Origin of the sequence: Halobaculum gomorrense, assembly GCF_900129775.1 — an archaeon.
GTDB lineage: Archaea > Halobacteriota > Halobacteria > Halobacteriales > Haloferacaceae > Halobaculum > Halobaculum gomorrense.
This window is the reverse complement of record NZ_FQWV01000013.1, coordinates 1-51542: the sequence shown is the minus strand read 5'-3', so window position 1 is coordinate 51542 and position 51542 is coordinate 1. Positions and strand designations below refer to the sequence as shown.

The window sequence follows — 51542 nt, the reverse complement described above, 5'->3', positions numbered from 1 at the left end:
AAACTCTAAGTTGATCTGGTCGATACTCCCGCTGAGGCGTGTGTTTTCGGGCATGAACCACTCAGAAAACACACCGCCTCACTCTTCATCCTTATCTGAACACGATGCAATCAGCGGAGCACAATCTTATTTAGGCCCGTGCAAGGTATCTCACCGTATCAATGAAAGGTGTCCTATTGTCTGGCGGTACTGGCTCTCGTCTTCGACCAATCACCCACACCGGCCCCAAACAACTCGTCCCGGTCGCGAACAAACCGGTCCTCGAATACGCGATTGAGGATCTCAAAGAAGCAGGCATCACCGAGATCGGCGTCATTCTCGGCAACAAAGGCAGAGACGAAATTCAGGAACTCCTCGGCGACGGCTCGAAGTACGGCGTCGACATCACGTATATCGTCCAAGGAAACCCCCTCGGGCTTGCACACGCAGCGGGCTGTGCGCGTGACTTCGTCGGCGACGACGACTTCGTGATGTATCTCGGCGACAACATCCTCAAATCCGGCGTCACCGATCTGGTCGAGAGCTTCGAGGCGGGCGACTACGGGGCTGGGATCGCCCTCCAAGAGGTGGAAGACCCGCAGGCGTTCGGCATCGCGGACGTCGACGACGAGGGCAACGTCACACAGCTTATTGAGAAGCCCGATGACCCGCCGACGAACCTCGCACTCATCGGGATGTACGTGTTCTCCCCGGCGGTGTTCGACGCCATTGAGGGCCTCAAACCCTCGTGGCGCGGCGAACTGGAGATCACGGACGCTATCCAAGATCTTCTCGAAGACGGCTACGAGATCGACTCACACGTCGTCACCGGCTGGTGGAAGGACACCGGAAAACCCGAGGACATCCTCGAAGCGAACCGGCTCGTCCTCGAGGACAGGGAGCTGAAGACTTCGGGCGTCGTCGAGGACGGCGCAGAGACCGATGGCCGCATCGAACTCGCCGAAACAGCGGTCATCGAGGACGGAGCGGTCGTCCGCGGCCCGGTCTCGATCGCGGAGAACACGACCATCAAGCGTGGGACCTACGTCGGCCCGTACACGTCAGTCGGCGCGAACTCGACGCTCGAAGACATCCACATCGAGAACAGCGTCGTCATCGGCGACTCCGAGATCACCGCGAACGGCCGCATCGTTGACAGCCTCCTCGGCCGCGGCGCGAACGTCGGAAGCGCCAAGGAACTCCTACCCGAGGGGCGCCGCCTCGTCGTCGGTGAGAACTCCCAGCTCAAACTCTAACGATGCGCATCATCACTCACACCTGTCCAGCCTGTGGCACCGTCGTCGCGGCGAACGAACTCGAGAGAAACCGCGTGATGAAGTGTCCGGGACTCGGCTGTCAGGAAGTGCTACGCTTCGAGGACCTCTCTGAGGACGCACGCGAGCACTTCCGCGAACACTGGGACCGCTACCAGATCTAGCGGAACGCCTCTCGGACGGCTTCGACATCCTCGCATATCGTTGGCTGTGAACGACCAAGCGCGGATTCCAAATGTTTGACATCAAGACAGCTGTACGTCGGCCGTGTCGCGTTTCGTTCGACATCCTCCATCGATCCTTTAATGAGCAGATCCTCGTCGGCCCCGACAGACTCGGCAATCGCTTTCCCGAACTCGTAGGGGGAGACACACGACGAACATGCAACGTGGAAACGGCCGGTTGTGTCTTGTTCGATCAAGTCCAGCAATGTTTCGGCTGCTTGCCCGGCACGCGTCGGCGTAACCCATTGGTCTGTGAATAACGGAACAGTGTCTCCCGACCCAAGTCGCCCGCGAACCCATGCGGGAAAACCAGTGAGATCGCCAGTACCGCGGTGGATACCCCATACAAACGAAAGGCGAGCCACGAGCGCGTCCGTCGCCTCTTCGGCGACGGCCTGCTCGCCCACTAGCTTTGACTCGCCGTACACCTGTCTAGGATTCGTTTCCGCGGACTCGCTGTACGGCTCGCGTTCTCTCCCATCGAAGACATAGTCCGTCGATACGTGAACGAATTCGACATCATTTTCCGAACATACAGCCGCGAGCCCGCCGGGTGCGTCGCCATTGAGGACGCGCGCTCGTTCCGGATTCGTTTCACAGCCGTCGACATCCGTCATCGCAGCACAGTTGACAACAACATCGGGACCGTGTTCGGTGAGAACGTCCTCAAACGAGGTGTACGCTCGGAGATCGAACTGCGTGAGCGGAATGTCGAACGCCGGTTGTGTTGAGTGGTACGTTCCACAGACGGTCCAGTCGCGTTGCTGACCAGCGCATAAGACGTTACTGCCCAAGAGGCCATTCGCGCCAAGCACAAGAAGTCGCATGCGATAGAGTTCCGGCAGTACTGTAAATAGGTACTGTGAACACAGTCATACATGCGAATACTCGTTACGGGCGGTGCCGGGTTCATCGGCTCGAACTTCGTCCAATACGTCCTCGATGAACACGTGAACGACGAGGTGGTCACGCTGGATGCGTTGACGTATGCGGGCTCGAAGGACAACCTCGATGGTGTGCTCGACGATCCTCGCCACGAGTTTGTCGAAGGCGACATCCGCGATCGCGACCTCGTCACTGACCTCGTGAGCGATGTTGACGCGATCGTCAACTTTGCCGCAGAGTCACACGTCGACCGGTCTATCGACGGTGCGGAACCGTTCGTCTCGACGAACGTCCAAGGGACACAGACGCTCCTCGATGCCGCCAAAGAGGCAGATATCGATCGCTTTCTCCAGATCTCGACTGACGAGGTGTACGGGCAGATCCTCGAAGGGAAGTTCTCCGAGAACGATCCGCTCAATCCCCGAAATCCCTACTCGGCGACGAAGGCTGGTGCAGACCTCCTCGCACGGAGCTTCCAGAAGACCCACAACCTCCCGGTTCTCATCACCCGTACCTGCAACAACTTCGGCCCTCGACAGCACCCTGAGAAGCTCATCCCCAAGTTCATCCAGAACGCCGCCGATAGCGAGGCACTTCCCGTCTACGGCGACGGGTCGAACGTACGCGAGTGGATCTACGTTGAGGACAACTGTCGGGCGCTCGATGTCGTTCTTCGAGACGGGACAATCGGTGAGATCTACAACATCGGAAGCGACGCGGAGAAGACTAACCTCGAGGTAACCGAGGCGATTTTGAACGCCGTCGGCGCGGACGATGACCTGATCGAGTTCGTTGATGATCGTGCCGGCCACGACCAGCGCTACGCGCTCGAAACTGAGAAGATCAAAGCGCTCGGCTGGGAACCTGAATACACGTTTGAAGAAGGGCTCGAACGAACCGTCGAGTACTATTTGAACTGACGAGATCAACCAAGAAGAAGCCTATTCTGCCCTCCAAGCGGCAGGCAATCGTGGAAAGCGTTCCGCACGTCCGTTAGTCTCATCGTCAAGCTATTTGCCTCGAGTATACCACCCGAATATCACTCAAATGATGTCGACCATACTCAGTCATAGAACTCGCCGATTTTGGCGAATTTGTTATCGAACGAGTGAGTTGTAAAACGAATAGTGCTGAGACGCGACCGATTCTCTTGTGAATCGTTTCGAAGCCTCTCTCGCCCGCTGACCGAGAGATGCTGCAAACTCCGTCTCCTTACACAGTGATTCCAAGTGATCAGCCAGTACAGCATCATCACCAGGGGGAAACAGCAGGCCGGTTTTGTTGTCATCGATCACTTCGCTGATACCACCGACAGCACTCCCGACGACCGGAGTGCCGAGCGACATTGATTCGACAGTCACCCGACCGAACGGCTCCTCCCATGTCGATGGAAAAATCGTTGCAGTGGCCCCAGCCATCGCCTGGTAGACTTCTTGTAGATCTACGCGTCCCCGGAAGTCTACTTGGCCGGGAGCGACAGACGCAGCCAGCGATTCAAGAGAACTGCGCTGTGGTCCGTCACCGAAGATAACGAGCTCTGCGTTCTGGAACTCATCGAGATGCCCAACTGCTCGGATTGCGACATCGATTCCCTTCTGGTCGACCAAGCTACTTGCCGTAACAAATCGTGGATGATCTGTTGTAATCGGATTTCCCTCGAATGTGACCTCGACTGGATTATGGATAACATTCGTTTCGTCCGCGACAGCTGAAGATTGACTGACTGTTTTCCGGATATGGTCCGCAATGAAGATGTTAGCGTCGAATTCTGTAAGCACCCCTCGATTGTGTCTGCGCTTCAGCCTAAGATAGGCTTTCACTGCAGGTGATTCAGGTCCATCCCACCCTTGGTTCTGAAGACAGGCATTTAGGTCTGCATCACACCCTCGACACTGCCTCCCGTTCACACTGTAGATGCTAATCGGGCAGATCGGCCAGAAGTCTCGGACTGTCGCAACTGTTGGGGTGCTCGTGTTCAAGTGAGTTAATGCGAATGCAGATCGTTGATGATGAGCGTGTATCACGTCTGCGTCGTCAACATACTGCCGTGCAGTACGTGCTAACCGTCGTCCAAGTACTGAATCAGAAACCAGATCCGGGATATTTTCCTGATATCGAGATATCTCGACCGGTGCGAGGTCGACGCCCGGAAAATCCAGTCGGTCAACGCCGGGGAGGTCACCCCCTACAGCAGTGACCGAAGTAATTTCCTCATGTGCGGCAAGACCTACGAGGATTTCACGAGCACTCAATTCAGCACCTCCGACGTTTCCGAGATAGTCAGTGAGTGCGAGAACGTTCATTCGTTACCTCTGTAGTCTATTGGTTCATAGGAGTTGCGCGTCTTGAGGAAGAGTGCTCTCTGTATTCGACAGGATTATCACCCACACAAGATTCCAAAATTGTACTATGAGATTTCGTTTTAGTGCTGATGAAATCCCCGAGACTGCTGCCTCAGTATCAGCATTAGGGATCACGTGGGTATTCGTGTATATTCTTGGATTAGGTTCGTTCCCACTATTATCGTGGGATGAAGGAATCTATGCGTATATCGCTGAACACGGTGTCAGGCACGGGCAATGGATTGTTCCAACTGGATTATGGCATGGAAGAGTCGGGCCATTTCTCCAGAAACCCCCACTTGGATTCTGGATCCAAGAAGCAACAATAATAGGATTTGATCATTCGATTGTAGCAGTTCGGCTTCCGTCTGCGATAGGTGTCCTCGGGATTGCCATAGCGACATATGGGTTTGTTCGTACAGAATGGGACGAAGTAACAGGAATATTGGCAGGCTTTTGTTTCCTTATTACCCCACACGTATTTGCAGGACAAAATGCGGGCCGAAGTGCAGCAATTGATATCCCGTTCGTGTTCTTCGGGACACTGTTTGTGTACCTCTCGTGGCGGGCACTCCACGGCCAGGAGAGACTCCTCCTGCCCGCAAGTGTCGCGATATCCCTCGCTATTCTCACAAAAGGATTTGCAGCAGGGATCTACGCCGTCATTCTACTTCCAGTTGTACTGCTCCACTGGCGACAGCTGAGTAATCGAACTACCGTATATGGGCTCCTCATCTCGTTCATCTGTATTGTACCGTGGCCGGTCTACATGTATGTGAAGTTTGGACAAGAATTTCTCCAACAGATCTTCTTCAGTCAGGTACTTGGGCGGGTTAGCGATGCTGGATATACCGCGCAAAACGGTATTTTCGAGTTTATGAATTATCCATATTTCAAACTGCTTCCGATTGCATTAGATCCGTTTATTTATATATTACCTCAGGCAGTTCTGCTTGGACTCTATCGTCGATACCAACAAGGTCAGCATTCATTGAAATTCTATTTCTTAGTGTGGTGGGCAACCAGTGTCCCACTCTTTTTCGCGCTCACCGGCAACCACGACCACTATCTACTACCGATGTATCCTGCGACAGCCGTTCTGTCAGCCTGCCTGCTCAAGCGCGCGCTTGGTGGAGACTATCTTGCGTACGGCTCGCTGATCCTCGGAGTGATAGGAATCAGCTTATTCTCGTATCGCGTACCTGGGTTCATTATTTCCATGGTCGATATTGGATTCGAAGTTCGTGAGTTAGAAACAATTGTGCTTGGTGGGACAGTCCCCTCTGGTATTGGGTATCTCGCTGCGATCGCTGGAAGCATTGTAGGGGTACTGCTCATCGCACACATAGACGTAACACGGTCGATGATCTCCAAATATGGGATTCAAAAACAACGCCTACTCGGGGTTGTGTTTTTACTTCTCATTCTCCCTGGACTCGCTGCACCGACCCCTGTTGTATCACCCGGTGCGGGACCTGATGCACAGTGGGACTCACAACAGAAGCTCCACGCGTTAGCGCTTAACGACCGTGCAGATAGAGATCACGAAGTCACACTTCAGCAGAATCTTACGCAAACGGAACCGCTCTACCCATTTGCATTCTACGCTGAGCCAGACATTACTGTTGCAACCCCAGCAGAGATACAGAGCCAATACGCACTCATCATAACATCTGATCGGTCTGAGCTCACACGACCATATCAAATCCAACTACAAACCACAAATAGAAACCACGCAAATCTGACTCTCGTTAGATTCACAGACCAACCCTGATCAGTGAAAATCACTTCTGTGTCGTCCAAGGAAGTGAGTACAGACGCATCCTGACGACCCGAGTCGAGACAGCGTCGTCACACTATCGGCATCGTCGTCCACCACAGTACGACGCGTGGACTCACCGAAGCGCACTGGGGGCGAACAGAGGCGCGCTCAGGCGTTCCTTGTACTCAATTTCCGGGCATGGTGAAGAAGCACGCGTCGTCGTACATCTCGACGCGGATCTCGAGGCGCTGTGAATGTGGGTCATCGACGTAACGCCGCTCAGCTACCTTAGGACAGTCGATCGACTCACGCTCGTCCAGCACCTTGAGGTGTCGTATGTGATTTCTGTACGGAACTACTCAAACAGTCGTTGGGCATGACGATAGATGGGTGCTTCCAACCAATCTCGACCGTTTGCGGCCGTCTCGAATGTCTCTCTCGCTTCCGCCTCAGTGAGGACATCACGAGAAACCAATGCTCGAAGAACGATCGGTGAGACAGCAACCTCACACTCAGTGATCGCCTGCAACTCAGGAAGTGCTCGATAATCGTTCGTGAGTAGAAAGTCTGCATCGAGAGACCGCGTGAGAGCAACACAGCTCGCTTCACCCACATCTACACGACTTGTTGTGACCGGGCTCCCCGATACTGAAAAGATATCAAACGTGTCTCTAGCTTCAAGCGCAGTGTCTGCAGCGTCACCGTGGCGATCAGCATACGTCGCAGTCTCGGCAAGTTCGTCGAGAACGACTTCTGTCATACAGATATCGAACTCGTCGACAAGCGTGTCGAGGACGTTTCCGACTCCAAGCGAGATGAATGCGCTCGCGTCAATAACGAGCATTTACAGGTCCGTCAGCTTCTCTGCAAGCTCATCACCATGGTTGAGGACCTCCTTTGACGCCTGGATGGATTCAGCATCTTGGCGTCCGATGATGGAGACGAGGGCATCGAACTCGATATGATCTTCAAGATAGAACTCGACGACAGTCTCTTTAAACTCCTCTTCAGCCTCGAGTTCAGCGAGATACTCTCGAAGTGCTTCGATAAGAATCTCTGTTCGATTTTTGTGTGTCACTTCTGCTGCGATATCAGCTTGGGTGACTAATTCCTCAGGAAGCCGAAAATTGACGCGTTTCGTGCTCATGTACACACGTTGTCTGTACAAATACAAACTGCTATCGCCAAACCGATTCGACAGTGAACGCTCCAAATAGGATGCCTCTCCTCGCACACGGCACTGTCTGCGACGTAAAGAGACCAGTTCACCACCAGAATTTTCAGACTATTTCCTAATAGGAATCGTATGCCTAATAGGAAAGAGTGGCTCTGTTGAAATCCTTCAGAGTTGACATGGGGGAGACCGGCTCTTCCGACCGGATCAGACGGATCCGCTACGAAACTGGCTTTTCAGCAAACCGCAAGAGGGCGAGAGGGTTTCAACAGAGCCGAAAGAGTCTATCTCGATAGCGTTACAGTATCCGTTTCCGGAGGATCGGGTGTTCCGATACCAAGCAATGCAGGACGTTCTCACCGTTCTCATCGACCAACCGTATGCGACATACTCGATGAGTGAACTCGCAACCCTTACCGGGGCAAATACAGGGACGATCTCGAAGGCGGTCAGGCTGCTGTCCGAGCTTGATGTCGTCGAGACTGCACAGGACGGGCGGACCCAGCAGGTCCATATCAACCGTGAACGGCTCACAAAACCGAATCCGATCCCCTCGATCCCGCAGGGTGAGTTTCACCAACCAGTTCAGGCATTTCTGCAACAGATCCAAGAGGAGTTAGACGACGTAGTCGGGGTCGTCCTGTTCGGAAGCGTCGCTCGTGGGGAGGCAGACAGAGCCAGCGACATCGACGTATTGGTGATTGTCGCCGAAGACAAAACGGCAGCTCGTCGGGCTGTCCAGTCAGGCGTCAGTGAGCTCGAAGACCAACGGTTCGAGGGGAACCGATACACGTTCCAGCCGCTCGTCGAGTCGACGGACAGTGTCCAACGAATTGGTGACCAACTCCGCCCGCAGTTCGATGACGGGATCACATTAGTCGGCTCCGACCAACTCTCCGAACTCCGGACCGAGGTATACGCCGATGAATGACGAGATCCGGAACCACCGACACCTCGTTGGTGTGACTCGGGCATCACACGAGTGTCTCTGTCAAAGCTGACCGGCAGATATACTGCAAGTAAAAACCGGCAACTAACTGGCACTCACCGTGTTTGGCCGTCTGTCGCCTCGACTCACCCTACAGAAACGCCGCGACGCGCTGGGGGAGTGCACTCCGGAGGTCCTCGATATCGAACGCCGTCCCACTGTGAGTGAGCCGCCCGAACTCCGCACGCAACGCCTGATCGACCACTGCATCAGTCACCGTCGACACGCTCGGCGACGAGTCACACTCCTGGACGAACGACGCGAGCACGTCATCTGATGCAACAGTCGCTGCGTACTCCGCAACAGCCGATCGGATCGGCTCAACTGCTGGTGGCTCTCCTGCATACTCGCCCGCGATCGCCCGCGCGACGCCACCGCCCTTCTTGCGATACAGAACTCCGTAGGCAGTCCCCTCGCCCCATTGCGTCTCGGGTGGGGCCTCACCCGGCAACTCGATATCGCGCACGTGGACTTCCGTGTCGAGTATCGGCATCGTCGCAACGCCGAATTCCTCGAACGCCCGTTCGAGTTCGTGGGGGAGCAACTCCGACCCCGGATATGCGACGTCGACTCCCACGACCGGAGGTGCCCGCGACCAGTCGTATCCTCGGTGACGGCGATGGACTGCGATACAGCGGAGCCTGACGGCTGTCGGGTCGTCGACCGCACGCCGGAGTGCACGCCGGTCGAGTTGGGTGGTGAGCGTCCGCACTGCGAAGCCAAACTCCGAGGGAGCCTCTTCGGCATCGACCCACCGGCGGGGCTGGTCCGACGACTGTGCGCCGGCAGCGAACGCGACCTGCAGTCGGCTGTCGGCGTCGAGGCGCGCCTCGAATGGCGTCCCGTCAGGGTACTCGTACAGCCAGACGTGACCCGTTTCGAGGAACTCCTCACCCACGGTGCGCAGTCGTGGTGGCGCGATCTCGTCGGCGGGCGGGTCTGACACGGGTGAACGATCTGCCGGTCCCGAGTTGAAGCTTCGGTCCGCCTCGGCGCGAGTCGAGATTCGTGTCACGATCTACAGGCCGGTCAACGCGAGTGCCCCGAGAGATGCCCTTGCGGCAGTTCACGACGGGCGATTAGATGCCAGAACGCTTCCCCGCGAGGTCCACGTCACGGACGAGGACTGCTTCGACGCACGGGCCGATTCTGCAGCTCGACGGCAGGGCTCTAGAGGTATCGAATTGGGTCAGCTCCTCGAGACACAGCGCAACGACCGCTTCTCGGAACGCATCTACAGATTCAATTTCAGCCGAGTGCGCTCGAAGCGGCTCGATGCGGATCTCTGTCCGGTGCTGGAAGAACCACTCGCTGCGATATCGACCCAACGGACGGACGGAGGGGCGGGAGGGGACAACCCTACGAGAGAAACGAGAGCGTGGCGTTCGATCCGGAACCGTTTTGCTTCCGATACAACACGTACGGAGCAATGCGACCAGCGGGTGACCTCCAATGACGCTCATCGACGACGAGGGCAACCTCTTTGGCGTCGTCAACGTTGTCGACGCCCTCGTTATCCTGCTCGTCCTCGCCGTCGTCGCCGCGGGTGCAGCGTTCGTCCTCCAGCCGGAACCCGAGCCCGAGGCTCCAAATACGGCCACCAGGAACGCGACGCTCGATCTCGGCACCGTACCCCAGTACGTCGTCGACGTGATCAACGAAGGCGACACCTACAGTCCGGCGAGTAACCAGCAGATCACGATCACCGACGTCCACCTCACACCACAGGGAACCAAGACACGAGCCATCCTGCGCGTTCAGATTCAAGGCGTCCGCTCCGGCGGCTCGTTCAGCTACGATGGCGCACCGGCTCGACTGGGGCGCACGCTCCAGATCGCGACCGAATTGTACCAGGTCAAAGGGCAGATCAGAGCGGTCGGTGCTGGCACCGCGCTCGACACCGCGGGGACGCCCGTCGTCATCCGCGATACGATCCCCACACAGGACGCCCGCGAACTGAGCGCGGGCGACGAGATACGCCTCTCCGGTCGCACAGTCGCGACGATCGAAACGGTGCGTGCGTACCCCACCGAGGACTCGGGCAAGCAACTCGTCTTTCTCACAGCGAACCTGAGCGCTCACCGCCAAAGCGGCACCCTCCGCTTCGGCGGCGAGTCGCTCCGACGCGGACAGACGGTTACGCTCCCGGGAGAGAGCTACACCGTCGACGGGCGCGTCCTCGCGGTCGGACGAGGACTCGAGAGCGGCCAGGCCGACGTGCTCATCAGCCAGACCGTCCCGACTGCGGTGGCCCAACAGATCACCGAGGGAGACACGACGACAGTCGGGACCCGAGACGTCGCGACCGTCGAACACGTCGCCAGTTACGGCACAAGCAACCCCGACCGAAAGCGCGTATTCGTCGGCCTGTCGCTGACGACGGTCACCACGGGGACGGACCGGCAGTTCGGAACGACTGAACTCCGCCGTGGCTCGACGCTGACGTTCGCGACGGATGCGTACAGCCTGACCGGGAACATCGAGCGGGTCGGCGCGACGACCCAACGCGGCGCGCTCGCGGACCGGACAGTGACGCTCAGCATTCGAGAGGTCCGCGAACCGATGGCACAAGCCATCGACGCGGGCATGCGCGAACGCTCCGGCGGCGAGACGATCGCGCACATCGACCGCGTGAAGGTCGAGCCGTCGACGATCATCCTCAAAGGTGACCGAGGTGACCTCGGCGTCTATGACCACCCGACGCTGCGCGACGTGACGATCACGGCGACGCTACAGGTCCGTGAAACCGTCTCGGGTGTCCGGTTCAAGGGACGAACGATCCAACAGGGTTCGACAGTCGTGCTCGACCTCGGGACGATCACCATCCGCGCGACAGTCATTTCGATCAGATGACCGCTCGAATGTGTCTCGTTGGTCGAACGAGCACTGACTCCAAGATAGATCGCGACTCAATCAAGTAATGTCGGACCAGAACCCGGAATCTCACGTGCAACGGATGAAGGCTCGCGTCCGAGACGTCGCGAGGCGCTCGACTATCGGGTCGACAATTGCCAACCTCGGCGACGCAGTCTGGACATCGTCCGTCGCTACGCTGGGCGAACGAACCGGCACGTACGTGCGAAACTCGTGGCTCTACACCTGGTTGACCAAAGAGCCCGAACCGGAGGTCATCGTCATCGACCTCCGAGAGACGTGGACCGTCGGCCCGGTCATCGCCCTCCTCGACTGGGCGATAGACAGAACACTTCCGTACTGGTGCGGATCGGCGATCAAGCGTGGGCTCGACCGAGCGGTGGCACTCGCCGAACGTGCTGGCGAAACCCGCGCTGGACAGCTACTTATTCGAGTGCTCGAACCGCCAGCGCCCCCCGAAGAACAGCCTACGCAGTCAAACCGGGACACCGAGGAGCCACGAGCAGCGTCGAGCAACCGTGACGGCGGCGAAACCGGCAGTATCAACGACGAGCCCTAACTGCCCGGGATCCGCTTCGCACGGGCTACCAACTACGATAGCACTACACAGAAAGCACCGACCTGAAAACACACTACGAGCGAGTTCGAATCCTCTTGCCCTCCTGTGAGATCGGAGACGACGGCTTCTTTACCCGAGTAACACAGACTCGCGCTATGGTCACCGCTCGCGATATCAAAGATCTCCTCGACGAGCGGCCTGATCTCGAACCCGCAGTCGAGTCGGTCCTCGAACCGGAGGAGCCGTGGGCATTCGAAGACATCGACGTCGACTCGGGTGCCTTCGGAGAACTGGTCTCACACGACGTCGTCACCCAGACCGACGACGGCTACGTCGTCGCCGACCGCGAAGCCACCCGGCAAGCGCTCGCCGGTCAGGTCTCAGAGCAGGCCGACGAGCAGTCCCCCTCCTTCGAGATCTCGCTTCCGTCCCTCCCGAACACGCGCGTCCTCGCTGCACTCGCCGGCGCGTTAGCGATCGTCTTCGCGCTCCGCGTCACGACCTTCCCGGCCGTCTTCCAAGGAGAGGTCGTCCTCACGGCGAACGACCCCTACTACTATCGCTATTGGGTCGAGCGGATGCTCACCGACCCCGAGACCACGCTTACCACAGTGCCCGATGGCATCGCGAAGGGCGAGCCGCTTCTCGTTGCGACGCTGTGGCTAGTCTCGTCCTTACTCGGCGGCACCAAAGCCGTCGCCGGACAGGTCCTCGCGTGGTACCCGGTCGTCTCTGCGCTCGTCACCGGCGTGTTCGTCTACCTCCTCACCGTCGAGGTGACTGACGATCGTCGGGTCGGGATCGCCGCGGTCGTGTTCATGGGGACCGTCGCGGGCCACGGGCTTCGCACCAGCCTCGGTTTCGCCGACCACCACGCCTTCGACTACCTCTGGCTGTTGCTCACTGCACTCGGTGCGACGATCGTCGTCCGCGACGCGATCGACGAGCGACCGCTCGTCTCGACGCGAACGCTCACAGCGACGACCGCGGTCACCGTCGGCGTCGCCGCACAGGCGCTCGCGTGGGACGCAGGTCCGCTCCTCCTCGTTCCGCTCGGGGTGCTCCTCGCCGCGGACGCCGTCGTCGGTGTCTCCACCGACCGCGACCCCTTCTGGAGCGGCGGACCGCTCGTCCTCGCGACGGCCCTAGCGGCGGGGCTCGTGTGGGTCGCACACACCGCCTTCGGCTGGCACACGACGCTCGTCGCCATCTCGCCGGCGTTGCTCACGGCCGGCGGCCTCGGGGTGGTGCTCGCCGGGACGCTCTCACACCGCTTCGACGTGCCGATGCCGGCACTCGCGGGCGTCACGATCGTCGGCGTGATCGGCGGCACTATCGCGTTCAGCACGCTCGCACCGACGCTGTGGACACGAGTAGAACAGAGCCTCGACACTCGCTTGTTCCGCACAGACGCAATCGCAGAGACGACGGGGCTGTTCGGTGAGTCGGGCGGCTGGCTCCTGCTCATCGGCCTGCTCTTGTTCGTCGGCGTCCCGTACCTCCTGTGGGCGACTTACCGGGTTCGCGACGATTCTCGGTGGCTGGTCCCCGTCGTCTACACGTGGTACTTCTTCGCGCTCGCGGCGGTACAGGTTCGATTCGTCGGCCAACTCGGACCGTTCCTCGGGATCTTCGGCGGGCTCGCGTTCGTTCACTTCACCGAACGCGTCGACGTCGCCAGACAGCCGACGCCCTTCGGCGGCGACCCGGTCCGAAACATCGGAACACCGGACCGACAGACCGTCTTCGCGGTCGGTGCGTTGTTCGTCCTGCTCGGGGCCTTTGGAGCCGTGCAGGTGCCTCTCAAGAGCGCTCAGCTCATCCACACGCAAGAGCAGTACGAGACGACGTCCTGGATGAACGACCACGCCGAAACACACGATTTGGAATACCCCCAGAACTACGTGTTCAGCGCCTGGGGGGCCAATCGCCACTACAACTACTTCGTGAATGGCGAGTCGCGGTCGTACGGGTACGCGCGAACGAATTACGAGTCGTTCATTTCCGCAACTGATTCGAGTGCCTGGTACAACCGGCTCACCAACCGGGCGGGATACGTTGTCGTCACCCCCACCGTCGTCGGCAACGACTCACAACTGGGCACCCGACTCTACCGCGAACACGGGTCTCGAGCGAACGGAACCGCTGGTCTCGCCCACTACCGACTGGGGTACGTCAGTAGCGACGAACAGTACAAGGTCTTCACGCTCGTCCCCGGTGCCGTCCTCCAGGGGACAGCGACGCCGAACGCGACCGTGACCGTCGAGACGACCGTCGAGATCGAAGGCGCGTCGTTCACGTACACGAGACAGACGACAGCCCAGCCGAGCGGCACGTACACGCTGCGCGTCGCGTACCCCGGCACGTACCGCGTTCCGAACGGGACGGTCACCGTCAACGAGTCGGCTGTACGAAACGGGACAACAGTCACGGTGACCACAGCGTCATGAGTTGGATTCCATTCCCGCTTCTCCCACGGTGGCTCCGATACCTCGGCGTGGTGGCTGTCCTCGGTGTCATTGGCTATTTCTCGTTACTCACAGCACCCCCGTCAGCGCCGTCACAGACGTCGTTCTGGGACAAGCGACTGCACTTCGCGGCGTACGCGGGGCTTGCACTCGCGCTGGCGTATGCGACGGTTCGCTACCGCGATCGACCGGCTGTTCGCGCGACTGCCGTCGTCGGCGGTGCCCTCGGAGTTGGGATCGGCATCGAACTGGTGCAGGGGACGCTTCCGAACCGCTACTTCGGCTGGGGGGATCTCCTCGCGAACACGCTCGGGAGTGTGCTGGTCGGGATCTGGTTCCTCATCGAGCGTCGCGTGCGGTACGTGCGAATTCGGATGGCTCCGAACACAGATTTCTCGAAGTGAGTTCGCCGACAGATACCGCAGACGAGTCACCATTCGGTCGAGACATATGAGCGTCCCGATTCCGACCTGACCGCGCGCTTCCTCGTCCGTGATGAACTCGAATATTGAACTGTATCCGCTCCCTTGTTTGCGCGTAAATCAGATCCAATAATCGACCTCGTGCCACGGAGCGTCGGTCACAACACGAGAAATCCACCAGCCATTGCGAGTCCGCCCAACCCGACACACACGGCCCAAAATGAGACGCGCTCGACGATGCGAATGAGCACGTCGATCGTCGCGTAGCCGACGACACAAGCGGCGGTGAGCGAGACGAGCGCCGCGGCGGGAGTCACCGTTCCCAGTCCCGTATCGAGATACGCAAGTAGCCCACCCCCGACAGCTGCCGGGATCGAGAGCACGAACGAGTAGCGAAACGAGTCCGGCGCGTCGTGTCCCCGCAAGAGAAGGGTTCCGGTGGTCATTCCCGAGCGAGAGATTCCCGGGAGGATGGCAACGCCCTGAGCGACGCCGACGAGAACGGCGTCGATCGCGTCCGGGTCGGTTCGTCTGTCGACGTTCAGGTGCGTCGAGACCCGCTGGAAGACGCCAGTGAGGATGAGCAAGAGGCCGATACTGACGACGACCGCGCCGCCAGTCAGTGCCGAGACGACCTCCTCGAGGGTCGCATACGCGACGATACCCACGACACCCGAGACGAGCGTCCCGATCGCGAGAAAGGAGACGACTGCCTGTTCTCCCTCGAACGCGCGGCCGGGACGCCACTGCGGGAGCAGCCAGATGATCTCACGTAGTTCGTCGCGATAGTAGACGGTCGCAGAGAGCGCGGTTCCGAGGTGGAGAAACAGCGCGAACGCGACGGCCGTCTCGGGCGAGCGTCCAAGTGCCGAAAGGGCGATCGTGATGTTCCCCTCGCTTGAGATGGGAAGCCACTCGAAGATCCCCTGGAGCGCACCGATTACGAGCGCGACGACGAGCGAACGGTCCACGGGCAAATGAGGACGGTCCGGCTATAATGGCGTACTGGTTTGAATAAACCCGGGCAGCACATCGAACAGCACACCGGACAGGGTTACCTCGATCGCCCTTTTTGACTCGGTCGGTCCAACGACCCAACCGAACAGTACGTCACCGTGTCGGTTTCCCGCGAGGCTCTACGACCGACGGCACCCTCCGCGACGCGGCGTTGTGACGCGCTGGGAGTGAACCGGTAGACTGCGAACGACTCACTCGACGGGGTCGATCTCGCCCCGCTTGGCGAGTTCGTTGGCCCGCCGGATCTGCGAGTCGATGACCGTGTTCTGCTGGCGCGACCACTCCTCGTCGTCGTGCTCGCGCACGTACGCGGCCCACCGCCTGAGAAACGCCCGCCGGTCCGCGACGTTCCGTTCGACGTCCGCTTCCAGATCACGCGAGCGTATCGTGGTCCTCGCTTCGAGGCACCGACGTATGAGTGTGGCTCACGGGCACCCGTCGACGGGCCTCGACGGCTGAGTGGATGTGCGCCGACGGTCTCCACGACCCATCACGGGCAGACAGTTCGATCAGCCGGTCGGCTCGGCGTCGCCCGCCTCGGCGTCGAGCCTCTCAGAGTCGTCGTCGACCATCTCGCCGCGGTCGTCGTCCCCGGGCTCGGACAGCCTCGTCTGCGCGTCGTCGGCCCCCAGCAGTCGCGGCAGGGCGGTGTTCGCGAACGTCAGCCCCACGACGAGCACGATCGGCGCGAAGAAGAGGCCGTAGAAGCCGAGCACCACCGGCCCGAGCGTGTACGCCAGCATCAGCAGGCCGACATGGGTCTCGTCGCCGCTCAACAGCGGCCGTAACACGAGATCCGGGATCGTGTCGACCACGACCACCGCGACGACGAGGAACGCGAACACGTACCCCAGCTCCCCGAGCGACCCGTCGAGCAGCGCCGGGATCGCCATCGCCGCCGTCACCGGGAGGTAGACGATCTTCATCCCGACGATCGGAACCAGGCTCGCGATTCCCGTGAGTGCGCCCGCAAGCGCGGGGTACGGCACCCGAACCGCGGCCGGGACGACGGCGTTGTACGCGTTGAACGTCGCGATCGCGATGAGCGAGATGGCGACGACGTTCAGGAGGTTGCCGAACAGCACCGCCTCCAGTTCGTCGTCGACCGCCTCCAGGTACTCGCGGACGATCGCGTCGTCGTCGAACCGGAGCAGCCAGTCGCTGATCCGGTCGCCGTCGACGAGCAGGTAGTAGGTGACGATGGTGACGATGAAGAGGTTGAGGACGAACTCCGAGACGACCGTCGTGAGGAACGTGGCGTTCTCGGTCGCGAACTCGACGAACGGCTCCAGATCGCCCGACTGGTACGCCCGGTAGATCCCCTGCACGGTGAACGAGGGAATGCGCTCGATCGCGGCGAACCACGCGATGTTCGACGCCGCGACACTGACGAGCGCGGTGTCGGCGACGAACTGCCGCGCCTCGACGACGAGCAGGACGCCCGCGTAGCTGATGAGCAAAATCAACGGGATCGCCAGCGACGCGAGCACGACCCCCGCCCGCACCCGCGGGGGCAGTCGAAACCTGGCGAGAAACCGGTGATACCGCCGCGTCGAGTAGTAGAGGAACACCGAGACGGTGAACGCCGCGATGAAGCGGTACGCGAGCGCACCGATGACGACCGCGACCGCGAGCCCGAACGCCGCGACGACGAGGCGCTTCTCGTTCACGTCAGACGAAGGTAAGCAATCTGACTTAATTGATTCGGAGGCGAGCGCCGGCGCCGCTACAGCGTCGCCGGGTCGAACCGCTCGACGAGCCCGTCGAAGTCGTCATCGAAACTCAATACCCCGTCGAGGCCGTGGTGCCGCACCGCCGCGATCGTCGCCGCGTCCGTGAAGCTGAGTCCCTGGTCGTCGTATCGCTCGAACACGTCGACCGCCTCCTCGAAGGTCGACTCCGAGAGATGGAGTAGCTCGAACGCATGCGTGAACGGCTCGACGCCGCGAAGTCGCTCGCCGAGTCGCTTCGCGGCCGAAAACGACCCTCGTCGAAGCGTGAGCGTGATTGCCTCGTCGTACACGTAGTCGCTCACGTACGGCTGTCCGAGTGCACCGTCGTACACCGCATCGAGCGAATCGACCGCGGCCTCGTGGCGCGCGGCGTCGGTATCGTGGTCGGCGTAGATCACGCCGGTGTCCACGAGCACACTCATCCGTAGAGGATCCCGTCGATATCGTCCTCGTCCGTCTCGACGCCCGAGGAGAATCGTCCCTCAGCCATGGCCTCCTTCTCTTCGGCCGACAGCGGGACGGTCGTGTCTCTGAACGAGTCGATCATCGCTTCCCGCGAGGTGTACGCATCGTCGATGATCCGCGAGAGCAGTTCCTGTTGGGTGACGCGTGTTCCGGTTTCGAGCCTGATCTCGGCCTGTAACTCCTCCAACCGGGATTTCGCGTCCTCGTCTACTTTGACCGCGGTCGTCATGATCGATAGTAGCTGTTGCTACCGAGTAAACGTTTCTACAAGAGAACCAGACTATGCGGATCGGTACTGATCGCGAACTGACGGGGCCGGAACCCGGAACGACGGGCGTGACCTACCGCTCCAGCAGTTCGATCTCGTGGCCGTCGGAGTCCGTCGTGAACGCGTAGTTGTGGTCGCACGACTCGGGGTCGCGGTAGTCCGCGGTCTCACGGACCATCAGCTCCTCCCAGTCGGCCTCCAAGTCGTCGGCGCGCACGCACACGTGCCCCCACGCGTCGCCCATCGTGTAGCTCCGGCCGTCGTAGTTGTACGTGAGTTCGATCGCCATCGCCTCCTCGGCGGCGTCCTCGGGCTTCATGAAGTAGTTCGCGAAGGAGTCGGCCTCCCAGCGGCCGGTGTGCTCGTACTCGAAGGTGCGCATCCAGTAGCCGAGCGCCTCGGTGGCGTCCTCGACGCGGATCATCGTGTGGTCGATGGACCAGCGCGCGCCGTGGTCGCGCTCGACGATCTCGATCTCGTGGCCGTCGGGGTCTTTCACGAACGCGTAGCCGGGGTTCTCCTCGGGCGGGCGGTAGTCCTCGACGCCCTCGTCCATCAGCTCGTAGTAGGCCTCCTCGACGTCCTCGACGCGGACGGCGATGTGGCCCCACGCGTCGCCCATGTCGTAGCTGTGGTCGCCGTGGTTGTAGGTGAGCTCCAGCAGCGCGCCGTCCTCGTGCACGTCCTCCGGACCGAGGTAGTAGTTCGTGAAGTCGCCGCCCTCCATCTCGCCTTTGACCTCGTAGTCGAGGTGCTCGGTGTACCAGTCGAGCGACTCCTCCTCGTTTTCGATCCGCATCATCACGTGGTCGAGCGTGTACGCCATGTACGACACACCGGCCGCGCGCTCGAAAAGGATACCGACCGACGATGTCACCGGGTCACACGTCAGGGCCGCGATCAGAACCGTTTCTTGCGCTTCTCGGGGACGTACCCCGGGTCGACCCGGTCCATGACCTCGGCGACCGAGTCGTGCGTGAACGAGGGCGCCTCGTTCAGTGAGAACGTGTCCGCGCGCGTGCCCGTCTCCCAGCGGAGCGCGGCGCCGGCGACGCCGGTCGAGAACGGCGCGAGCGACGCGCCGTACGCCTCACACAGCGCATCGAGGAACGCACCCCGGGCGGCAGCCCGCTCGTCGGCGTACGTCGGCTCGGTCTTGTTGCGCGCGATCGACGCGAACCGCTCGTCGGTCTCGCCGTGGCGCACGTGCCAGAGGTGGCTCGCGTACCGCCAGCGGAGCCGCGCGGTGTCGCGCAGCGCGAGCGTGAGCGACTCGTCAACCGAGCGGTCCGCGTCGCCGCCCGCGTCCGCGTCGAGCGCGTAGTCGAGAAACAGGAGGTCGCGGTCGATCCGTTTCAGCGCGCCGGTGTCGAGGAGGTCCAGACACAACACGCCGTCGCCGTCGCGGACGCGCATCGTCGGGTGATCGCCGCCCGTCTCGACGACGCCGGTCCGCGGCCCGACCGCGAGCCGGTAGGCCGCCTGCAGCGCGAACAGGTGGAACCACTCGATGCGACCGCCCGACGCGGCCGCCCCCGAGAGCGGTGGGTCGAACGCGTCGGCGTCGACGACGCGGGTCGGCGTCGCGTCGGGCGCGGGCGCGAGCGATGGGTCGTCGCCGTCCGTGTCGCAGTCGGCCCCTGCGTACTCGCGCGTTCGGATCCCCTCCGCGAGGACGGGGACGATATCGACCGCCATCGGAACCGCCAGCAACGGGCGGACCGTCCTGTGGGTGACGACGAACACGTCGGCCGTCGAGAACGGCACGAGCTTCTCGCCCAGCTCCGCGAGGCGGCACTGCATCGCGGGACCGCCGCCGGTGTCGAACCAGTGGGGCGCCGTCACCGGCCCGTCGAAGTGCGTCTGACGGACGTACTCCCCCATACGGTCGACGAAGCCGTCGGGGGAGTCGACGCCGACGCGGTACACCTTGTACCACCGCTCGCCGGTGCCGCGGCGAGTCTGTTGGAAACACACGAGCGCGTCGGAGTCCATCGATCTGAGGGAGCCGGACGGGCGGGCATAACGCTTCGGCGCCGAATGTCACGAGTGATTCTCGCGGGCAGCCCGCGCGGCGGGCCCGCAGCGACGGCGGGAGTCGACCAATCGCGCTGGCGGGGGGCGCCCAGAAGGGCGGCCGGACGACGGACGCGACGGAAGCGGGCGAGCCGTGGGGTTTTGTGGCTCGGACGCGTCCGCGCCGGTCGTGTACTCCCGACACCACGCGGCGGTCTCCGGGGCCGTCGCCGCCGGACTCGTCGCGGTCCTCCCTCTCGGGGAAACGCCCGCCGTCGCGGCCGGCGCGTGGGCGCTGCTCACCGCCGCAGGCGTCGCGATCGACCTCGACCACTTCCTGATGGCGCGGCTCGTCCGCGGCGACTGGGCGAACGCGCGCCGGGCGCTCGCGACCCCGCGCGCCGCCGTCTTCGACCAGTCGGAGCTGTTCGATCCGGGCGACCTGTGGCCGCTCCACCGGCTCCTCAGCCACGCGGTGCTCGCGCCGCTCGCGGTGGCGGCGGCCTGGATCGCGGGCGCCGCACTCGATGCAGGCGGGCTCGGGGTGACGCCGACCGCGGCCGCGCTGGCGACGGCGGTCGTCCTGTACGTCCACGTGCTCACCGACCTGATCTGGGACGTGTGGCGCCACGACCGGTACCACGAGAACGTCCGCCGGGTCGCCGTCCGAGGAGACGGCGACAACGGCGACGGCGATTCGCGTCGCCCGTGACGGTCGCGCCCGCGTCCGTCGCGACGCGCGCCTCCACAAAGCACATCCCCGCGCGTTCGAGACGCTCGAAGCATGGCCCCCACCCGACGCAGACCCCTCCTCGCCGCGCTCGGTACGGCCGCCGCCGCGGGCTGTCTCGGGAGCGCACCGACCGACTCCCCGGCCGGCTCGACGACCGACGGCCCGACGACCGACGGCCCGACGACCGACGTGACAGGATCCGCTCCGAGCGCCGGTCCGGGCGACGGCGCGTCGCCCGCGGACACCCTTCGGCTCGCCGCCGTCGACCGACTCCCGACCGGTCGACCCGTCCGCGTGCATCTGCGTGCGCTGGCCGCCCTCCTCGAACGCGGCGCCGCGACCGGCGAGGTCGTGCGGACGACGGATACGATCGTCCGGACCGGCCAGCCGCCGCTCCTGCCCGGGAAGCGAACGGTTCGGCTCACCGGCGACCGCGTCGATGACGGCGCGTACGCGCTCGGCGTCGACGGCGGCCTCCTGTACGAGTGGCTACTGGGCGCGACCGCCGTCGAGGAGCCGCCAGCGGACGCCGAGGTCGTGGTCGTCGACGACCTCCCGGCCGACCGGCGGTCGCTCGCGGTCGAGGCGGTCGAGGGCGGCCGCGCGACCGTCGAGCCGCAGACGCCGCTGGGGACGTGGGCGCGCACGGCGTTCGTCGGCGGCTACGTCCGCTATCGGGGGACGGTGTACCGCGGCCGCGAGCGACAGCAGACCGACGCCGCGTTCTTCTCGAACGAGGTGTGGTACGTCGCGACCGTGACGCCGACCGACGACGAACCGGCCGACGCACCGACGCTGCACCTCGATCCGCTCCCGGAAAGCGCGCGCCCCGTCGTCGACGACCTCCTCGCCGACTGGGCGTCGACGCTCGACCCCGTCGAGGCGGCCGTGTCCGACCTCGACGACCGATCGCGGCGGGCGCTCGCCGAGACGGACTTCCTTCTCACCCACGTCGCGGCGTTGGAGGTGTATCTCTCGTGAGTCGCGGCGCCGGGCGTGCGCCGGGGCTCACCGGGGTCGGTCTCGCGTCCACGCGCGGTAGCGCCACGCCGCGACGGCCCACAGCGCGAGCGTCCCGAGGGGGTACGCCGTCCGCAGGGGCTGGATCCCGAATCGGAGGGCGACGGAGGCGTTCACCGCGCCCGCGAGCACGAGCAGGCCCGACGTGACCCGTGGGTCCTCACGGTCAGCGAGTCCCAGCGACGCGGAGGCGACCGCGAGGAGCCAGCAGCCCGTGGCGACGATCCACGGAACGAGCAGCGGCGACCCCGACAGCGTGAGGTACTCCAGGAGCGTTCGGGCGGACAGGACCGGCGTGAACGAGATCCCGCCCCACGCGAACCGGAGGAAGGGGACGCCGCTGTCTGCGAACGACTGAACCGACCACGGGACGAGCCCGCACAGGAGCACGGCGACCAGCACGAGCCGTGGCGACGCCCGCGGACGGCGAGAGGACCCGCCGCCCACGCTACTTCCGAGCGACGATCCGCAGCACGTCCTCGTCGGCGAGTACGTGGCTTTGGCCGACCTGCTGTTCGTCATGTTTGGCGGAGGGGCCTGAGACGCGCGCGAACTTGAAGCGCTCTTGGAAGCTCCCCCCGAGCTTCTCGCACGCGTCGCCGACGGTGTCGCCCTCGCGGAGCACGAGCGGCTCCTCGTAGTCGACGCCGCGGCCCGGCTTGTCCATGTAGATGCGGATGAGCCCGAGCGCGTCGAAAATGCGCTCCTTCAGGACATCGAGTCCCCGCTCCTCCTCGGCGGAGATGAAGATCGCGTCGTCGGGGTCGATGTCGTGCGCGCGGAGGTCTTCGTTGACGGTGGGGAGGTAGTCCTCGTCGATGAGGTCCGCCTTGTTCACCGAGACGATAGAAGGGAGGTACTCGCGGTTGTCCATCACGCCGTCGATGAGTTCATCGATCGTGAGGTCGTGCGGGATCGTCACGTCGGCGTTGACGAAGCCGTGCGCCCGCAGCACGTCTTTCACCGTCTCCTCGTCCAACGAGACGGTGTCGCGCATCGTCACCTGGATGCCGTCCTTGTGCGTCTTGCGGACGGAGATGTTCGGCGGCTCGGTGTCGAGGCGGACCTTGTTCTCGTATAGTTCGTGGCTGAGGCGCTCGTACTGGTCGATCTCGAACACCGAGAGAACGAACACGACGAGGTCCGCCGTCCGCACGACCGACAGCACCTCCTTGCCGCCCCCGCGGCCGCCGGCGGCGCCCTCGATCAGCCCCGGCACGTCGAGGATCTGGATGTTCGCCCCGCGGTACTTCAGCATCCCCGGGTTGACGTTCAGCGTGGTGAACTCGTACTCGCCGATCTCGCTGTCGGCGTTGGTGAGCGCGTTGATCAGCGTGGACTTGCCGACCGAGGGGAAGCCGACGAGCGCGACCGTCGCGTCGCCGGTCTTCTCGACGGCGTATCCCTGGCCGCCGCCGGAGGAGGACTGGTTCTCCAGTTTCTCCTTCTTTTCCGCGAGCTTCGCCTTCAGCCGGCCGATGTGCGCCTCGGTCGACTTGTTGTACGGGGTCTCGGCGATCTCCTCGCGGAGTTCTTCGATCTCCTCCTCGAGTCCCATCACTAGCCGATGGACCGTCCGCGCGCCTAAACGCTTCCCTTCGACGGGCCGCGGCGTTCGCCGGAGAGCAGCGGCGTCGCCGCCGGCGCGATCCCGCCGTCGGCCGCGGTCGGTCCAGCGGGGATCGCGGTCTCGCGGACGGCTATCCGGGATCGCCCGAGCTGCGCGATTCCTCCCGTGCGGCGAGGGTCGGTCGCTGACGGCCGGCTCGCCCGCGGTTCGAAGTTCGGTACCACTATATCCCAGCGCGCCTCAGACGGATACAAAGACGGCATGCCGGATCCCTCCCGCCTCCGAGACAGCACGCAGATCGTTGTCCCCCGCAGGGACCTGGAGGGGATCCGATCGTCGCTCGAATCGGAGTTCACCGTTTCGGTGTTCACCGACGGGGACCGCTGTCGGATCATCGGCAGCCCCGTCGAGATCAAGGCGGCATCCGAATTTCTCGCCCGCCACGGCGTCACGCTCCCGTGATCGGGGCGACGCTCGGGCAGCTCGAACCGACATCGTCGCTGAGCCGACCGACAGGCTTTGAACGCGCAGGCTCGTCGTGGGAGTATGGACGAGAATCCGGGAGTCAGCGAAGGGTACCGGGTGGCCAGCCCGTGGCCGCTGTTCGTCGCGCTCGGCATTCCGATCGCCGAGATCGGCATCCTGTTCGGCCTGGTTCCGTTAGCCGTCGGCGGGCTGCTGCTGTTCTGCGGATCGATCGCCGGGATCCTCCACGAGAACGAGTACGTCGCCTCGGCGTGGCGCGGGCTCGCGGTGCTGTCGGTGTTCGTCATCGTCGCCGGCGGCGGGCTCTGGTACGCCGACGCGGCCACCGAATCGGATCTCCTGGTTCGCGCGTACTCGATGATCGGAACGGGCGTGCTGCTGCTGCTCGCGGGCGTGGGCGGGGAGCTGTTCGCCCGCGACACCGAGCCCACCGTGTGACGGCGGCAGCGTCGTCGTGAGCCGACCGACGGCGTCCCGGGCGCACAAATGGGCAAGGTATTAGGCTGCGAGCGTGTACGTCTCGGTCATGGCAGAGATCTTCGACAGGGATACCCTGCTGGATCTGACGGTCAACGTCATCCCGCTGGGGATCATCCTGTTTTTCGTCGCGGCGTTCGTCATCCTCGATCCGTTCAGCAGCCTCGACTTCTACGGGCGCGTACTGCAGATGGGGCTGCTCGCGTTCCCGTTCGTCGCGCTCGCCATCCTCACGTACGTCTCCGGGAAGGCCATCGCGGGCGACGAGAAGCAGTCGAAGGTGTTCTTCCAGGGACAGGCGACGATGGAGGATGCCAAGACCAAACACGAAGTCGAGGAGGCGATCGAAGCCGAGATCGCGGGTGACGCCGAAGCGGCGTCCGACGGCGAAGCCACCGAGGGCGGCGACGCGGACGAGGCGGACGGTGCGGACGATACAGACGAGGCGGACGGTGCGGACGCAGACGCCGCCGCCGACGACTAGTCGACCACCCAGCGGCCGAATCTGACCGTCGATCGACCCCGGAATCGACGGCCCACGGGCGGGAGTGACCCGAATCTTTCTTGTGCATTCGACGCTGAATCGTGTCCATGGAGACATCCGGCCAACTACTGCTGACGGTGCTCATGGGAGCGTTCCTCCTGGGCGTGGCCGCCTTCCTCGCGCGGGTCGAGGACTGGCGGTCGTACACCCCGCTGGGCGCCGGTGGCGGCGCAGTCGGCGAGTCCGGCTACGGGCACGCAGAAAAGCCCGCCGGGCTGATCCGCTGGCTCACGACGGTCGACCACAAGGACATCGGACTGCTGTACGGCGCGTACGCGACCATCGCGTTCGTCGTCGGCGGGCTGATGGTGATGCTGATGCGCGCGGAGCTCACCACCCCCGCGACGGACGTGCTCGGGTCGGCGACGTTCTACAACTCGCTGCTCACCAGCCACGGGATCACGATGCTGTTCCTGTTCGGGACGCCGATCATCGCGGCGTTCTCGAACTACCTCATCCCGCTGGTCATCGGCGCCGACGACATGGCGTTCCCGCGGATCAACGCCATCGCGTTCTGGCTGCTGCCGCCGGGCGCGCTACTCATCTGGGCGGGCTTTTTCCCCATCCCGGGTGTCATCCCGGCACAGACCGCCTGGACGATGTACACGCCGCTTTCGGCGGGTGTCGGCGCCGGTAACCAGGCGAACGTCGGCGTGGACCTGATGCTGCTGGGCCTCCACCTGACGGGGGTCTCGGCGACGATGGGCGCGATCAACTTCATCGCGACCATCTTCACCGAGCGCGCTGAGGAGGTCACCTGGGCGAACCTCGACATCTTCTCGTGGACGATCCTCACCCAGTCGGGGCTGATCCTGTTCGCGTTCCCGCTGCTGGGCAGCGCGCTTGTCATGCTCCTGCTGGACCGCAACTTCGGGACGACGTTCTTCGCGGTGGAGGGCGGCGGCCCCATCCTCTGGCAGCACCTGTTCTGGTTCTTCGGCCACCCCGAGGTGTACATCCTCGTGCTTCCGCCGATGGGGATCGTGAGCTACGTGCTCCCGCGGTTCTCCGGCCGGAAGCTGTTCGGCTTCAAATTCGTCGTCTACTCCACGCTCGCGATCGGCGTGCTCTCGTTCGGCGTGTGGGCCCACCACATGTTCGCGACGGGCATCGACCCGCGGCTTCGCGCCTCGTTCATGGCCGTCTCGTTGGCCATCGCGATACCGTCCGCGGTGAAGACGTTCAACTGGATCACGACGATGTGGAATGGGAAACTCCGCCTCACGACGCCCATGCTGTTTTGCATCGGGTTCGTGAGCAACTTCATCATCGGCGGCGTGACGGGCGTGTTCCTGGCGTCCATCCCCGTCGACCTCGTGCTTCACGACACCTACTACGTCGTCGGCCACTTCCACTACATCGTGATGGGCGCCATCACCTTCGCCGGGATGGCGGGCATCTACTACTGGTTCCCGCTCGTCACCGGGCGCTGGTACCAGCGTCGGCTCGCGAAGGCGCACTTCTGGCTGTGGATGATCGGCACCAACGTCACCTTCTTTGCGATGGTGCTGCTCGGCTACGGCGGGATGCCGCGCCGGTACGCGACCTACCTCCCGAAGTTCGCGACGCTCCACCAGATCGCCTCGCTCGGGGCGCTCCTGCTCCTCGTGGGCGGTATCATCTGGGTGTACAACATCGTGACCTCCTGGATGGAGGGCAAGCGCGTCGAGTCGGGCGACCCGTGGCGCCTCGACGAGACGAACCTCAACACCGCGGAGTGGGACTGGTTCGAGGCCAAGCGTGAGACCTCGCTCGCGGCCACCGACGGCGGTGAGGAGGTCAAGACGGACGGCGGTCAGGAATCGCGCGCTGACGACGAGTAACGGCAGTCAGTTCGGTTCCAGTAGATTCGGTTCGGTTCGGTTCGGCTCTGGTCCTTCGGTTCGATTTTCGGACGCCGCTGTTGTTCGACTGCCCAGCGCCAGCGACGGGCGGGCGCCGTGGCGCCGACCGGGACGACGGGGCTTTTGTTCGCGCGGACCCGAACCCCGGTATGAGCGATAAGGACCTCCTCGGGATCGTGCTCGGCGGCATCGCCCTGCTCATGTTCGCGACGGGCTTGATCCTCGTGTTGCAGTGACCCGCGAGCGAGACGACGCGAGCGGGATCGCCGGTGACCCGATCGAGAGAGTCGGGGACGCAACCGAGGGGACCGGGGACGCGAGCGAGAGGGAACCGGCGGGGCGCTTCGATGGCCCCCGCCTCGTTCTCCTCCTCTACGCCGTCCTCACGGCCGTCGGCGGCGTCGCCGGCGTGCTTGTCGCGACCTTCGTCGACGGCCTGAGCGCGCCGGCGCTGTACGCGGTGATCCCGCTGCCGGCGAGCGCGCTCGGGTTCGGCATCTACGGAGCCGTCACAATCGCGACGGTGTTGGGCATCCCCCTCGCGCTGGTGGTCTACGTCTCCCGAGGGATCGACGATCCGAACGGGGTCGACGAGTGAGACGGACCCATCGAGACCGCGGCGCGGGGGGACGACGAGCGGACCGGGAGCGTCGCCGCCGGCGAAAGGACTAATCCCTGTCCGGGAGAGGTGCGGTGTATGTATCACGTCGTACTCGGCGTCGATGAGGACGAAGAACACGCGCGCGCCGCCGCCGAAGAGATCGCGAAGCTACCGGGCGACGGGAGCGAGACCGAGGTCACCATCGTCCACGTGTTCCAAGACAACCCCAGCGGCGCCTCCGCGACGCAGGTCGCGTCGGTCCGCGAGGCACAAGAGTTGCTTGAGGACGCCGGGATCACCGTCGACGTGACCGAGTCCAGCGGCGACCCCGCGGACGCGATCATCGAGGTCGGCGACGAGGCCGACGCGGACCTGATCGTCGTCGGAGGCCGCAAGCGCTCGCCGGCCGGGAAGGCGCTGTTCGGCTCGGTCACTCAGACGGTGATCCTCAACGGCGGGCGACCGGTGATGGTCACCGGCGTCGTCGACGGGGAATAAGCGGCACACCTGTCGACCCGAGCGGGCAGGTCCGCCGTCTGCTCGACACCGAGCGGGACCCGTCAGGCGATCGACTCGCCGATATCGAGGCGGCCGGCTTCCGCGGTCCCGGCGCGTGCGTCGGCGTACCCGCCGGCCCACAGCCGCGCGGCGACAACCTGCGCGTAGAAGAACACGAACGCGCCGATGATCGCACCCAAGATCGGGATCCCGTTCAACACCCCGACGAGCACGCCCGCGCCGAGGAACACGGCGAGTGAGAGCGCCCAGGCGGTGGCGTAGTCGGCGCTGAAGACGATCGGCTTGAGCGCGGCGGGGTCGAACGCCGCACCGAGCCGGTCCTCGTCGACGGCGGTCACGATCGCGGCGACCGCGGCGTAGCCGAACACGAGCGCGAGAACGCCCGTGAGAACCGTGCCCACGACCATTCCGGCGAGGCCGGTCGCCACACCTCCCCGCGTCTCCGTCGCGAACGCGAGGATCGAGCTAGTCGGTTCGATTCGGGGTGGACGACTCAGTCGTCCGCGAACGCGTCCCCGACCAGGTCGGCGACCGCCGAGGGCGACTGGTAACCCGTCTCGGTCGCCAGCGCCTCGCCGTCGCCGATGCACACGATCGCCGGCGCCGCGTCGACGCCGAACCGCTGGCGGAACTCGGGCGCCGCCTCGCCGTCGATCCCCGCGACAGCGACGCCCTCGGGCAGCGCGGCGAGCGTCTCGTCGAGTTCGGCCTTCATCGACTCGCAGGGGTCACACCGGAGGCTCCAGACGAACACGACCGCGCGGTCGTTGTCGGCGAGGAACCCCTCGACTGCGTCGTCATCCAGTTCCGGCAGTGCCTGCGGAACCGGCGTCGCGGGGGCGACATCCGTGACGAGCGTGGCCATCGTCGCGCGCTCGACGGTATCCGGAACCGGTTCCTCGGCGTCCTCGAAGTGCGAGCGAAGCGAGAGGTACGCGATGAACTCCTCGCGGGTGACCCCCTGCTCGTCGATTCGGCGGACGGCCTCCGAGTAGTCGAGGCCGAACGCGTCGGCGACAGCCTCGGTGAACTCCTGTTCGGGCAGGTCGCCGTAGCTCTGCTCGTACAGATCGATGGTGTCGTGGAGCGCCGCAGAGATCCGGAGGGTGCCGTCGTCGTCCTCGCGGATCGCTCCGACGTCGATGAGCCGGTCGAGCAGCTCTTCGGGGTCCGGCCCGTCGACCGGCGGTCCGGGGTTGGGGTTCGCGCTCACGGTTAGACACCCAGGTACTGCTCGCGGGTCTCCTCGTCGGTGCGGAGCTCCTCGGAGGTGCCCGTGAACACGATCTCTCCCTGGTCGACGACGTACGCGCGGTCGGCGATGTTCATCGCTGCGACCGCGTTCTGCTCGACCAGCAGGATAGTCGTCCCCGTCTCGGCGATGCGCGCGATGGCGTCCTCGACCGTGTCGATGATCTGCGGCGCCAGTCCCTCGTACGGCTCGTCGAGCATCAACAGGTCCGTGTCCTGCTTCAGCGCGCGCGCGATGGCGAGCATCTGCTGCTCGCCGCCCGAGAGCGTCCCGGCCTTCTGTGACTCGCGCTCCTCCAGCCGCGGGAACACCTCGTACACCTCCTCGGTGCTCATCCCGGGATGGTCCATCGACACCGTGCGCCCGACGACGTTCGACCAGTTGCGCGCGACGTCCGACAGATGGAGGTTCTCTCCGACCGAGAGGTTCGGGAAGACGCGGCGTTCCTCCGGGACCAGCGAGATGCCCAGCGAGGAGACGTCCTCCGTCGAGTAGTCGGTGATGTCGTCGTTCTTGTACCGGACGACACCGTCTCGAACCTCGGGCGGGTGCGCCCCCGCGATCGACCGGAGCGTCGTCGTCTTGCCCGCGCCGTTGCGACCGAGCAGGGCGCACACTTCGCCTTCCTCGACGTGCATCGAGAGGTTGCGGAGGATGTGGCTCTGCGCGTAGTACGCGTCGATGTCCTCGACGGAGAGGAGGTGATCTCCCTCGGCGGCGGCGGCGGTCGCGCGCTCGGCGTGGGTCGCGGTGTCCGCGTCCCGGTCCGCCTCGTCGGCCCCGACGGCCTCGTCCGGCGACTCCGTGGCGGCAGCGTCATCAGTCGCGTCTGCGGCAGCGCCTCCGTCGGTCGCGTCCGTGGCGGAGTCGGGGGCGTCCGAGCTCACAGCTCCACCCCCCCGAGGTACGCCTCCTGCACCTGTTCGCTCTGTTGGACCTCCTCGGGCGTGCCGTCGGCGATGACCTGCCCGCGGTTCAACACGAGGATCCGGTCGGCGATTCGGAAGATGATTTCCATGTCGTGTTCCACGATGAGGATCGTGAGTCCGAGGTCCTCCTGGAGCGCTTCCACGAGGTCCACGGTGTCGGCGGTCTCGTCCGGCGACATGCCGGCGGTCGGTTCGTCCATCAACAGCAGGTCCGGCTCGGAAGCCAGCGCGATCGCAATCTCCAGGCGGCGCTTGTCGCCGTACGGGAGGCTCCCGGCCTCGGCGCCAGCGCTATCGAGCAGATCGACCGCCCCCAGCATCTGGTCTGCGGTGTCGTGCACCGCGGAGAACCCGGAGAGCCGCTTGAGGAAGTTGAGCTGGAACGAGCCGTGTTCGGCCGCCAGCGCAGCGATCTCGACGTTCTCGCGGACCGACATCGACGGGAAGATCGACGCCGTCTGGAACGACTTCGAGACCCCGGCCTGCACGGTCTCGTGCGGCTCCAGGTTCGTGATGTTCTGTCCGTCGAACTCCACGGTCCCGGCCGTCGGTTCGAGGGCGCCAGTGATGCAGTTGATGAGCGTCGACTTCCCGGCGCCGTTGGGGCCGATGACCGCGCGGGTTTCGCCCGAGTCGACCTCGAAGCTCACGTCGTCGACGGCGACGAGGCCGCCGAACTGCTTGGTCAGTCCGTCCGTCTGAAGCAGCGTCATTCCGCCTCACCTCCGTCGGTCGCGGCCGGCTCGCTGCCGTCGTCGCCACCGCCGCCGCCGGTCACGAGGCCGATCAGGTCCTCGGCTGCGCCGTAGACGCCGCGGGGGAACACCCACACGATGAACACGAAGACGGCGCCGAGGACGAACCGCCACAGCGAGCCGATCGGGCCGATCCCCGGGAGACTGACCCCGGAAATGACGTTCGCGACGTACTCGAAGATGAACGCCCCGAGCACGGGACCGACGAGGCTGCCGGTGCCGCCGAGGACGGTCATGATGACGAAGTCGCCCGACTGGATCCAGTACAGCCCCGTCGTCGGGTGGATGTACTGCTCGTGGATGACGAACATCGTGCCGCCGACGCCGGCGAACACCGCAGAGATGATGAACGCCATCAGCTTGTAGCGGAAGACGTTCAGCCCGACGAACTCGACGCGCTCCTCGTTCTCGCCAAGCGCCTCGAAGATGAGGCCGTACGGGGAGTTGATGATCCGGTTGGCGACCCAGACGGCGATCAGCATCATCACCGCGGTGAACGCGTAGATCACCGTGTAGGAGTTGAGCGCGTACAGCGGCGTCAGCGGTGCCTCGAGCGGGATGGCACCGAAGAACAGCCCGTGGGCGGCGATGTCGGAGAAGCCGTTGTCCCCGTTAGTGAGCCACGCGCCCGGGCCGAGCGCGTAGAAGTACAGCGCCTGCCCGAACGTCAGCGTCAACACGGCGAAGTAGACGCCCGAGCGGCGGATCGAGACGAAGCCGATCGGCCACGCGAGCAGCGTCGCGACGAGCGTCCCGACGACCACCATTAACAGCGGGCTCGGGACGACCTGACTGAACAGCGCGGCCGAGTACGCCGCAGACCCGAAGAAGGCGGCGTGCCCGAACGAGAGCAGTCCGGTGTAGCCGAGCAGGAGGTTGAATCCGATGACGACGATCCCGTAGATGAGCACCAGCGACGGTAGGCCGGAGTAGCCACCGATCGAAAAGCCCGTCAGGTCGCCGATGGCCCCGAACACGTCGATGAGCAGGAACGGGAACACGACGAGCACGGCGGCGGTCGCGATCACGACGAAGTCGTCGCGCTCGCGAAGCGAGGCGAGTCCCGACCCGCCGGAGGCGGCCGCCGACTCGGACTCCGCGACGGCGCCTCCGTCGGTCACGGCGTCGGCGTCGTCGCTCATTCGCCCACCTCCCCGCTGCCGAACAGCCCCTCGGGGCGCACGATGAGCATGAGCGCGACGAACAAGTAGAGGACGATCTGCGCCCACTGGCTGTACGTCTGGGTCATCGCGGAGACGATCACGCCCAGCAACATGCCGCCGGCGATGGCCCCGCGGACCGACCCGGCGCCGCCGACGACGATCGTGAGGAACGCCGGGAGCAGGGCCCGATCGGTACCGATCTGCGGGCTGAGCGTCTGGATCGACGCGCCGATGAGGCCCGCGAACGCCGCGAGCGCCGCCCCCAGCGCGAACACGAGGCTGTACGAGCGGTTGATCTTGATCCCGAGCAGGCGAACCATCTCGGAGTCACGCGTCCCCGCCTGCACGACGAGCCCGAAGTCCGTGCGCTCGATGGCGAGCCACGTCACCGCGATGATGACGAGCGCGATGACGATGATGAACAGCCGCCACGAGGGGAACAGCCCGACGACCGGGAGGGCGACGGGCTGTGAGACGTTGAACCCGAAGATGGTCTGAGGTCCGATCGACTGGAAGGTGTTCCCGCCGATCACGTTCTTGATTATCTCCTCGACGATGAGCGCGAGGCCGAACGTTACGAGCAGCTGGTCGGTCTCGGGACGGTCGTAGAACGGCTCGGCGACGAATCGTTCCATGAGCAGGCCGATCCCGAAGCCGACGATCGGGACCACCACGAGCGCGGCGAGGAAGCCGCCGTCGAAGCCGATCGTCGTGACCCCGAAGCTGTACAACAGCCCGTTGGTGAGGGTCGTCTCTCGGAAGACGAGGAGTCCGACGTACGCGCCGACGAGGTACAGCGCCCCGTGCGCGAGGTTCAAGAACTCCATCGTCCCCAGGATGATAGTGAGGCCGAGTCCCAACAACGCGTAGATCGCGCCCTGCTGGAGGCCGTTGAGGAGTATCGATGCGATGTCCACCTGTAGAGGGATCATTATTGTTCGTGTGAGACGCGTGTGGTCCGCCTGTGAGTAGTTGTCGGTGTTGTCATTCGTTGACGCGGTTCCGTTCCCCGGGCGAAGAAAGTGCCGGTCTGGATCTGCGACGGCGGCGCCGTCGTCAGTTGTTCTCGCCGCCGTACGGGCCGAGCGAACACTCGGCGGCGGGGCCGGCGTCGCAGGCGTAGCCGAGCTTGTCGCGGGAGGTCTGGTTGACGATCCGCAGCAGTTTGCTCTCGGTCTGCTGGTCCGACGGCAGGCCCTGCACGACGAGCACGTCCCGCTGAGCCTGATGGTCGCATTTCCGCATCGTCTCGGCGCCCAGGCCGGCATTGGAGTACTGGTGGTTCTCAAGCTGTTTGATCACCTCGGGCGGGTAGAAGGTGTCCGCCCGCTGGCAGGCAGCGGCGTACTGCACCGTCTGGCTGTACGCCAGGCGCGCGGCGTAGCTGGGCACCTTGTTGTACTCGTTGCGGAACGCCTCGGTAAACGTCTTCGAGTACTGGTCGGAGAGCTGCCAGCTCCAGTCGGCCGTGCCAAAGATGCCCTCGATGGAGTCAGCGGCTGCCTCTGCCATCAATCGGTTGTACAGCGGGACGACGATCTCCATATCCTGCTTGAGCCCCTGCTCGATCGCCTGCGGGAGGGAGTTGGCCGCGTCCAGCCCGTAGTGGTTGAGCACGAGCACGTCCGTCTCTTCGCTGGGGACATCCGACAGATACGACGAGTAGTCGGAGGTGCCGAGCGGCGTCGGGACCGAGTCGATCTGCGTCCAGTTGCCGACCTCGGTGAAGAACTTCTTCATCGACGCCTGCTGGGTCTGCCCCCACGAGTAGTCGGCGTACAGCTGGTAGAACTTGAGGTTCTCGCCGTACTCCTCCGCGAGGACGGGCGCGAGCGCCTGGCCCGTCATGTACGCGTTGAACATCTCCCGGAACGAGTAGCGGACGCACTCGGAGCCGGTCGTGTCGTTGGAGTGTGTCAGACAGCACTGGAACTGGACCTTCTCCGACTGACACAGCTTCTGGACCGCGATGGCGACCGCCGAGGACGACCCCCCGGAGACCATGATCGCATTGTCGCGGTTGATCATCCGCTGGGCGGACTGGCGAGCGGTGTCCGGATTCGTCGCCGTGTCGCCCTCCACGGACGCGACCGTCTTGCCGAGCACGCCGTTACCTGAGAGGTTCTCGTAACTGTCGACCCAGCCACCGCCGTTGTTCAGGTGCTTCTTCGCGAGATTGTACCCGCGCAGTTCGTCTGCGCCCTCCTGGGAGTACGACCCCGACTGCGGGACGTTGAAGCCGAAGACGACCTCGTCGCCCTCGACGGGGTAGTTCCCGATCGGAGGATACTCCGAGCCGCCGCCGCCGCCGGTGCAGCCGGCCAGTCCTGCGAGTCCTGCGGCGCCGGCCGTCCCGGACGCCTTGAGCACATCACGTCTGCTGAGTTCGGTGGTATCCCGTGCCATGCTCCGATCGGCGGATGCAACCTTAATGAACGTTCCGCCATATTTCCTTAAATCATGTTAATATTGATAACATGGGATACCGAGATACACCATGATAATGGTTATCACTCGTAGGCCGTTTCAGTCGGTCGATGAGACAATAAACTGCGCGGGGGTGGCCCCCCGTTTCCCGCCCCGATGGCGCGCTACGCGAGTTCGTCCGCGACCGCCGAGAGCGAAGATACTTCGATCGATGGACCGACGCCGATCTCCTCGAACGGGTCGTTCGCGCGATTCACCCACGCGGTGTGCATCCCCGCGCTCCCGGCGCCCGCGACGTCCCACGCGTTGCCCGAGACGAGTCGACAGCCGTCGATCGGCGTGTCCGTGCGGGCGGCTGCGTTCTCGTACACCGCGGGGTTCGGCTTGAACGTCGACACCTCGTCGGCGCTGATCACGTCGTCGAGGTGCGGGGCGAGTCCCGCGTTGTCCGCGAGCGTCTCCAGCATCTCCGGGTTCCCGTTCGACAGCACGGTCACCGTGTGTCCGGCCTCCGAGAGCCGAGTGAGCGTCTCGATCGCGTCCGGGTACGGGTCGAGATGTTCGTAGGCGGCGAGGATGCGCTCGCGAGTCGGCTCGTCCGCCTCGACGCCCCACTGGTCCAGCGCGTATGCGAGCGCGTCCGCGGTCACGGTCCAGAACGGCTGGTACTCCTCCATCAGCGCCGCCTGATAGGAGTACTGGAGCTGCTTGGCCCGCCACGTGGCGTCCAGCTCCGACACGAGCGCGTCGGGCGCGTCGAGTTCGTCCGCGAGCGTGCCCGTCACGCTACTCGTGTCGCACAGCGTTCCGTACATGTCGAAGCACACGGTCTCTGGCATACACCAGCCATCAAATTCGTGCGTGATAGTACCACGGGTGGCGGCGGTTCGTGATGGTTCGTCCCCGCCGCACTCCGTCCGGGATCGCCGCTCGAGGGTCGCATTCGAGCCGACGGACGCCGCCGCTGCCCGCTGCAGGGCGGTACGCAGCCCATACCGAGTCCGGAGGGACAGAAGCCCCCGCGTCATTAAGTGGTTGTCAGTGCTATCCACCCCCATGGACCTCAGAGACGCAACGACCGAGGACATCGAGGACATCCGAGAGACCGCGCGCGCGTCGCTGTCGGCGTCCTACGGCCACGCGCTCTCGACGGATCTCATCGACGGGGCCGTCGAGTCGTGGTACGACGCCGAGACCGTCGCCGACGCCCTCGACGGCGAGGATGCGGTGTTCGTCGTCGCCGTCAATGACGGCGAGGTAGTGGGCTTCGCGCAGAGCCGGCTCGTCGAGCGCCGCGAACCCGTCGGGGAGCTCGACTGGCTCCACGTCCACCCCGACCACCGCGGGCGCGGGATCGGCGACGACCTCCTCCGTCGCGCGGAGACGGAGCTGCTGGAGCTGGGCGCCGAGCGGATCGAGGGGCGAGTGCTCGCGGCCAACGAGTCCGGCGCCGAGTTCTACGAGCGCGAGGGGTTCGTGGAGATCGGCGACCGAACCGTCGAAATCGGCGGCGAGGAGTTCCGCGAGCACGTGTTCGCTCGCTTCCCCAGCGGCGACGGCGATCAGGTCCTCACCGAGGCGCGCGTGACCGATGACGGCCGACAGGTGTACGTCGCCTACGACGAGGCCGAACGCGCGTCGGAGGCGCCCTTCTACGCGACGTACGCCGACCGCGAACGCACCGAGCGGATGGGATACGTCTGCGGCAACTGCGACGGCTTCGCGGTGAACGTCGACACCATGGACCGCGTGCAGTGTAGCGAGTGCGGGAACAAGCGGAAGGCGGGCCGGTGGGACGCGGCGTATCTCTAGGGTCCCGGCGGACCGTCGGTGGCCCCGGCGCCCGGCAGTCTCACGTGCGATACTTCGGGGGCGGTAGTTAAGTCGCGGCGGCGTCGTCGAGCGCACATGGACGGACGCGTGCTCGCCGTCGTCGGCGCGAAGGGGGGCGTCGGCAAGACGACGACGAGCCTCAACCTCGCGGCCGCGCTCGCGGAAGACGGCCGCGCCGTCGCGGTCGTCGAGGCGGATCTGGCGATGGCGAACGCGGTCGACTTCCTCGACATCCGCGTCAACGGCGGGCGGACCCTCCACGACGTGCTGGCTGGCGGCGCGGGCGTCACCGACGCCACCTACCCCGCCCCCGGCGGCTTCGACGTGGTCCCCAGCGGCGTCACCCTCGACGGCTTCGTCGAGGCCGATCTCGACCGCTTCCCGTCGGCGATGGACGCGCTGAAGGCGCGCTACGACGCGGTGCTGGTCGACACCGCCGCCGGCGTCAGCAGCGAGACGGTCGTCCCCATGTCGGGCGCTGACGCTTCGGTGCTCGTGTCGACGCCGCGGGTCGCCTCCATCCGCGACGCCGACAAGACCATCACTGTCGCCGACCGCGCGGACGCCCCCGTCGGCGGCGTCGTGCTCACGAAGTCGGGCACCGGTCGCTCCCCCCCGGCCGACCGCATCGCGAGCTTCCTCGACACCGAACTCCTCGGGCACGTCCCCCACGACGAGGCCATCCCGAAGGCCCAAGACGCCGGCCAGCCGGCCGTCTCGTATCGCCCGCACAGCGACGCCGCCGGGGCGTACCGGGAGGTCGCCGCGGCCCTCCGCAAGCGCCCCGACATGCTCGGCATGACGGTCACGGCGAACACGAGCGGCTTCCGCTTCGGTGACGGCGACGGCGGGGCCGACGCGTTCGCGGACGGCGGCAGCGGGAACGGGACCGCCGGCGACGACGGCTTCACGAACCCGTTCGGATGACGAGACGGCGAACGCGACAGTGACCGGGATCGCGGACCCGTGTGCCGACTGAACTCGTGGTTCACGCACCTGCACTGTTTCGGGCGCGAGTGCCTCGACGAGGGTCGGGCGACGCTGTCGGCGGTCGGCGGTCGGCGTCGGAGGCGGACTACCCCTCGCCGACCATCCGGTCTTCCTCCTCCCACTCCTCCTGGCGGAGTTCGTACTTCTGGACTTTCCCGGTCGAGGTCTTCGGCAACTGCTTGACGAACTCGATGCGGGTGGGCGCCTTGTAGTGGGCCATGTTATCGCGGGCGTACTGGATCAGCTCGTCGGCGGTGACGCCGGGGTCGTCAGGGTCGCCGCTGACCGGCACGACGTACGCCTTCGGCGTCTCGCCCCAGTCGTCGTGCGGCGAGGGGATGACGGCCACGTCGTCGACGCGGTCGTGGCTGAAGAGGGTGTCCTCGACCTCGATCGAGGAGATGTTCTCGCCGCCGGAGATGATGATGTCCTTCTTGCGGTCCTGGATCGAGATCATCCCGTTGTCGTCGACGACCGCGAGGTCGCCCATGTGGTAGTACCCCTCGACGCGGTCGGTGAACGCCTCCTCGGTCGCATCCGGTTTGTTCCAGTAGCGGTCCATCACCTGATTGCCGCGGACGACGACCTCGCCGATCGTCTCGCCGTCCTGCGGCACGTCGGTGCCGTCCTCGTCGACGACGCGGATCTCCGTCCCGAGGTAGCCGAACCCCTGCGTCTTCTTCACCGCGAAGCGGTCGTCGGAGTCGTCCTCGAAGTAGCGGCGGGCGTCGCTGGTCGTGATGAGCGGGCCGGTCTCGGTGGCGCCGTACACGTGCTTGAGGTACCAGCCGAAGTCGTCCTCTACGGTGCGGATCGTGGCCTCCGGCGGCGCCGCGCCCGCGGTGGCGACGCGCACGTCCTGGCCGGCGTCGGGATCGCCGCCGTGCTCGTCGATGTGGTCGCCGAGCAGCTTCAGCACTGTCGGGGCGGCACAGAAGTACGTCACGTCTTCGGTGCGCAGCTTGTCGAAGACGTACGCCTCGTCGACGCCGCGGGTGCAGACGTGGCGGGCGCCCATGCCCGTGACGGCGTAGATGTGCCCCCAGCCGTTCACGTGGAACATCGGGAGCGTCCACAGGTACGTGTCGTCGTCGCTGATGTCTTGATGGATTGCGATCAGGTACGCGTGCAGCGTCTCCGCCCGGTGGGTGCGGCAGACGCCCTTCGGATCGCCGGTCGTCCCGGAGGTGTAGTTGATCGTAATCACCTCGTCCTCGCTCATCTCCGGGCGGTCGTAGTCGGTCGACTCGGCGATCACCTCGTCGAACTCCTCCCAGTCGCCCTCGACGGCGTCGGCGTCGTTCGTGATGAACGTCTCCGTGGGCACGTCGTCGCGGATCGCCTCGATCTTGTCGGCGTACGCGTGGTCGGCGTAGATGGCGTCGACGCCGGCGTCGGAGAGGATGTACTCGAAGTCCGACTCCACGAGGCGGTAGTTCAGCGGCGTGTGGATCGCCCCGGCCTGGAAGTTGCCGTACGCGGCCGCGAGGTGGTAGTGCGTGTTCGGGTCGAGCACCGCGACGCGGTCGCCCTTCTCGATCCCGCGCGCCTGCAGCGCCGCCGCGAAGCCGTCGGCGCGCTCGCCCAGTTCGTCGTACGTGAACCGTTCCCCGTCGACCCCGAGGACCGCCTCGTGGCCCCCGTAGTTGCGGCGGGCGCGGTCGAGGAAGTCCGTCACTAACAGCGGTTTCTCCATAGACAGCGAATCTTCAGGCACATTCGTGATAATCGTTGCGGGGACGGTACCACTTACCACGAGACGATCCCGTCTCGTCCCGCGGTCTCAGACGGATCCGGGAGGGATACCGGGCGCTCCGGAGCAGTAGCGAGCCTCGAGTACCCGCACACAGGACTATACAGATGATTGATAAGTAGTCCGCGGCCGACAGGGACGGTATGACACTCAGGGAGTTCGTCGGGCGGTGCCATCCGAACGGGAACGCAACCGTCGCGCACGCCGCGACGCACTATCGCTGGTCGCCTGGCAGTCGGACGCGTAGCCGGTGTCCGAACTGCGGGACCGAGTTAGAACTGTCCGAACGACACGTTCTCGTCGCCCTCTCGGGGGAGATCGGCGGCGACGACCGCTACCACCTCTGTGACGAAGCCTGCGTGGCGGCGTGGCTGGGAACGGAGTAGCGGGGCGGAGCGAAAACGGACGGTGCGAGCGTCGTCCGCGCTCAGTCCTCCTGGACGACCTTCCGGATGTCCTCGACGATCTCGGGGTTGCGCAGCGTGGAGGTGTCGCCGAGGTCCTCCTCGTTTGCGATGTCCTCCAGCAGCCGGCGCATGATCTTCCCGGAGCGCGTCTTCGGGAGTTCGGGCGTGAAGATCACCTGCTCGGGGCGGGCGATCGGGCCGATCGCGTCGAGGACCCCCTGGACGATCTCCTCGCGGAACTCGTCGGTCTCCTCCTGGCCCTCCTCGGTGATGACGTACGCGTAGACGGCCTCGCCTTTCACCTCGTGGTCGCCGCCGACGACGGCCGCCTCGGCGACGCCTTCGACGCCGACGATCGCCGACTCGATCTCCATGGTTCCGAGGCGGTGACCGGAGACGTTGATCACGTCGTCGACGCGGCCGAGCACGGTGATGTAGCCGTCCTCGTCGATCTTGGCGCCGTCCTCGGGGAAGTACACCCAGTCGTCGGAGTTCGAGGAGTCGGTGTCGGAGTACTCGGCCCAGTACTCCTCGATGAAGCGCTCGTCGTTCTTGTACAGCGTGCGGAGCATCCCGGGCCACGGCTTGTTCACAGTGAGGTAGCCTGCGCGGCCGGGGTCGACCTCCTCGCCGTTCGTGTCGACGATCCGCGCGTCGAGCCCCGGCAGCGGCGGGCCCGCCGACCCGGGCTTCATGTCCTTGACGCCCGGGAGGGTGGTGACCATCATACCGCCGGTCTCGGTCTGCCACCACGTGTCGACGACCGGGCACTCCTCGTTCCCGATGTGCTTGTAGTACCACTTCCACGCGCGCGGATTGATCGGCTCGCCGACCGTCCCGAGCAGGCGGAGACTGGAGAGGTCGTGTTCGTCGGGGTACTCCGTGCCCCACTTCATGAACGCGCGGATGGCCGTCGGCGCGGTGTACAGTTGGTTCGCCTCGTACTCCTCGACGATCTCCCACAGGCGGTCGCGGTCGGGGTGATCGGGCGTCCCCTCGTACATCATCGTCGTCGTCCCGAGCGCGAGCGGCCCGTAGACGATATAGCTGTGGCCGGTGATCCAGCCGATGTCGGCCGAGCAGAAGTACGTGTCCTCGGGCTTGATGTCGAGCACCGCCTGCGAGGTCCACGCGGTCCACGAGAGATACCCGCCGGTGGTGTGTTTCACGCCCTTTGGTTCGCCGGTGGTGCCGGAGGTGTACATGAGGAACAGCATGTCCTCGGCGTCGCGGTCGACAGGCTCCACCTCGGCGCCCTCGTGGGCGGCCATCAACTCGCCCCAGTCGTGCTGGTCTTCGGCGAGGTCGTGGCCGAAGTCGTCGCCGTTCGGGCCGAGGCGGTCGACGACGACCGTCTCGGTGTCGTGCTCAACACCCGAGAGCCCCTCGTTGGCCTTGTCGAGGTGGTCGAGGGGGTCGCCGCGGCGGTAGTAGCCGTCGCAGGTGACGAGGTACTCGGAGTCGGCGGCGTTCATCCGCGTCGCCAGCGCGTCCGCCGAGAAGCCCGCGAACACGACCGAGTGGGGCGCGCCGATGCGTGCGCACGCCAGCATCGCGATCGGTAGCTCCGGGATCATCGGCATGTACATCGTGACCACGTCGTCCTCGCCGACGCCCAGATCCCGCAGCGCCGCGGCCGCCTCGTTCACTTTCTCGTGCAGCTCGCTGTAGGTGAGCGTGACGTTGTCCTCGTCGACGGGCTCGCCCACCCACTCGATCGCCGCCTCGTCGCCGCGCTCGTCGAGGTGGCGGTCGAGACAGTTCGTCGAGGCGTTGATCGTGCCGTCGGTGAACCACTCGTAAAACGGCGGGTTCGAATTGTCGAGCACCTGATCGTACTCCTCTTCCCAGTCGAGGAGCTCGGCGGCCTGTTCCCAGCACTCCGGCCAGTTCTCCTCGAACTCGTCGTAGATGCCCGCGTCCGAGACGTTCGCCTGCTCGACGAACGAGTCGGACGGCTCGAACACCTCCTGCTCTTCGAGCCGGGCCTCGAGTTCCACGTCCTCGTCTGACATAGTCACGCGATACGTCGGAATCGACCGTGATAAAACTGCCTCACCGTGTCGAATTCGCCGCGTCGTCGCGGGGTTTCGCGGGGCGGGCGCAGGCAGGGCCGTGCGCGAACGGTCCGGTCACTGCACCGTTCGGCCGAGAGAACGCCGGTCGAGGAGCGCCGAAGCGATGGAGCGCCGAAGCGATGGAGCGGCGGATGGGCGGGGCAGCGAAATGGCGGGCGTCAGTCCAAGGTGACCCACGCGAGGAACGCGAGCGCGCCCAGCTCCAGCAGGCGCAGCGCGCCGACGGCGGTGTGAGCGATGGGCGCCGACTCCGCGATCCAGCCGCTGAGCACCGGGTGGAAGTAGAAGATGTACAGCGCGAGCGCGTTCTCCGCGAGGAGGATCGTGCCGAACGCCGCCAGCCCGAGTGTGTGTTTCGACCGGAACCGGGTGTAGTTTCGCCCCCAGACGTAGCTCAAACCGACCAGGAGGACGATGTTGAGCGCGGCGGCGAGCCACGTCACCTGCAACCAGAGGCTCATCTACTCACCACTCCGTAGCGGGCTGGTGGGTTTATACTCTTTCCAAATTTCGTCCCGAATGCGTGTCCCCTCATTCGACCTTCTCCATGATCTGTTCGACCGTCTCCCAGTGCCGGCGCGCTCGGTCGGTGGGGAGGTACACCGCGCCGTAGTCACCGCCCTGCTTCCGGAGCACGTCGTTGTCGCACAACACGTCGAGGTGGTGGCGGACCGTCGTGTAGTCCAGTTCCAGGGCCCCTGCGAGCTTGTTGGCGTTCCGCGGGCGCTCGTCGAGCGCCTTCAGGATGCGGACGCGGTTCTCACCGCCGCGGGTTCCGGTGAGCACGTACCACAAAACGCCGTCCATCGTTCCAACGTCATGCCGACCACCGAAGTAAGTCCACCGGAGTGAAAGAAACCGGACGGAGCGGCGCTTCGCCCCGACGCGGTCCGCGCTACGACGCGAGTCCGATCGTCTCGCGGTACGCGCCGTAGTGCGTCTCGAACACGTCCATGATCTCCCCCATCGTCGCGTACGTCTTCACGGCGTCGACGACGGCGGGCATCACGTTCTCGTCGTTCTCGATGGCCGCATCCAGCGCCCCAAGCGCCTCCTCGACGGCGTCGTCGTCGCGCTCGGCTTTCACGTCGGCGAGGCGCTCCAACTGCCGCTCCTGGACCTCTTCGTCGACGTGGAGCAGGTCCGGCTCGGGGTCGTCCTCAACGGTGTACTTGTTGACGCCGACGACGACTTCTTCCCCGTCGTCGACGCGTTCCTGGTACTCGTAGCTCGCCTCCTGGATTTCGCGGTGGAAATAGCCCTGCTCGATCCCCTCGAGGACGCCGTCGCGGACGGAGCCGTCGCCCATCTGCTTCAGCTCCTCGAGGTACGCCATCGTCTTCTCCTCGACCTCGTCGGTGAGGCTCTCGACCATGAACGAGCCCGCGAGCGGGTCCGCGGAGTCGGCCGCGCCGGACTCCTCGGCGATGATCTGCTGGGTCCGCAGCGCCACGCGGACCGCCTGCTCAGAAGGCAACGCCAGCGCCTCGTCGAAGGAGTTCGTGTGGAGGCTCTGTGTCCCGCCGAGGACGCCCGCCAGCGCCTGGATCGTCACGCGGACGATGTTGTTCAGCGGCTGTTGGGCCGTCAGGGACTGACCGGCCGTCTGCGTGTGGAACTTCAGGCGCTTCGAGGCGTCCTCCTCCGCGCCGTACCACTCGTCCATGATCCGCGCGTAGATGCGCCGGCCGGCGCGGAACTTGGCGACCTCCTCGAAGATGGAGTTGTGAGAGTTGAAAAAGAAAGAGAGCTGCGGTGCCACGTCGTCGACATCCAGCCCGCGCTCCTGTGCGTCCTCGACGTACGCGAAGCCGTCGGCGAGGGTGAACGCGAGCTCCTGGATCGCCGTCGAGCCGGCCTCGCGAATGTGGTACCCGGACACCGAGATGGGGTAGATGCCGGGCGTCTCGTCGATCGCGAACTCGACGGTGTCGGTGACGAGATCCAGCGACGGCTCGGGCGGGATCACCCACTCCTTCTGCGCGATGAACTCCTTGAGCATGTCGTTCTGGAAGGTGCCGCGAAGCTCCTCGCGGGGGACGCCCTTCTGGTCGGCGAGCGCGACGTACATCGCGAACACGACCGGCGCGCTGGGGTTGATCGTGAAGGAGGTCGATACCTCGCCGATATCGATGCCGTCGAAGAGGATCTCCATGTCGCGCAGGGTGTCGACGGCGACGCCCTCCTTGCCGACCTCGCCGTCCGAGAGCGGGTCGTCGGAGTCCTTGCCCATCAGGCTCGGCATGTCGAAGGCCGTCGAGAGGCCGGTCTGCCCGTTCTCGGTGAGGTAGTGGAAGCGCTCGTTCGTCTCCTCGGCGGTGCCGAAGCCGGCGAACTGGCGCATCGTCCACGTCTGTCCGCGGTACATCGTCGGGTACGGCCCGCGGGTGTACGGCTCCTCGCCCGGGAAGCCCAGGTCCTCGTCGTAGTCGATGTCGGCCACGTCCTCGGGGGTGTACAGGTCGTCGATCTCCAGGTTGGAGACGGTCGCGAACCGCTCCTTCCGCTCGCCGTGGGCGTCGATCACGGGGTCGCGGGTCTCCTCCTCCCACTCCTCGCGGTTCTCGCGTATTTCCGCGAGGTCATCGTCGTCGTACATGGACCCACAGAGTTCCGGAAGGACCATTAACGATTCGGGTGCCAGGGATCGACGGGAACGGCGATCCGACCGGGAGCGAAACACGAAACAGGCTCGCCCCCGAACGAACGAGCGACTGCCCGTGCAGGAGTACCAGCGCAAACAGCTCCTCGAACGCGTCAACAAGGAGAGCGCGACCATCGGCGCCGACATCCCCGACCGCATCGAGGTGCAGGGCGAGGAGATCGACCTCCGGACGTTCGTCTTCGAGATCAAGCGCCGAGACACGATCCCCGACGGCGAGCGCGAACGCGTCGAGCGGGCCAAACGGAACCTCCGGCGCGAGCGCCTCGAACGGCTCGAACGGATCGAGGAGAACCGGGTCGACTTCGAGACGGGCGAGGCGCTCGCGGCGTCGATCATCGGCATCGACCGCGCGCTGGAGGCGCTCGACACCCTCCGTCCCGCGGACGTGGAAGGCGAGGCGCGCCGTCAGGAGACGATGGACCAGAAGCGCTGGATGAGCTTCCTCAAGAAGGCGCTCGGGCAGGAGGACGCCAGCGGGAGCAAGCGCGGCGGCTACTGACCGGTCGCGGGGAACCGCTCACGACCCGTCGACGGCGGATCGGGACCCGTCGAACGGCCCGTCGTTCTAAGTCGCGTGCCGACCGAGAGGGACGTAGCAATGCGCAACGCCGAGGTCGCCGGCCTGCTGGAGGAGTTCGCGGACCTACTGGAGGCGCAGGGTATCGAGTACAAGCCGAACGCCTACCGCCGCGCCGCCGAGAACATCCGCGATCACCCGCGGGCCATCGAGGACCTCGCCGACGAGGGCGGCGCCGACGCAGTCGCCGAGATCGACCGCGTCGGCGACGCCATCGCCTCGAAGGTCGTCGAGTACCTCGACACCGGCGAGATCGAGGAGTTGGAGGAACTCCGCGACGACCTCCCGGTCGACATGGCCGCCCTCACCAGAGTCGAGGGCGTCGGCCCGAAGACCGTCGGCACGCTGTATGAGGAACTCGGGATCACGACGCTCGACGAACTCGAAGCGGCCGCCGAGGACGGGAGGATACAGGAGATCAAGGGCTTCGGCGCGAAGACCGAGCGGAACATCCTCGACAACGTCGAGTTCGCGAAGGAGGCGGGCCAGCGCCAGCGCCTCGGCGACGCGCGCCCGCTCGCCGACGACGTGATCGGCCACCTTGACCACGAGGAGGCGGTACAACGAGTCGACGTGGCCGGCTCCATCCGCCGGTGGAAGGACACCATCGGCGACGTGGACGTGCTCGTCGCGAGCGAGGACGGCGCGGCGGTCGTCGACCTGTTCACCGACTGGCCCGACGCCGACGAGGTCATCGAGGCCGGCGAGCAGAAGGCGAGCGTCCGCGCCGACGGCGTCCGGATCGACCTCCGGGTCGTCGTCCCCGGGGAGTTCGGCTCGGCGCTCCAGTACTTCACCGGATCGAAGGACCACAACGTCACGCTGCGCAACCGCGCCATCGACCGCGGCCTCAAGCTGAACGAGTACGGCGTCTTCGACGTGAGCGCCGTCGAGGACCCCGACTCGGGACAGCGCGTCGGCGAGCGCCTCGGCGGTGCTGAGGAGCCGGAGATGTACGCCGCGCTCGACCTCCCGGTCATCCCCCCCGAGATGCGCGAGGATACCGGCGAGATCGACGCCGCCGCGGCCGGCGAGCTTCCGGAGCTCCTCAGCGAGGGCGACATCCGCGGCGATCTGCACACGCACACCGAGTGGTCCGACGGCGCTAACACGGTCGCCGAGATGGTGACGGCCGCCGCCGACCGCGGCTACGACTACCATTGCGTCACCGACCACGCCGAAGGGCCGGGCGTCTTCGGCGACACGGGGCTGTCCGACGAGGAGGTTCGCGAACAGGCTGAGGCGGTCGCGACGGTCCGCGACGACGCCGAGATCGAGGTGTTCCACGGGGTCGAGGCGAACATCGGCGCCGACGGGGAGGTGACGACGAGCGACGACCTGCTTGCGGACCTCGATATCGTCGTCGCCTCGCCGCATGCCGCCTTGGACCAGGGTGAGGCGACCGACCGGCTGATCCGGGCGGTCGAACACCCGCACGTCGACGTCCTCGGACACCCGACCGGTCGACTGATCAATCAGCGGCCGGGGGTGGAGGTCGACTTCGAGCGGCTCGCAGACGCCGCCGCAACCGCCGGGACGGCGCTGGAGGTGAACTCGAACCCGGCCCGCTTGGACTGCGACGGCGACGCCGTCCGGGCGGCCGTCGAGGCCGGCGCGCCGATCGCCGTGAACACCGACGCGCACTCCCCCCAAGAATTCGACAACGTCCGCTATGGGGTCCACACCGCCCGGCGAGGGTGGGCCGAGACCGCGGACGTGGTGAACGCGCGCGACGCCGCTGGCGTGCGCGAGTTTCTCGGGTGATGAACGGAGACCGCAGCGACCGCGGCGACGCCCTCGAACTCACTCCGGATCGCGACGCACTGGTGCTCGACGTGATGCTCGGGAAGCTGACCGTCTACCTTCGGATATGCGGGTACGATGCCCTGTACGCCCTCGATGAGGGGCTCGAAGCCGACGACGCGGTGCGCTCGCGCGCGGTGGCCGACGGTCGTCGCCTGCTCACGCGCGACCGCGCGCTCGCCGCGAGCACGCCTGGGTCGGTGCTGCTCACCGAACGCGACGTGACCGACCAGCTGCGCGAACTTCGCGATACGGGCGTCGGTGTGTCGCCGAGCGACCGCCCCGCACGCTGCGGCGCATGCAACGGGGTGCTCGAACGAGTCGACGACGAGGATCCACGGCCGGAGCACGCGCCCGCGGAGGGGCCGCTGTGGCGCTGTGCCGACTGCGGCCAGCACTTCTGGAGGGGGAGCCACTGGCACGACGTGGTGGCGACGCTCGACGCGTTGTGAACCCGGCGATCGGCGACGGCGCCAGCGGCCCCGTCATCCGATCAGCGCGGGTTCCAGTCGTCGCAGGCGTCCATGTCGTCCATCAGGTCGTCGTGGAGGCTGCAGTACGGCTGCATCCCCTGATCCGTCCGGACGTACTGGAAGTGGCCGCAGGAACCGCAGTAGGAGTCGCCGGGCGACTTCGTACGGGCTGGCGCCGCGTCGGCCGCGGCCGACGACCCGGTCGCTGACCGCTCCGCCGAGGGGCCGATCCGATCGATTTCCGATGCCGACTCGGGCTGCTGCCGGTCGGCCAGCGGGGTGATGTCGGAGGAGGACGCCCCCCCGTCGCTCGCGGCGCCGGCCGCCGCGCCGGGGGTGCCCGACCCGAGGCTTCCGTTGTCGGCACCGCCGGTCGATGCCGTCCCGGCGGTCTCCGCCTGTTTCTGCTTGAACTCGGGGCGGTTCGTCTGCGTCTCGACGCTCCCGTCGGGAGTCGTGCCGAGCAGGCCGATGCCCCCGACGCGTCCCGTCGCTCCGTTCGCGCCGCGGATCTCCTCGGCGGTCGATTTCGGCACCTCGATAACCTTCGTTTCCCCCTCCCGGGTGATCTCCAGCGTGACCGTTCCGCCGGGGTTGTTTCGCGCCTTGAAGTTCGCGACGCCGGTAAACAGACACCAGAAGGTGGTGAAGGCGCCGAGGAAGTACACGCCAGCGGTGGGGAGCGTGAGATCGGCGTACTGCCCGGCGCAGTTCGCTCCCGACCAGTGACACGGGTACGCGTGGGCGAACAGCGCCACGCCGAGGGCGGCGACGCCGGTCCCGACGACGGCCGCCGCCTGCGTGCGACGGCTGGTCGGCATGATCACCAGCACGCCGAGGAACGTCGCGGGGAGACCGAGCCCGGCGAGGATCCCCGCCGTCTCTCGCGCCTGGCCGAGGTTCCACCCGAGTACGGCGGTCGTGAGGTCCGTCGCCGCGACGACGATGCCGACGCTGACGAGGATCGCGCCGAACGAAAACGACCCGACGCCGAGGTAGAGTCGCCGGAGGCTGGCGTACTCGCCGACCTGGCCCTCGTACACCTCGGCGAGGCTGCTCATACACCCGTGTTATAGCAGCATCACTTAAAAGGATGCGTCAGACACCAGCATGACGCGTGCCCGCACCGTTGGTGCCGCCGCCATGACTGACGGACACCACGGCGGCGCTCCGAAAGGGTTACGCCGGACCTAGGCGAAGCCAGGGACATGGCTGACGACGACGAACCCGAGGAAGAGGAACCCGCCGTCGAGCTCGGCGAGGGTCCGGCCGTCGAGGGCGCGCCGCTCGCACGCGTCGCCTCGCGGCTCACGTGGCCACAGGAGAAATCGACGGTGCTCGACAAGGAAGGCGACGCGACCATCCGGACGCCGGACGGTCCGCACGAGCTCTCGGACGTGCTGAGCGATGTCGACATCACCTACTTCGACCGGCGGCAGACGTTCGTCAGCGCCGTCGAGGACGTGATCGGCCGCGGCCCCGTCCAGGCCGCGGAGTAACGTCGAGACGGCCCGTCGCGGTGCGGTCGAACCGGCGTACTGCGACCGGTCGCGGTGCGCGCATTGGCGCCAACTTTTCCACCCGCCACGGCGAACGCAGGGCCATGAGTCTGCCAATCGATCCGGCAGCGGTCAAGGCCGGCGACATCGGCGAAAAGCGCGCGACCCTCGAGATGGATCACGAGGAGGCGGTCGAGCACGTCCGCGAGGTGTTCACCGAGAACGGGTTCGGCATCCCGGTCGAGTTCTCTGTCTCGGACATGCTCAACGAGAAGGTCGACGCCGAGCGCGACCCGTACCACGTGCTCGGCGCGTGCAATCCATCGGTCGCCGACCGCGCGCTCGAGGCGACCGACAACAGGCTCGGGGCGCTCATGCCGTGCAACGTCGTCGTGTGGGAGGAGTCGCCCGGCGTGCAGACCGTGTACCACGTCTCGATCATGCGGATCGCGCGGCTGCTCGGCCTCGACGCCGACTGCGAGACGATGGAGGAGATCATCGGCGAGACCGGCGAGTTGGTCGAGGCCGCGTACGACGACCTCGACTCGTCGTAGTCGTCGCGGTCGCCGCCGTCGCCGTCGCCTGACTGCGTCGTTCCCGTGTCAACACCGGATCCTTCGTCGAGATCGGTTCGGAGTTCCGCGAGTTCCCCGCGCGTCTCAGCGAGTTCGCGTTCGGGTCCCGTGACGCGACCCCCGTCGATCCGATCGACGCCGTCGCTCGCGCCGCCAGAAGCCACGGTAGCATCGGAGGCAGCTACGTCGTCCAGTCGGTGAGACTCGACTGCAGCCCCGCCACCATCGTGGATTTCTGACGGAGGCGCGCCAGCGACACCGGAAGCTGGTCGCTCACGCCGCGGACGGCGTCCTCGAACGTCTCCGCCTCACCGTGTTCCCCCTCGAAGGCGTTGCGGACGCTCTCACGCACCTGCCACACGCCGACGGGTCCCCAGTAGTCGTCGGAGACGTGCCGGAGGACGAGCACCTTCGCCTGCCGACCGCGTTCCGAGAGGTGTTCGAGCACGCCGAATCGGGAGGCGTAATACGCGCCGGCGGTTTCATCAACGTACTTCGTCCGGCCCTCGCGGTTCTCGTGGGCCGAGGAGAGGAACGTATCCCCCTGCGGGTCTGGGTGCCAGATGCTTCCCGGTGACTTGATCTCGACCAGTTCGAACTCCCAGTCGCCAGGGGCGAGGATGACCCAGAAGGCGTTGCCAAGGTACTCGTTGCGCCACACCTGGACGGTATCGACGCTCCGGCGGTCGCGGATCGTTCCGCGGAGGTACTTGCCGACCGTGTCGTCGACGGCGGTGATCGACCACCTGGTCGGGACCAGCCGCCGCTGGTCGCCCCGGCCCAGTGCGCCAGCCGAGAGGACGGTGTTGATGTCGTACACGTCGAACCCGCGCCGATAGAGGTAGTTCATCGCGCCCTCGGCGCGCCAGTCGTCGTCCTCCAAGGTCTTCTTGATCGGTCGCGGGACGTGCGGGTTCTCCATCAGGTCCGCGGCGGCGGCGCGGGCGCGCGGTCCCGTCGGCGTCGCCACGTCGTCCGGCGACACGTCGTAGTCGATGTCCGGGCCGTCGTCGAGGAACACCTCCACGTCGACCGGCCGGTCTGCGATGGCGACCTCGCGCTGGACGCCGAGGAAGCCGTCCCAGGCGTCGTGGACGCTTCCCCCGTCGCCGACGCTGCGGGCGTCGACGCCCTGCGTGGAGTTGAGCAGCGAGGTGCGCCGCTCGAACACGTCCGAGATCGAGACGCCCTCCTCGTACCACGCGCCGCTGGTCTCGTAGGCCGCAGCATCCTCCTCGTGGCCGACGGGCGAGAGGAGCCCGGTCGAGAGGTTTGGATAGTTCGACGACCCGACAAATATCGACGGGGAGACCGACCCGAAGACCGAGTCGCCGCCGGTCGCCTCCTCAAAGCGGTGCTGGAACGACTCGAGGTGGTCCATCAGCTCGTAGGACTTCTCCTGGGCGAGCCGCCGGCGCTCGGCCCGCTCGTTCTCCTCGAACTCGACGTAGTCGTCCAGCTTCACGGTCGGTTCGGCATAGCCGCTCCGCTGACAAGAACGTTCCCCGCGGCCGTCGGTGTCGACGGTCGCGACGCTCGGATGAAGGCTGACAGGCGGTCGGTGACTCCCGAAAGCACCGGCGATCCGACCGGGAGAATCGCGCGGCGGGCGACCGCACACCCGCAGGCCGCCGCGCGGCGGCGATTCAGGTCACGCGCGGTGTGGTCCCGCCATCGGACTTGAAGCTTCGTCGCGTCGGCGGCGATGGGCACACGAGAGGAGACGGCGGGCGATCGACGCCGGGCGATCCGGCGGCCGCGTTAGCCGTGGATCCCCATCGCCTCGATCTGTTCCTGGTAGCGGTTGCGGATGGTGACCTCGGTGACCTGGGCGACGTCGGCGACCTCGCGCTGGGTCTTCTTCTCGTTGCACAGCAGCGAGGCCGCGTAGATCGCGGCGGCGGCGAAGCCCGTGGGCGACTTCCCCGAGAGCAGCCCCTGCTCGGCGGTCGTCTCGATGATCTCGTTGGCCTTCGATTTGACCTCCTCGCTGAGGTCGAGCTCGGAGCTGAAGCGGGGGACGTACTGCTTGGGGTCGACCGGCTTCAGCTCGAGCCCGAGCTCCTGGGAGACGTACCGGTAGGTCCGACCGATCTCCTTGCGCTCGACGCGCGACACC

General features: G+C 65.3%; 54 protein-coding genes and 2 pseudogenes. 26 read left to right on the top strand and 30 right to left on the bottom strand.

From position 1 onward, the window contains the following. The first annotated feature begins 161 nt into the window (after positions 1 to 161). Both BUE16_RS15570 and BUE16_RS15565 read left to right on the top strand, forming a co-directional pair. The gene (locus tag BUE16_RS15570; RefSeq protein WP_073311412.1) at positions 162 to 1235 is read left to right on the top strand and encodes a glucose-1-phosphate thymidylyltransferase; all 1074 of its coding nucleotides are present in this window, start codon (positions 162 to 164) and stop codon (positions 1233 to 1235) included. 2 nt (positions 1236 to 1237) lie between these two features. Next, on the top strand, positions 1238 to 1417 hold the full coding sequence (locus BUE16_RS15565; protein WP_073311410.1) for a hypothetical protein: 180 nt from the start codon (positions 1238 to 1240) through the stop codon (positions 1415 to 1417). Here the strand turns inward: BUE16_RS15565 and rfbD are convergent. Continuing rightward, on the bottom strand, positions 1414 to 2304 hold the full coding sequence (gene rfbD / locus BUE16_RS15560; RefSeq protein ID WP_073311409.1) for a dTDP-4-dehydrorhamnose reductase: 891 nt from the start codon (positions 2302 to 2304) through the stop codon (positions 1414 to 1416). The two genes, BUE16_RS15565 and rfbD, sit on opposite strands and share 4 nt — an antisense overlap. Positions 2305 to 2355: 51 nt before the next feature. Between rfbD and rfbB the strand changes: the two genes are divergently transcribed. Further along, the gene (gene rfbB / locus BUE16_RS15555) at positions 2356 to 3282 is read left to right on the top strand and encodes a dTDP-glucose 4,6-dehydratase (protein ID WP_073311408.1); all 927 of its coding nucleotides are present in this window, start codon (positions 2356 to 2358) and stop codon (positions 3280 to 3282) included. Positions 3283 to 3459: 177 nt separating this feature from the next. Here the strand turns inward: rfbB and BUE16_RS15550 are convergent, their stop codons facing one another. Beyond that, entirely contained in the window at positions 3460 to 4665 is a 1206-nt protein-coding gene (locus BUE16_RS15550; RefSeq protein ID WP_073311406.1) for a glycosyltransferase family 4 protein, read from the bottom strand. A 106-nt stretch (positions 4666 to 4771) separates the two neighbouring features. Between BUE16_RS15550 and BUE16_RS15545 the strand changes: the two genes are divergently transcribed. Beyond that, positions 4772 to 6478, top strand: coding sequence for an ArnT family glycosyltransferase (locus BUE16_RS15545; protein WP_079991700.1), 1707 nt, complete (start codon positions 4772 to 4774; stop codon positions 6476 to 6478). Positions 6479 to 6821: 343 nt separating this feature from the next. Here the strand turns inward: BUE16_RS15545 and BUE16_RS15540 are convergent, their stop codons facing one another. Together BUE16_RS15540 and BUE16_RS15535 are read right to left on the bottom strand one after the other, a co-directional pair. Continuing rightward, a complete protein-coding gene (locus BUE16_RS15540; RefSeq protein ID WP_073311402.1) occupies positions 6822 to 7310 on the bottom strand; it encodes a hypothetical protein in 489 nt (162 codons plus the stop codon). After that, entirely contained in the window at positions 7311 to 7613 is a 303-nt protein-coding gene (locus tag BUE16_RS15535) for a ribbon-helix-helix protein, CopG family (RefSeq protein ID WP_073311421.1), read from the bottom strand. 370 nt (positions 7614 to 7983) lie between these two features. On the opposite strand from BUE16_RS15535, the gene BUE16_RS15530 reads away from it, so the two are divergent. Next, entirely contained in the window at positions 7984 to 8571 is a 588-nt protein-coding gene (locus BUE16_RS15530; RefSeq protein WP_079991699.1) for a nucleotidyltransferase domain-containing protein, read from the top strand. Positions 8572 to 8719: 148 nt separating this feature from the next. Here the strand turns inward: BUE16_RS15530 and BUE16_RS15525 are convergent, their stop codons facing one another. After that, the gene (locus tag BUE16_RS15525; RefSeq protein ID WP_073311397.1) at positions 8720 to 9574 is read right to left on the bottom strand and encodes a hypothetical protein; all 855 of its coding nucleotides are present in this window, start codon (positions 9572 to 9574) and stop codon (positions 8720 to 8722) included. A 506-nt stretch (positions 9575 to 10080) separates the two neighbouring features. On the opposite strand from BUE16_RS15525, the gene BUE16_RS15520 reads away from it, so the two are divergent. From BUE16_RS15520 to BUE16_RS15505, 4 genes are all read left to right on the top strand, one after another. Beyond that, positions 10081 to 11481 (top strand): DUF4330 family protein, encoded by a 1401-nt coding sequence (locus tag BUE16_RS15520; RefSeq protein WP_073311395.1) that lies wholly within the window; start codon positions 10081 to 10083, stop codon positions 11479 to 11481. A 67-nt stretch (positions 11482 to 11548) separates the two neighbouring features. Further along, complete coding sequence (locus BUE16_RS15515; RefSeq protein WP_073311393.1) at positions 11549 to 12061, top strand: hypothetical protein; 513 nt, start codon at positions 11549 to 11551, stop codon at positions 12059 to 12061. Between the two features lie 155 nt (positions 12062 to 12216). Beyond that, positions 12217 to 14511, top strand: a complete 2295-nt coding sequence (locus BUE16_RS15510; RefSeq protein WP_073311391.1) for an STT3 domain-containing protein — start codon at positions 12217 to 12219, stop codon at positions 14509 to 14511. Further along, entirely contained in the window at positions 14508 to 14933 is a 426-nt protein-coding gene (locus BUE16_RS15505) for a VanZ family protein (RefSeq protein WP_073311389.1), read from the top strand. The genes BUE16_RS15510 and BUE16_RS15505 overlap by 4 nt, the downstream gene beginning before the upstream one ends. A gap of 27 nt (positions 14934 to 14960) precedes the next feature. Here BUE16_RS15505 and BUE16_RS17535 read toward each other — a convergent pair. The 7 genes and pseudogenes from BUE16_RS17535 to BUE16_RS15470 form a co-directional block, all read right to left on the bottom strand. After that, positions 14961 to 15038 (bottom strand): annotated as a pseudogene (locus tag BUE16_RS17535) (archaellin/type IV pilin N-terminal domain-containing protein); the annotation flags it as partial. Between the two features lie 71 nt (positions 15039 to 15109). Beyond that, positions 15110 to 15922 (bottom strand): undecaprenyl-diphosphate phosphatase, encoded by an 813-nt coding sequence (locus BUE16_RS15500; protein WP_073311387.1) that lies wholly within the window; start codon positions 15920 to 15922, stop codon positions 15110 to 15112. Positions 15923 to 16477: 555 nt separating this feature from the next. After that, positions 16478 to 17638: an AI-2E family transporter gene (locus tag BUE16_RS15490; RefSeq protein ID WP_079991697.1), complete on the bottom strand. Its 1161-nt coding sequence runs from the start codon at positions 17636 to 17638 to the stop codon at positions 16478 to 16480. Between the two features lie 56 nt (positions 17639 to 17694). Then, positions 17695 to 18123: a type II toxin-antitoxin system VapC family toxin gene (locus BUE16_RS15485; RefSeq protein WP_073311383.1), complete on the bottom strand. Its 429-nt coding sequence runs from the start codon at positions 18121 to 18123 to the stop codon at positions 17695 to 17697. Continuing rightward, positions 18120 to 18395, bottom strand: a complete 276-nt coding sequence (locus BUE16_RS15480; RefSeq protein WP_073311381.1) for a hypothetical protein — start codon at positions 18393 to 18395, stop codon at positions 18120 to 18122. The genes BUE16_RS15485 and BUE16_RS15480 overlap by 4 nt, the downstream gene beginning before the upstream one ends. A 112-nt stretch (positions 18396 to 18507) precedes the next feature. Beyond that, complete coding sequence (locus tag BUE16_RS15475) at positions 18508 to 19260, bottom strand: VOC family protein (protein WP_073311379.1); 753 nt, start codon at positions 19258 to 19260, stop codon at positions 18508 to 18510. 74 nt (positions 19261 to 19334) lie between these two features. After that, complete coding sequence (locus BUE16_RS15470; protein ID WP_073311377.1) at positions 19335 to 20429, bottom strand: hypothetical protein; 1095 nt, start codon at positions 20427 to 20429, stop codon at positions 19335 to 19337. A 211-nt stretch (positions 20430 to 20640) separates the two neighbouring features. Here BUE16_RS15470 and BUE16_RS15465 point away from each other — a divergent pair, with 211 nt between their 5' ends. Next, positions 20641 to 21162: a hypothetical protein gene (locus tag BUE16_RS15465; protein ID WP_073311375.1), complete on the top strand. Its 522-nt coding sequence runs from the start codon at positions 20641 to 20643 to the stop codon at positions 21160 to 21162. 72 nt (positions 21163 to 21234) lie between these two features. Beyond that, positions 21235 to 22164, top strand: coding sequence for a hypothetical protein (locus BUE16_RS15460; protein WP_073311373.1), 930 nt, complete (start codon positions 21235 to 21237; stop codon positions 22162 to 22164). Between the two features lie 27 nt (positions 22165 to 22191). On the opposite strand, the gene BUE16_RS15455 is transcribed toward BUE16_RS15460, so the two are convergent. Both BUE16_RS15455 and BUE16_RS15450 read right to left on the bottom strand, forming a co-directional pair. Next, positions 22192 to 22605, bottom strand: a complete 414-nt coding sequence (locus BUE16_RS15455; protein ID WP_079991694.1) for a hypothetical protein — start codon at positions 22603 to 22605, stop codon at positions 22192 to 22194. A 46-nt stretch (positions 22606 to 22651) separates the two neighbouring features. After that, positions 22652 to 23761, bottom strand: a complete 1110-nt coding sequence (locus BUE16_RS15450; RefSeq protein ID WP_073311370.1) for an OBG GTPase family GTP-binding protein — start codon at positions 23759 to 23761, stop codon at positions 22652 to 22654. Between the two features lie 273 nt (positions 23762 to 24034). Between BUE16_RS15450 and BUE16_RS15440 the strand changes: the two genes are divergently transcribed. From BUE16_RS15440 to BUE16_RS15415, 7 genes are all read left to right on the top strand, one after another. Then, positions 24035 to 24235, top strand: coding sequence for a VNG_1110C family protein (locus tag BUE16_RS15440; protein ID WP_073311364.1), 201 nt, complete (start codon positions 24035 to 24037; stop codon positions 24233 to 24235). An 84-nt stretch (positions 24236 to 24319) separates the two neighbouring features. Continuing rightward, positions 24320 to 24697, top strand: coding sequence for a DUF7541 family protein (locus tag BUE16_RS15435; protein WP_073311362.1), 378 nt, complete (start codon positions 24320 to 24322; stop codon positions 24695 to 24697). Between the two features lie 88 nt (positions 24698 to 24785). Further along, complete coding sequence (locus tag BUE16_RS15430; RefSeq protein ID WP_073311360.1) at positions 24786 to 25220, top strand: DUF6684 family protein; 435 nt, start codon at positions 24786 to 24788, stop codon at positions 25218 to 25220. Positions 25221 to 25363: 143 nt separating this feature from the next. Then, complete coding sequence (locus BUE16_RS15425; RefSeq protein ID WP_073311419.1) at positions 25364 to 27103, top strand: cbb3-type cytochrome c oxidase subunit I; 1740 nt, start codon at positions 25364 to 25366, stop codon at positions 27101 to 27103. 80 nt (positions 27104 to 27183) lie between these two features. After that, positions 27184 to 27360, top strand: a complete 177-nt coding sequence (locus BUE16_RS16765) for a hypothetical protein (protein WP_159435772.1) — start codon at positions 27184 to 27186, stop codon at positions 27358 to 27360. Continuing rightward, the gene (locus BUE16_RS15420) at positions 27357 to 27722 is read left to right on the top strand and encodes a DUF7520 family protein (RefSeq protein ID WP_234972423.1); all 366 of its coding nucleotides are present in this window, start codon (positions 27357 to 27359) and stop codon (positions 27720 to 27722) included. The genes BUE16_RS16765 and BUE16_RS15420 overlap by 4 nt, the downstream gene beginning before the upstream one ends. 99 nt (positions 27723 to 27821) lie before the next feature. Continuing rightward, positions 27822 to 28223, top strand: coding sequence for a universal stress protein (locus tag BUE16_RS15415; RefSeq protein WP_073311358.1), 402 nt, complete (start codon positions 27822 to 27824; stop codon positions 28221 to 28223). A 62-nt stretch (positions 28224 to 28285) separates the two neighbouring features. Here BUE16_RS15415 and BUE16_RS15410 read toward each other — a convergent pair whose 3' ends face one another. From BUE16_RS15410 to BUE16_RS15375, 8 genes are all read right to left on the bottom strand, one after another. Then, a complete protein-coding gene (locus BUE16_RS15410; RefSeq protein ID WP_079991693.1) occupies positions 28286 to 28834 on the bottom strand; it encodes a DUF4013 domain-containing protein in 549 nt (182 codons plus the stop codon). Next, the gene (locus BUE16_RS15405) at positions 28738 to 29457 is read right to left on the bottom strand and encodes a thioredoxin family protein (protein WP_073311356.1); all 720 of its coding nucleotides are present in this window, start codon (positions 29455 to 29457) and stop codon (positions 28738 to 28740) included. Before BUE16_RS15405 ends, BUE16_RS15410 begins: the two co-directional genes overlap by 97 nt. A gap of 2 nt (positions 29458 to 29459) precedes the next feature. Beyond that, positions 29460 to 30179 carry an ABC transporter ATP-binding protein gene (locus BUE16_RS15400; RefSeq protein WP_073311414.1) on the bottom strand — a complete coding sequence of 240 codons (720 nt, stop codon included), beginning with the start codon at positions 30177 to 30179 and terminating at the stop codon, positions 29460 to 29462. 200 nt (positions 30180 to 30379) lie between these two features. Then, positions 30380 to 31138, bottom strand: a complete 759-nt coding sequence (locus BUE16_RS15395) for an ABC transporter ATP-binding protein (RefSeq protein ID WP_073311354.1) — start codon at positions 31136 to 31138, stop codon at positions 30380 to 30382. Then, positions 31135 to 32322: a branched-chain amino acid ABC transporter permease gene (locus BUE16_RS15390; RefSeq protein ID WP_073311352.1), complete on the bottom strand. Its 1188-nt coding sequence runs from the start codon at positions 32320 to 32322 to the stop codon at positions 31135 to 31137. Before BUE16_RS15390 ends, BUE16_RS15395 begins: the two co-directional genes overlap by 4 nt. Beyond that, positions 32319 to 33272, bottom strand: a complete 954-nt coding sequence (locus BUE16_RS15385; RefSeq protein WP_200778459.1) for a branched-chain amino acid ABC transporter permease — start codon at positions 33270 to 33272, stop codon at positions 32319 to 32321. The genes BUE16_RS15390 and BUE16_RS15385 overlap by 4 nt, the downstream gene beginning before the upstream one ends. A gap of 127 nt (positions 33273 to 33399) precedes the next feature. Then, positions 33400 to 34749 (bottom strand): substrate-binding protein, encoded by a 1350-nt coding sequence (locus tag BUE16_RS15380; protein ID WP_073311348.1) that lies wholly within the window; start codon positions 34747 to 34749, stop codon positions 33400 to 33402. 185 nt (positions 34750 to 34934) lie between these two features. Next, complete coding sequence (locus BUE16_RS15375; RefSeq protein WP_073311346.1) at positions 34935 to 35609, bottom strand: haloacid dehalogenase type II; 675 nt, start codon at positions 35607 to 35609, stop codon at positions 34935 to 34937. A gap of 217 nt (positions 35610 to 35826) precedes the next feature. Here BUE16_RS15375 and BUE16_RS15370 point away from each other — a divergent pair, with 217 nt between their 5' ends. Continuing rightward, positions 35827 to 36582, top strand: a complete 756-nt coding sequence (locus BUE16_RS15370) for a GNAT family N-acetyltransferase (protein WP_073311344.1) — start codon at positions 35827 to 35829, stop codon at positions 36580 to 36582. Between the two features lie 96 nt (positions 36583 to 36678). After that, on the top strand, positions 36679 to 37530 hold the full coding sequence (locus tag BUE16_RS15365) for a P-loop NTPase (protein ID WP_073311342.1): 852 nt from the start codon (positions 36679 to 36681) through the stop codon (positions 37528 to 37530). Positions 37531 to 37678: 148 nt separating this feature from the next. On the opposite strand, the gene BUE16_RS15360 is transcribed toward BUE16_RS15365, so the two are convergent. Further along, the gene (locus BUE16_RS15360; RefSeq protein WP_073311340.1) at positions 37679 to 39289 is read right to left on the bottom strand and encodes a long-chain-fatty-acid--CoA ligase; all 1611 of its coding nucleotides are present in this window, start codon (positions 39287 to 39289) and stop codon (positions 37679 to 37681) included. A 200-nt stretch (positions 39290 to 39489) separates the two neighbouring features. On the opposite strand from BUE16_RS15360, the gene BUE16_RS15355 reads away from it, so the two are divergent. Next, positions 39490 to 39732: a DUF7576 family protein gene (locus BUE16_RS15355; RefSeq protein WP_073311338.1), complete on the top strand. Its 243-nt coding sequence runs from the start codon at positions 39490 to 39492 to the stop codon at positions 39730 to 39732. 41 nt (positions 39733 to 39773) lie between these two features. On the opposite strand, the gene acs is transcribed toward BUE16_RS15355, so the two are convergent. From acs to BUE16_RS15335, 4 genes are all read right to left on the bottom strand, one after another. After that, positions 39774 to 41768, bottom strand: a complete 1995-nt coding sequence (gene acs, locus BUE16_RS15350) for an acetate--CoA ligase (protein ID WP_073311336.1) — start codon at positions 41766 to 41768, stop codon at positions 39774 to 39776. A 221-nt stretch (positions 41769 to 41989) separates the two neighbouring features. After that, positions 41990 to 42292, bottom strand: a complete 303-nt coding sequence (locus BUE16_RS15345; protein WP_073311334.1) for a hypothetical protein — start codon at positions 42290 to 42292, stop codon at positions 41990 to 41992. Between the two features lie 70 nt (positions 42293 to 42362). Then, complete coding sequence (locus BUE16_RS15340; RefSeq protein ID WP_073311332.1) at positions 42363 to 42638, bottom strand: winged helix-turn-helix domain-containing protein; 276 nt, start codon at positions 42636 to 42638, stop codon at positions 42363 to 42365. Between the two features lie 88 nt (positions 42639 to 42726). Further along, a complete protein-coding gene (locus BUE16_RS15335) occupies positions 42727 to 44430 on the bottom strand; it encodes an acyl-CoA mutase large subunit family protein (protein WP_073311330.1) in 1704 nt (567 codons plus the stop codon). A gap of 121 nt (positions 44431 to 44551) precedes the next feature. On the opposite strand from BUE16_RS15335, the gene BUE16_RS15330 reads away from it, so the two are divergent. The 3 genes from BUE16_RS15330 (at position 44552) to BUE16_RS15320 (ending at position 47328) form a co-directional block, all read left to right on the top strand. Further along, a complete protein-coding gene (locus tag BUE16_RS15330; RefSeq protein WP_073311327.1) occupies positions 44552 to 44995 on the top strand; it encodes a DUF5788 family protein in 444 nt (147 codons plus the stop codon). Between the two features lie 99 nt (positions 44996 to 45094). Next, entirely contained in the window at positions 45095 to 46837 is a 1743-nt protein-coding gene (gene polX / locus BUE16_RS15325; RefSeq protein ID WP_073311325.1) for a DNA polymerase/3'-5' exonuclease PolX, read from the top strand. Continuing rightward, positions 46837 to 47328 (top strand): Mut7-C RNAse domain-containing protein, encoded by a 492-nt coding sequence (locus BUE16_RS15320; RefSeq protein WP_073311323.1) that lies wholly within the window; start codon positions 46837 to 46839, stop codon positions 47326 to 47328. Before polX ends, BUE16_RS15320 begins: the two co-directional genes overlap by 1 nt. A gap of 41 nt (positions 47329 to 47369) precedes the next feature. On the opposite strand, the gene BUE16_RS15315 is transcribed toward BUE16_RS15320, so the two are convergent. Beyond that, the gene (locus BUE16_RS15315; protein ID WP_073311321.1) at positions 47370 to 48410 is read right to left on the bottom strand and encodes a DUF7139 domain-containing protein; all 1041 of its coding nucleotides are present in this window, start codon (positions 48408 to 48410) and stop codon (positions 47370 to 47372) included. A gap of 147 nt (positions 48411 to 48557) precedes the next feature. On the opposite strand from BUE16_RS15315, the gene BUE16_RS15310 reads away from it, so the two are divergent. After that, complete coding sequence (locus BUE16_RS15310) at positions 48558 to 48848, top strand: DUF5789 family protein (protein ID WP_073311319.1); 291 nt, start codon at positions 48558 to 48560, stop codon at positions 48846 to 48848. A gap of 104 nt (positions 48849 to 48952) precedes the next feature. Continuing rightward, entirely contained in the window at positions 48953 to 49402 is a 450-nt protein-coding gene (locus BUE16_RS15305; RefSeq protein ID WP_073311317.1) for a DUF302 domain-containing protein, read from the top strand. Positions 49403 to 49604: 202 nt separating this feature from the next. On the opposite strand, the gene nreA is transcribed toward BUE16_RS15305, so the two are convergent. After that, positions 49605 to 50888 carry a DNA repair protein NreA gene (gene nreA, locus BUE16_RS15300; protein WP_073311315.1) on the bottom strand — a complete coding sequence of 428 codons (1284 nt, stop codon included), beginning with the start codon at positions 50886 to 50888 and terminating at the stop codon, positions 49605 to 49607. A 296-nt stretch (positions 50889 to 51184) separates the two neighbouring features. Next, positions 51185 to 51542 (bottom strand): annotated as a pseudogene (locus BUE16_RS15295) (transcription initiation factor IIB); the annotation flags it as partial.

Coding starts and splice junctions, on each gene's coding strand:
- BUE16_RS15550 (WP_073311406.1), bottom strand. CDS start 4,665: ATGAACGTTCTCGCACTCACTGACTATCTCGGAAACGTCGGAGGTGCT.
- BUE16_RS15515 (WP_073311393.1), top strand. CDS start 11,549: ATGTCGGACCAGAACCCGGAATCTCACGTGCAACGGATGAAGGCTCGC.
- BUE16_RS15430 (WP_073311360.1), top strand. CDS start 24,786: ATGGCAGAGATCTTCGACAGGGATACCCTGCTGGATCTGACGGTCAAC.
- rfbD (WP_073311409.1), bottom strand. CDS start 2,304: ATGCGACTTCTTGTGCTTGGCGCGAATGGCCTCTTGGGCAGTAACGTC.
- BUE16_RS15345 (WP_073311334.1), bottom strand. CDS start 42,292: ATGAGCCTCTGGTTGCAGGTGACGTGGCTCGCCGCCGCGCTCAACATC.
- BUE16_RS15475 (WP_073311379.1), bottom strand. CDS start 19,260: ATGGCGTACACGCTCGACCACGTGATGATGCGGATCGAAAACGAGGAG.
- BUE16_RS15520 (WP_073311395.1), top strand. CDS start 10,081: ATGACGCTCATCGACGACGAGGGCAACCTCTTTGGCGTCGTCAACGTT.
- BUE16_RS15510 (WP_073311391.1), top strand. CDS start 12,217: ATGGTCACCGCTCGCGATATCAAAGATCTCCTCGACGAGCGGCCTGAT.
- BUE16_RS15530 (WP_079991699.1), top strand. CDS start 7,984: ATGCAGGACGTTCTCACCGTTCTCATCGACCAACCGTATGCGACATAC.
- BUE16_RS15505 (WP_073311389.1), top strand. CDS start 14,508: ATGAGTTGGATTCCATTCCCGCTTCTCCCACGGTGGCTCCGATACCTC.
- polX (WP_073311325.1), top strand. CDS start 45,095: ATGCGCAACGCCGAGGTCGCCGGCCTGCTGGAGGAGTTCGCGGACCTA.
- BUE16_RS15425 (WP_073311419.1), top strand. CDS start 25,364: ATGGGAGCGTTCCTCCTGGGCGTGGCCGCCTTCCTCGCGCGGGTCGAG.
- BUE16_RS15310 (WP_073311319.1), top strand. CDS start 48,558: ATGGCTGACGACGACGAACCCGAGGAAGAGGAACCCGCCGTCGAGCTC.
- BUE16_RS15565 (WP_073311410.1), top strand. CDS start 1,238: ATGCGCATCATCACTCACACCTGTCCAGCCTGTGGCACCGTCGTCGCG.
- BUE16_RS15570 (WP_073311412.1), top strand. CDS start 162: ATGAAAGGTGTCCTATTGTCTGGCGGTACTGGCTCTCGTCTTCGACCA.
- BUE16_RS15480 (WP_073311381.1), bottom strand. CDS start 18,395: ATGACGACCGCGGTCAAAGTAGACGAGGACGCGAAATCCCGGTTGGAG.
- BUE16_RS15360 (WP_073311340.1), bottom strand. CDS start 39,289: ATGGAGAAACCGCTGTTAGTGACGGACTTCCTCGACCGCGCCCGCCGC.
- rfbB (WP_073311408.1), top strand. CDS start 2,356: ATGCGAATACTCGTTACGGGCGGTGCCGGGTTCATCGGCTCGAACTTC.
- BUE16_RS15435 (WP_073311362.1), top strand. CDS start 24,320: ATGGACGAGAATCCGGGAGTCAGCGAAGGGTACCGGGTGGCCAGCCCG.
- BUE16_RS15485 (WP_073311383.1), bottom strand. CDS start 18,123: ATGAGTGTGCTCGTGGACACCGGCGTGATCTACGCCGACCACGATACC.
- acs (WP_073311336.1), bottom strand. CDS start 41,768: ATGTCAGACGAGGACGTGGAACTCGAGGCCCGGCTCGAAGAGCAGGAG.
- BUE16_RS15380 (WP_073311348.1), bottom strand. CDS start 34,749: ATGGCACGGGATACCACCGAACTCAGCAGACGTGATGTGCTCAAGGCG.
- BUE16_RS15365 (WP_073311342.1), top strand. CDS start 36,679: ATGGACGGACGCGTGCTCGCCGTCGTCGGCGCGAAGGGGGGCGTCGGC.
- BUE16_RS15355 (WP_073311338.1), top strand. CDS start 39,490: ATGACACTCAGGGAGTTCGTCGGGCGGTGCCATCCGAACGGGAACGCA.
- BUE16_RS15390 (WP_073311352.1), bottom strand. CDS start 32,322: ATGAGCGACGACGCCGACGCCGTGACCGACGGAGGCGCCGTCGCGGAG.
- BUE16_RS15305 (WP_073311317.1), top strand. CDS start 48,953: ATGAGTCTGCCAATCGATCCGGCAGCGGTCAAGGCCGGCGACATCGGC.
- BUE16_RS15470 (WP_073311377.1), bottom strand. CDS start 20,429: ATGGACTCCGACGCGCTCGTGTGTTTCCAACAGACTCGCCGCGGCACC.
- BUE16_RS15395 (WP_073311354.1), bottom strand. CDS start 31,138: ATGACGCTGCTTCAGACGGACGGACTGACCAAGCAGTTCGGCGGCCTC.
- BUE16_RS15460 (WP_073311373.1), top strand. CDS start 21,235: ATGGCCCCCACCCGACGCAGACCCCTCCTCGCCGCGCTCGGTACGGCC.
- BUE16_RS15315 (WP_073311321.1), bottom strand. CDS start 48,410: ATGAGCAGCCTCGCCGAGGTGTACGAGGGCCAGGTCGGCGAGTACGCC.
- BUE16_RS15370 (WP_073311344.1), top strand. CDS start 35,827: ATGGACCTCAGAGACGCAACGACCGAGGACATCGAGGACATCCGAGAG.
- BUE16_RS15440 (WP_073311364.1), top strand. CDS start 24,035: ATGCCGGATCCCTCCCGCCTCCGAGACAGCACGCAGATCGTTGTCCCC.
- BUE16_RS15535 (WP_073311421.1), bottom strand. CDS start 7,613: ATGAGCACGAAACGCGTCAATTTTCGGCTTCCTGAGGAATTAGTCACC.
- BUE16_RS15335 (WP_073311330.1), bottom strand. CDS start 44,430: ATGTACGACGACGATGACCTCGCGGAAATACGCGAGAACCGCGAGGAG.
- BUE16_RS15450 (WP_073311370.1), bottom strand. CDS start 23,761: ATGGGACTCGAGGAGGAGATCGAAGAACTCCGCGAGGAGATCGCCGAG.
- BUE16_RS15415 (WP_073311358.1), top strand. CDS start 27,822: ATGTATCACGTCGTACTCGGCGTCGATGAGGACGAAGAACACGCGCGC.
- BUE16_RS15545 (WP_079991700.1), top strand. CDS start 4,772: ATGAGATTTCGTTTTAGTGCTGATGAAATCCCCGAGACTGCTGCCTCA.
- BUE16_RS15540 (WP_073311402.1), bottom strand. CDS start 7,310: ATGCTCGTTATTGACGCGAGCGCATTCATCTCGCTTGGAGTCGGAAAC.
- BUE16_RS15320 (WP_073311323.1), top strand. CDS start 46,837: ATGAACGGAGACCGCAGCGACCGCGGCGACGCCCTCGAACTCACTCCG.
- BUE16_RS15340 (WP_073311332.1), bottom strand. CDS start 42,638: ATGGACGGCGTTTTGTGGTACGTGCTCACCGGAACCCGCGGCGGTGAG.
- BUE16_RS15375 (WP_073311346.1), bottom strand. CDS start 35,609: ATGCCAGAGACCGTGTGCTTCGACATGTACGGAACGCTGTGCGACACG.